This window comes from Sphingobium sp. AS12, assembly GCF_019097845.1.
Taxonomy (GTDB): Bacteria; Pseudomonadota; Alphaproteobacteria; order Sphingomonadales; family Sphingomonadaceae; genus Sphingobium.
In genome coordinates this window covers 1-55897 of the sequence record NZ_JAHRGM010000020.1, presented here as the reverse complement: position 1 = coordinate 55897, position 55897 = coordinate 1, and the positions used below count along the sequence as shown (strand labels likewise).

Below are 55897 nucleotides of genomic sequence, written 5' to 3'. Positions count from 1 at the left end.
GAGCGCCAGCACCCACGCCGGCTCTGCGCTGGATTTCTTCGACTGAAGCATAGGGCTCTGCGCCACGGGCCGAGACGATCGCCGCGCCGTCTGGATTGGCAAGATCGCGGACCATACGCAGCCCAAGGCGCACGGCCTTGTACCGCCGGTTCCCCACTTCAAGCGTGCAGTCCCAGCGACTATGGTTCACATCGACGGGGCGGACCTCAACGCCATGTTCGCGTGCGTCGCGCACGATCTGGGCTGGCGCATAAAAGCCCATGGGTTGAGCGTTCAACAACGCCGCACAGAAGACATCTGGATGATGGCATTTAAGCCAGGAGGAGGCATAGGCGATGAGCGCGAAGCTTGCGGCATGGCTTTCGGGAAAACCATAGGAGCCAAAGCCCTCGATCTGCTTGAAGGTCTGTTCGGCAAAAGCCTGCTCATAGCCGCGCTCGACCATTCCGCCGATGAGCTTGTCGCGAAAATGGCTGACCCCGCCGGTCAGCTTGAACGTCGCCATCGCCCGCCGCAAAAGGTCCGCCTCGCTGGCGGTGAACCCGGCACACTCAATGGCGACCCGCATCGCCTGCTCCTGAAAGAGCGGGACGCCGAGCGTCTTTTCAAGGACCCGGCGCAGCTCCGGCCTGGGATAGCTGACCTTTTCCTTGCCTTCGCGGCGCCTTAGATATGGGTGGACCATGTCGCCCTGGATGGGGCCGGGCCGCACGATGGCGACCTCGACGACCAGGTCATAGAATGTCCTTGGCTTGATACGGGGCAGCATCGCCATCTGCGCCCGGCTTTCGATCTGGAAGACGCCAAGCGTGTCAGCCTTGCGGATCATCGCATAGGTTGCCGGGTCTTCGGCCGGTATCGTGGCGAGGTCGAGGTGGATGTCCTTCTCCTCGCGCAGGAGATCGAAGCCGCGTCGCATGCAGCTGAGCATCCCCAGGGCCAGTACATCCACCTTCATAAACCCCATGAGGTCGATATCATCCTTGTCCCATTCGATGATCTGGCGATCATCCATGCGGGCAGGTTCGATCGGCACCAACTCGTCGAGCCGGTCGCGGGTCAGCACGAAGCCGCCGGGATGCTGCGAGGAATGGCGCGGCGTATCCATGAGCAGACGCGACAGCTCCAGCGTGAGGGCAAGGCGGCGATCGGTCATATCAAGATTGAGCTCGGCGACATGGCGGTCTTGCACACCCTCGCGGCTCCAGCCCCAGACCTGTCCTGACAGCGCGTCTGTGACATCGGTCGACAGGCAAAGCGCCTTGCCGACCTCACGGATCGCGCCTTTGGTACGGAAGCGGGAGATCACGGCAGTCAACGCACTATGGTTGCGGCCATAGGTCTCGTAGATCCATTGGATCACCTCCTCGCGCCGCTCATGCTCGAAATCGACATCGATATCGGGCGGCTCGCGTCGCTCGGCGCTCACGAACCGTTCGAACAGCAGTTCGGTGCGCACCGGATCGATCGAGGTGATGCCAAGGCAGTAGCAGACCGCCGAGTTCGCGGCCGATCCCCGGCCCTGGCACAAAATGTCTTTCGAGCGCGCAAAATTGACGATCGCGTGGACCGTCAGAAAATAGGGTGCGTAATCAAGCTGGGCGATGAGACGCAACTCATGCTCCAGCTGGGCCCTTGTCTTGTCGTCGATGCCGTCTGGATAGCGGGCAGGGGCTTTTGCCCAGGTAAGGCGCTCAAGTTCCTGCTGTGGCGTGCGCCCGCTTTTGCCGATTTCATCAGGATATTGATAACGCAACTCTTCAAGGGAAAAGCGGCATTGTTCGGCGATGGCGACACTTCGCCGAACTGGTCCTGTATCACCCAAATAGCGCTCGAACAGCCGGTCCATCTCGGCGGCGTCCTTAAGGTGCCGGTCGGCCATCTGCTCGCGTCGCTCGCCCAGATCGTCGATCGTGCATTTCTCGCGGATACAGGTCATAACATCCTGCAGCATTCGGCGCTCGGGCATGTGGTAGAGGACATCGCCGGTGGCCACTGTTGCGACGCGCGCCTGCTGTGCCATCTGCGTGAGCCGTCGCAACCGTAACGCGTCGCCGGGCTGCCGCTGCAGGGTCAGCGCGAGGTAGCTGCGTTCCTGAAAGATGGATGAGACGCTGACGAGGTCCGCCTGCGTTTTTGCGTCGTCGCTATCGGGGATGAGGATGGCGATCAGCCCCTCGCTCCACGTGGCGACATCATCCCAATGGAGTTCGCAGCCCCCTTTACCGGCGCGCGATTTGCCGAGCGTCAGCAGACGACAGAGACGGCCATAGGCTGTGCGGTCGGTCGGATAGACAAGCAGACCAGTGCCACAGTAAAGATCCAGCCTGCAGCCGTTGATGACGCGCACGCCCGTCGAACGGCCAGCGTCCCAGGCGCGCACCAATCCCGCCAGACTGTTGCGATCCACGATGCCGACCGCCGGCAGGCCCAGCATGGCGGCGGCGGTCAGGAGTTCCTCAGGCGAGGATGCACCCCGCAGGAAGCTGAAATGGCTCGTCACCTGCAACTCGACATAGCGCTGATCGGCAAGGCTCATGCGAAGGCGCCATGGATGAACCAGGCCATCGGCCCGGTCGACGACCATTGGCCGTCGCCCAAGCGAAACAGCCAGTAGCGCCCGCCGCCCTCGACCTCGACCTGGAAATAGTCGCGCACAAGATAGGGGCTGTCGGCTTCCAGCCCCTTGGCGCGCCACCATTCGCCCTGGAGGCGTTCGGGACCATCGGCCTGGACGACCTTGCGGCGTTTGCCCCGCCAGACGAACTGGGCCGGCGGATGGTCGGGCATCATTGCGATCACCTGGACCGGCTCGGGCGGTTCGATCATGCGGCCCGGGCGCGGCAGGACAGCGTTCCAGCGCCGATCCGCGCCCTCGCGCAGCGCCATTGTGCGCTCGACCGTTCGTTCGGGCATGGCGGACGAGCAGGGCGTCGTGCCGTACAGCCGGTCACGGCCGAAACGGTTCGCCAGCGCGTCGATAAGGGCACCAAGGTCCGGGCCGCGATGCGTATCGCCTGTAAGATCAGTCTGTGCGCTGCGGAGTGGTTCGACGATCGGCGCGATCAGGATCATGGTCTCGATCCCAAGGCCTGGATCTATCCGCTCGATCCTGGGAACCAGGAGCTTTGTCAGATGCCGGGCATCCCTTGTAGGAGATGCCATCCCGATCCTGACGGACTGATATTGGCCATCGACCCGTTCGCAATGGAGGTCGAGGCGCCGCGCGCCGGTACCGTCCCGCATCAACGCAGCGCAAATGTCGTCGGTGAGATCGCCGATGACCTTCGCGATGGCGTCGGCCGTACCGATGGGTTCAAGAAGCCCGCGGCGCGCCTGGGGCAGTGACGGCGGGAAGATCGGGGCCATCGCCTCTGGCGCATGGCCAAGGGCCTGGTCGAGGCGGCGGTAGAGTTCATGTCCGTAGCGGCGCGCAATGGGACCGCGCGGCTCGGCAATGAGTTGCTCGATCCGGGTGAAGCCCATCTTGTGCAGATCGCTTGCCACTTTTGCCGGGATGCGCAGGGCGGCAAGGGGTAGGAGGCCGACCGCCTTCTTCTGGTCTCCAGGAACAATGATAACCGGGCGACCGGCAGGGACATGGCGCGCGACCGCATGCGCGCAGCCTGCCGTGTCAGCAACAGCGATCTGTGCTGTAAGGCCCGAGCCGTTCACCCGGCGGAACAGGTCCTTGACCAGCGCTTCCTCGCCGCCGAACAGTTCGCTGCATCCGCTGATGTCGAGCCATAGGCCATCGGGGTAATCGACCGCGACGAAGGGGGCGTAGCGCTGCCCTGCCCACAAGGCGAGCCGCTCAAGCCCTTGCGCGTCGGCCGCTTCGTCTGCATCGAGCACGTCAAGATCGGGCACCAGGGTCCTTGCCTTGGTGACGCTCATGCTGGGCGTGATGCCAAGGCTGCGGCCAAGCACGTCCACCGCCGCGATCAGCTTGCGACCGTGCGATTCTATGGCCGTGACAAGCGGCGGCCGGGATGGCGCTGCGTTCGCCTCAGACGGCGATACGCCACGCTTCCTGCTGATCCGGTCTGTCGACCAGTATGGCAGGTAGAGCGAGACGACCCTGCGCATCGCAGGCCTCCACTATCCAGCTTTTAGGTTCTGCGCCGCGGACGCGCTCGAGCGCGACCGACCAGCGCGGGCGGGCAAGGGCAGGGATGCCCAGATTCTCGCTGGGGGACGCCGTAACGCGCCATCGTGTCTGCGCTGCGGAGCCCTCCAGCAGCGCATCAGCTTTCGCGGCGCGACGCAGGATGAACGCGGTCACCCCGGACCCTTCTGCAGCAAGCTGCAGCCGTTTCGACGCGGTCGTCGAGAGCTTTGAGACCTCGCCCACAACGCCGGCGATGCCAGCCACGCGCAGGCAATCTTCCATCGCGATCAGCGCGCCCTTGTCATCGCCAGGCTCGACGATGGTCAGGCGGTCAGGATGAAGGCCTGCAAGGTCGAGGGCAGGGGTGAACAAATCGCGCCAGCGCAGACACCAGAAAACCGGGCCTTCCATGCGCGCCAATATGCCTGCGATGAATATCGTTGCGGCTGCGTCGTCGCAAATGTCGAGAGAGCCCAGAACCTCATGCAATGCGCCGGTTGCAAGACCATTTCCGGGCAGATGATCGTCGATGTCGTCAAGGCCGAAAGGATGGACGCCATGACGGCACCCATCGCCCGTCACATGGGCGATCGACGAACGCAAATCCTCGAGGATGGCATTGCGGGGCATTCCTTGGTCTCATCGGTCTAACAGTGTGTTCCCTTTCTGTTCTCCATGACTCCCCGGACTGTCAAGTTAGTCGAGCGCATGTTTCGGGGTGAACGAGGTCCTGCTTGGGGCATCCGACGGATCCAACGTCATGAATTCCCTGAATCGTTTCGCAACGCGATCGTGAGTTCAAAAAATATTAAGCGCGAGAGAAAATCGAGGGGCGATGCCCGAATCGAAATCGCCAAATCATTCGGTCGCTGTTCGCCGTGTTCGCATTCCGAATCGGGGACGATCAAAGAGATGCAGATGTCTGTTTCCCACCACTCGAAACAGGAGAGATCAGGCTGGTGACGAGTTCATCCGGCGTTCCGAAGCTGGGAACCAGGCGGGTTCACCCGGCAGTTTCGAAAATCGATATCGTTATCGAGTACCAAAGCGACTATCTCGCCATCTATGATCAGGGCAGCGCCTGTTGCTTCAAACCGTCGCCCAAGCGATGAGTCCCTTGGCCTGAGCGCGACCGTCCGCCTCCCGATCGTTACGAGCGCGCCATCCGGGCTGATCTTGGCAAGGAAGGTTCGACCGCCGTCGCAATATATGGTCAGCTGCTCGCTGTTCGATGCGCAGGCTGCGGCCGGAACAGCGGCGACAAGCAGGGCAGGGAGGAGAAGGCGTCCCATCGAAACAGATGCTCCATGGGAGGGGCCCACGCGAAGCTTAACCTTCCGGCTCCTGCGGCGTTCCGTGCGACAGCGCATCGACGATCATGGCGACAAGCGTTTCTTCGGCCCGTCCACGGGCATTGAGGTCCTTTGACGACAGGTCGTGGCGAAGCCATTGCGGCGCGCGCGCAATGACACGCATGATGAGCTCGGAAGTCTCTTGGTCCATTTGGACCCTATGGGTGGTCGCGTGGAGACAAGCAATCATCAAGGTGACACCCAAAAGGCGATCGTGATGAAAGCAGGGGACGCATAAAAAAGCCCCGCCAGAGCAAGGCTCGCGGCGGGACCGAAGTTCAGGGAGGTGCCGCTCCAAAGGGGGAAGAAGCGACAGGGCATGAAATAGCATGTTGCGATGAATGACGGGTGAAGCTGCTGTTCATGAGCGCTGCAGCCCGGTTTTTCCAGCAAGGCTTGTGGCTGCCACGGCATCGGAACGCAAAGGCCACGCCGCATTCGTCAGCAGACAGCTCTAGCGGAACCGCGCCATTGTCCATCTGTTCGATCTATCGACCGGCTCTGCGAAAATCGCCGATGCATATGACCCGAAAGAAAGAGGAACCGACCATGGCTGAGACGCAGGACGTCCGCGATAATGAAGGCGAGAGCCGCTATGAACTCAAGGTCGATGGTGGCACGGCTATTGCGGCCTATGAACGGCGCGATGGCGCATTGATCTTCACGCACACGCAGGTTCCTGAGGCGCTCGAAGGGCAAGGCATTGCCAGCAAGCTGATCGCCGGCGCGTTGGCGGACGTGCGGGAGAAAGGATTGAAGGTCGTGCCGCTATGCGAATTCGTCGCCGGCTATTTTGATCGCCATCCAGAGGAGCAGGATTTGTTGGCGCTCGACGCGCCAGGCTGATCGCAGGGATGTGTGGATCATCCATGACTTATAACCATTCCCATGTCTCTCCCGCGCCAGCTAGGTCAACGCAACGATGAAGATCGCGACCTATAATGTGAACGGGATAAACGGGCGTCTGCCTGTCCTGCTGCGATGGCTGGGCGAAGCCGCACCTGACATCGTCTGTCTCCAGGAATTGAAGGCGCCACAGGATAAATTTCCTGAAACAGCGATCCGCGACGCAGGCTATGACGCGATATGGCATGGGCAAAGCCAATGGAACGGCGTTGCGATCCTGAGCCGTGTCGGTGATATCCATGAGACGCGCCGCGGCCTGCCCGGCGATCCGGACGATATGCAAAGCCGATACATCGAAGCGGCGGTTGCCGGGGTCCTGGTTGCTGGTCTTTATCTACCCAACGGCAATCCACGCCCTGGACCCAAGTTCGACTTCAAATTGCGCTGGTTCGAGCGGCTTCATGATCACCTTGCCTTGCTCGTCGATCTCGATGCGCCGGTTGTGGTCGCCGGGGACTTCAACGTCATGCCAACCGATCTGGATGTTTATGCGCCCGAGCGGTGGCGGGACGATGCGCTCTTCGCGCCGGAGGTGAGGGACGCCTATCGCCATCTGCTGGAGCAGGGATGGAGCGACGCTCTGCGCGAATTGCATCCTGATGAGACCATCTACACCTTCTGGAAATATTGGCGCGGGGCGTTCGAGCGCAACGCGGGCCTTCGGATCGACCATATTCTGCTCAACGCAAAGGCACGCAGCAAGCTTGAATGGGCGCAGGTCGATACAGCGCCGCGCGGATGGGAAAAGACGAGCGACCATGCTCCAGTTTGGATTGAGCTGGCCAACAAGCCGGTGCGCAAGGCGCGTCAGTCGAGGGCTGCAAACCAGTCAGCATAGGGCGTATTGCGCGCCATATGGCGATTATAGTCAGGTGCGCCATCAGTCCACCAGACTGGGCCACGCTCGCCAAGTCCGCGTTTGGCAATGTCCGCCGCCGCATGCGCTTCACGCTCGGCCGATACATCGCCGTTTTTACGGGCGTCGCGCACGGCTCTACGCGCCTGCATCAGATCCGATACCAGGGCAGCGCGAACGTCCTCGTCCAACGCGGGATTGGACAGTCGCCACAGGCGACCGCGCACGACGAAATAACGGCCATCGGGCGTCGCCGGGTGGGTGGCGGGCTCCCGGCTCACGCCGGTCGTGCCGCCTCGCGCGCCCATGCAACGATGGCCTGTTGCGGCATAGCGCCCGATTGCCGCGCAATTTCGCGGCCACCCCGAAACAGGATCATCGTGGGAATGGACCGGATGGCATAGCGACCCGCGATCGCTTGATGCGCCTCGGTATCGAGTTTCCCAAGGCGCATATAGGGTTCAAGTTGTCCGGCCGCGGCGCTGAAGGCGGGGGCCATCTGACGACAGGGGCCGCACCAGTTCGCCCAGAAATCGACAAGCAGGGGAATGTCGGACCGCGCGGCATGCGCGTCGAAATTATCTGCGGTCAGTTTGACGGGCTCCCCAGAGAATAGGGGGCGCTTGCATCGGCCGCAGGTTCCTCCCTTGGCCAGCCTTTCGCGGGGCAACCGGTTCGCCGTTGCGCAAGCCGGACATATGACAATCAGGGCATCATTGGGCGCAGTAGCCATTCTGGTCTCCATCCTGCATCGTCTTTGATGGCATAGATGCCATAGATGGGATCGGGCATCCCGAATGTCAGGCCCCGCAAAGGCAAGCACGTCCTGGGAGGACGATGAAGCCCATAGACTGCCAAAAAGCGATGGCGTCCTGGCTGGACGTTGGCTTGCGCTCTCGTCTATGCCCGCCGTCCAACGACACAGGATATAGCCCATGAACAATACAGATCTCGCGGAGAAGATCGCCGGCGACAACGGCCTCTCCAAGGCGGATGCCCGCAAGCTGGTCGATGCGGTCTTCGCCGCAATCGCCGATGCCGCAGCAGCGGGCGAAGAAATTGCCCTGAACGGCTTTGGCAAGTTCAAGGTCAAGGACGCGCCAGCGCGCGAAGGTCGCAACCCCTCGACCGGCGCCACTATCCAGATCGCAGCTGCCAAGAAGCTCGGCTTCACGCCTGCCAAAGCGATCAAGGACAAGCTGAACGGCTAAGGATTTTCCGGGAGGCAGCCTTTCAAGGCGCTTCCCGGCTATCGCCGGTTGACAATATTGTTCGCTTTATGTTCCAATCATCGGATGTCTTTCGAGTCTCCCTAGGAGCGGTCGATGTCCAGATTGCATACGACCCTGGCGAGTGTCGGCGAAGTCGCCATGCATTTCGGTGCGGCGCTGCCGCAAGGGCCTGTCCATTTTGCTCGTGAAACCACCGAGGGCGCCAACGGGCTCGTCGTCTTTGAAAGCCGGGGACGTCGGCTGTTACGGTCGATGGGGTGGGGCTTCCCGCGCCTGACCCGCGAGATGCGCGAACATGGCGATGATCCTCAGCGGCTGGGGCTGGTTGCCGATCTCACCAATCCCATGTGGGAGCATATGGTCGTGGACCCTCGCTATCGCTGCCTTATCGTCCTGACCCATTTCGCCAATCCAGACGGCGCGCCCGGGCATAAGACGAGGACCTGGTTCTCGGTCAAACATGCGCCCGTCATGGCCTGGGCCGGCTTCTGCCGGAACCTGCCTGATTACGGCCCTGTCTATGCGGGCATGACAATGGTGGCGAACGCCGCTGTCATGCCGACCAATGACAGGATGCCGGTTCTTCTTGATCCGCATGACTATGACGCATGGCTGCACGGCAGCATCAGGGACGTCATCGGATTCCAGCATCGCGCGCCTTTTGCTGCCGAACGCATGGTCGTCGAGCATACAGACGATCTCTGGCGCAGCGGAAAATCGCCCGCCACAGCGCAGCCGCAGCTTGCCTTGCTCTGAGCGCTACGCAACACATGTAGTCGGGCGGCGCGACAAGGCAGGTGCAACAATGTGCAACCTCTATACTGAGCGATTGAGTGCAGCCGAGGTGGCGGCGCATTTCGGCGTCGAGGCGCCCGACATCGCCGCCATGAACGTGCCGGACGAAGTCTATCCCGGCTATCCCGGCATGGTGGTGCGCGAGGCAGAAGGGAAGCGTATCCTTCAATCCATGGTCTGGGGATTTCCGCTGGTCCTGCGCGGCATGAAGCCTGGATCCAAGCCCAAGCCTGTCAATAATATCGCAGACCTGCGTAAGCCCATGTGGGTTGGTCTCGCGCGAAAACCGCAGTGGCGGTGTCTTATCCCGCTGACCGCCTTTGCAGAGGCCGAAGGCGAGAAGGGGAGCAAGACCCGTACCTGGTTCAATCTGAAGAATCGACCGGTCTTTGCCTGGGCCGGCCTTTGGCGAGAAAGCCAGGAATGGGGCGCGGTCTATTCGGGCGTCATGACCGATTGCAATGAAGCGATCCGCCCGGTGCATGATCGCATGCCCGTGCTTTTGGATGAGGATGAATATGACCAGTGGCTGGGCGGATCGTTCGAGGATGCAGTCGCTTTCCAGGATCGCTGCTTCCCCGACGATCTGATCGAGATGACGCGCACCAGCGATCCCTGGAACAAGCCGCGGGCAGCAGCATCCGCGCCGTCGCTCCTGTAAGGGGCGATCTTGAGCGCTGGGCCGAAGCGCTGGCGGTAGAGCGGCAACATGGCGCCGATGCAGGGCAATTTATCGCAGAAAGAGTAAGAACTCTCGCACTGGCGGGTGATGAGGCAGGCGTGACGCGATGGCTCGACATTGCAACACGGCTCGATCAGCTACTTGATGCAGGCGCCCTGGAGCACTGAAGCTTTGTTGCTATCTGACCATGTTCCGGTCCGTCAGTGTGTCTGACAGCGTACGGAAGGTGATCGACCAGCGGGTCTCTTCCATTTCGGCTATGCTATGTTCCCATTGGTACCGCGCTTCGCCACGGAAGTGATAGATCGAACGCGGGGCCAGCGGGACGGTGACGCGATCGAAGCCTTCCGCCTTGCGCCGCCGAAAGCGTAGCGGTGCGGACACGCCCAGCGAAATGCCAACGACATGGTCGAAGACCGGGCGATCGCGATGCCAGCCAATGCCTGCGCCGGGATCATATCGGATCAATAGTGCCTGGGCGAGGCTGGCGGGCTCAAGGCCGGCAAAGACAGCGGCTCTGTCGCGGGCAGGCAGTAGCCAATCAGGTATGGGATCTGTCGGCCCGAAGCGTGCATCATCAAAATCATAGCGCCAGCCAAAGGAACTGGTCAGGCGCTTGCCGAGCCAGCCCTGAAAACGGAATGGCTCGAGCGCGGATGCGTCGATCCCGGCGATCAACCTCAACTCTTCGTCGCGCGAGAGAAGGTCGTCACGATAGGAGAGGCCCGGAATTTTCGGGGTCTCGAACAGATCGGGAAACAGGCTGGCCATCCATGCCTAAATTGAGACGCTGCGCTTAGAAGGCAATCGCATAGGTGATTTATGATTTCCCGCCTTCCCATAACTCAATAATCCGATCAAGCAGACGGTCGACGATGGCAAGGCCTTGGGCCGTCATCGAAATCGCGACGCGTCGCCCATCTGGACGAGGAATCTCCCGCGTCACCAGCCCTCGCTTTTCCATCTCGGCGATCTTGCGGTGGGCGGTCGATTGCGGAATGTCGGGGGCGGCCGTATACAGGGAGAAGAGATAGACCTCCCGCTTCTCATATTGCGCCAGGTAAAGATCGAGCAGCATGTCCCAGACAGGGCTGGGGCATAGACGATAGCCAATAGCCTCACCAATCGTCCGCCGCATGGCCACCAGCCTGCGGCACATATCGATACGTCTGTCGAGGGGATATATCTGCGTCATGTCATGCCTCCTTTTTTGGATACTGACCCTTCGCTCCTCTCTTCGGCCGGTGGACGAGCGGGCCATGTTTGACAGCCACATTGATCATTGCGGTTCGCCTGAAGTGGTTGCCGCCTTTCTGGCTACGCCTGCTGTGCGGCGCGGCGGGGCGTGGGGCTAAAGATACCCCGCCTGGCGGAAGCTCACATGCCCGGCATGGGCGATGACCAGATGATCATGAACCGCGACATCCAGGCAGCGTGCGGCATCGACAATCTTCCTCGTGAAGGCCCGGTCAGCCCGTGAAGGCTGAGGTTGGCCCGATGGATGATTATGAATAAGAAAAATTGCGGTCGCGCCTATCTCGACGCATCGCTTCATGATTTCGCGCGGATAGGCGTGCACATGAGATATGGTGCCGGTCGCCAGCACCTCATCTGCCAGTATCTCATTGACGGCGTTAAGGAAAAGCACCCGCAACTGTTCGACCGGCGCGAATGCCATGGTGGCGCGCAGATAGTCCAGCAGTGCCTGTTCGTTCGAGAGTATCGATTTACCGGCGAGTTTTCCGCGCAGAATATGGTGGATAGACATTTGCAGGCACTCAAATGTCCGCTCGACACAAAGCGCGCCATCCAGAAGGCGCATCCGGTCCTGGCGCCGCGCAGAGAGGGTTGCAGCAAAAGAACCGAACCTGTCGACCAGCCGCTGCGCCAGTTCGGGCGCGCGCGCCGGACAGGTGAGCGCGATCAGCTCTTCCAGGGCCTGTCGACACCGCGCTGTTTTATCCGGCTGCGATGTCGAAAGGTCGCGCCGATGAGCATGGTTTGTGCCACCCAACTCCACACCGCCAGCGCATCGACATAGGCACGCGGTACAATCGCCGGCATCAGGATCCGCATCAGATGCACGGCTACCTCTGCGCCTAGCATCGCCGCAACCCAGAGCGGCCAGAACCGTGTGCTTTGTAGAGAAAGCCATATAAACACACTCAATAAGGCAAAATCGACCAGGAGAATGGCGATCTCGATATGATGGAACCGGTCGCCGAACGGATCGACAAGCCCTACGGACAGACAGGCAGCGCCCAGCAGGGCTGCAGCGCCGATCCTTTCGGGCGTGCCGCCCCGCCATGCGGCATAGAGGGTGCTGACAATGAGCAGGGTCAGGAACGCGATTTGCCGGGTCATGACCTGATTGAACCCAGGTAGCCGCATTGCGTCAATCGTCTCTTGCGCGTCAAACGACGCGCAGATGGGCAGGCTGATCATGCGAGACAACTTTGAAAAGATCGCCATAGGCGGTTTGCCCGAGGCCAACATCATCGCTGGCCCGTTTGAGATGGGCGTGGGTTATGACCATCTGCTCGCGTGTCTGCGCAATCAGCATGACAGCAGCGGCAGATGTCGCGATAGCCTCCTGGCCGATCGCGGCCGCAAAACGGGCATCAAGACGGGCCAGAGGTAGCGAGGCGTTGAGTTCGGCAATCCGGGCAGCAGCAATATCGAGCGCAGCTTCGGCAGCAAACAGCCGCTCGGCAACCGATTTGGCGATGGTCTGTCGTTTAATACGCATAGAATCTCCTTCCCGCAAAAGCGGGTGAACAGGGAAAACATAAAAATGTTGGTTTTATTGGCGAGCCAGGGCGTCTAGCGCCGAGAGCAGTGAAGCGGCCGATCCAGCCATCACAAGAGCAAGCGTCGCCATGATCGCAAGAGCGATCAACGTCATGTTCGAAGTCAGGTCATTGTCGGGCCTCCCGCTTGTGCGGAACGGCAGAAAATTGCCCATAAGGGGAAAGCGCACCAAACCATGGTAGCCCTCCTGCTGCGTGGCCAATAAATCGGCATCGGCAATATCTGCGTCCACTTGATCGTCAGTGGAATCAGATTGGCCAGACGCAGCCGGGAATGGCAGGACCAAAGATTGGGCGCCTATTTTTGGGCCCCCGAAGATGTCTCGGTGTGGTCCTCTTCGTAGGCAGCCACGAGGCGTGCCGCCTGCTGCCGGCCAATGCCGCCCAGCTTGCCGCGCGCTTCATATATATGCTTGTCGACACGGCCGGAACTATTGCCCAGTCGCGAAGCAATTTCCTTGCTAGAATAGCCCTGCGCCACCAGTACAAGGCATTCCCGTTGCCGACCCGTAAGGCTGGCGAGCCTTGTCTTGAATGCCGCAATGTCCGGCGAAACGGGTGGTTTGTTCACCATCGCGCTACTGTCTCCAGCCTGGCGACGCATCCGGGGCAGATCGGTCGCGTCTAATATCTCCTCTGCGGCCCCGCTCACAATGTCATGAAATTGCAACGCAAACGCAACCATTGGGCCGAGCAATTGAGACGAATTGAAGAAAATTTGCATAGCGATGTCGCAACTGGCCTGGTGCGGGATGCCGCCATCCAGACCTCCGGGCATGGAGGGGAGGGGATGGACAGGGGATGATCGGGCAGGTTTCGGCCAGAACGTCCCAACGGATATCCACCATGAACGCACTTATCGTAAGCCTCGCGCGCCATATATGCGCCTGCCTGCGTTGCCGCAGGGATCAGGCTCTCATAGGCACTATATTTGTCTGGCTCGATGACCAGGAACAAGCGGATCGGCATGATCTTCTAACCAAGCAGCGGTCGCAGGACCGATCCGCATGGCCTCGCGAGCAATCTGCTTTGCCTTCCGACAAAACCGATATGACCGCACGATGCGCTGAACATATGCCAACACTGACCCGGCTCATTCTCTTGCTGCGCGTACGTTATGCCATGCAGATTGACGACATTGCCCGGACCTGCGAGATCCGCCCCCGCCGGGCTCGTCGCCATTTACGGCGAGCCGTGGCGATCCTTGCGCGCGACAGGCATTGACGCAATGACGGTTCCCATCGACCGGCTTGTCATGGAAGCGCGCGCAAAGCTGCTGGTCAACCGTCTGGGCGGCCGCTGGACGTCGTCTGGCGGTCTGTGCCTTTGCCCGGCCCATGACGATCATAATCCCAGCCTTTCTGTCCGACTGGGCAAGACAGCTCTGCTCTTCAAATGCTTTGCAGGCTGCCATGCCAGCGATGTCCTGCGCGCAATCGCACGGATCGACCATCAGGCGCTGGCAGCTTGTCATAAGCCAGGTCATTCGACGCGCGATTTCCAATCCGGTTTCGGGCGCCAGGCGAGGGACATCTGGCGTGCGAGCCGACCGATCGCTGACACGCTGGCGCAGGCCTATCTGCAGTCGCGTTCCATCACCAATCTGGGAGAATGGCTGCGTTTTCATCCGCGAACGCCCTTGCGAACCGACACGGGGCTTGAGTTTCGCCCTGCCATGATTGCTGCCGTGCGCGACAGAGAAGAAATTGTCGCCATCCACCGGACATTCCTTGATCCTCGCTATTCCCGTCTCGCCGCTGCCGTGCAACCGGCCCGTCGCTTGCTGGGCCGACCCGGCCATGGTGCCGTCATGCTGGCTCCTGCTACCGATATTCTTGGTCTTGCCGAGGGCATCGAGACGGCCCTGTCGGCCATGTCCTTTCTCGACATTCCGGTCTGGGCCACGCTCGGTAGTGAGCGCTTGCACACCATTGCTATTCCCGCGTCGGTTAGCCGGCTCATTCTGCTTCCCGACAACGATCGTGCGGGCAAAATCGCCGTTGTGCGTGCGCTGGCGGCTTATCGCGGCGCCGGCAGGCCAGTCAGGCATATCTGGCCGCCATCAGGCTATAATGACTGGAACGATGTCCAGCAGGCAAGGGAGGGAGGGGGATTGGATGATGTGGCGCAGGAAGACCCGATGGGCGGGTCTTTGGCGCCTGGAGATCCCAGTCGATGAACCAGCTTCCCATTCTCGTTGCCGCGGCGAACCTCAGCAAGTCGCCATCCAATGTCCGCAAGTCCAGCGATGCTGTCGCCGACGCCCAGCTTGAGGCCAATATCGCCGCCAAGGGCATAAGGCAGAATCTGATCGGCGTGCCGGTTGCGCGCAAGAAAGGCCATTATCGTATCGCCGCGGGCGGACGGCGCCTCGATGCGGTGCATCGTCTCATCGAAAAGGGCGTCTTCGGGCCAGACTATCAGGTGCCGGTGCTGGTCCTGCGCGACGCGAAAGATGCGATCGCCACCAGCCTGGAGGAAAATTTCTTCAAGCTCAGCATGAACCCAGCGGACACCTGCCGGGCTTTCCAGGATATTGTCGAAACCGAAGGCAAGACCCCGGCCGAGATCGCCAAACGTTTTGGCCTGACCGAGCGCTTCGTACTGGGACGGCTGCGCCTTGCGGATCTGGCACCCTGCATTTTTGACGCCCTGCGCGACGGCGAGATCAGCCTTGAGATTGCCACGGCTTATGCCAGCCGTCCCGATGCCGTGCGCCAGGCGCAGATATTCGAAACTCTGGCGCAGAGCTATTACCGCAATAATCTAAACGAGATTCGGCGCCAGCTTGCCCAAGGCAGCTATAGTGGCAATGACCCTAAAGCCCTGCTTGTCGGCCGCGAGTGCTATGTGGCCGCCGGTGGCCGGATCGACAGCGACCTGTTCACCGACGATGCGAGCGAGATGTGGATCGATGGCGACCTGCTCGATCAACTGGCGACCGACAGGCTGGCGCAGGCGGCGCAAGCGATCCGGGAACGGGAAGGCTTTGGCGATGTCCGCATCGTGCCGACCACCCATATTACCTATAGCGCAACCTGGGATCTCAAGCCCATTGAGGGCGAACAGCCACCGCTGACGCCAGAGCAGGAACAGCGGCTTGCTGATATCGAAGTGGAACTGGAAGCGTTCGAGAACCCGGTTGAAACCGACGAGACCGAGGAGGAGGTCGAAGCGCGCTATGATCGGCTGAATGCTGAATATGAGGCAATCCGGCAACGGGCACCGATTCTGACCGAGGAGCAAAAGGCGTCCGCACTGGCCTATGTGGTGATCGGTTCCGACGGTCAGCCGCGCGTCCACGAACAGCTTTATCATGTTCCGGCTGAACAGGCCGACGATGCGCAGGATTCGACCGGTGATGATGAAGGCGATGCGGATGCGGATTGCGCGCCAGCACAGGTGGCGCCGGCCCAGCCAAAGATCAGCCAGCGCCTTGCCGATGAGCTCGCTGAAATGAAGGCTGAACTTCTGCGCGTCCATATCGCCAGCGATCCGCGGTTCGCGCTCGATCTCGCCACCTTCTTCATGGCTGACGCGGCAACGCGCACCTATGGCAGCGCCGAACGGGCCACCGACCTGCGCGCCAATGCCCCCGCATCGCCGCTTCATGGCTATGAGAGCGATACGCCTGCCGCCGGACAGTGGCTCAAGCTGCAAGGAGATCTTGATCGATGCTGGATCAATCATGCCGATGTGCGGACACGCTATGACGCCTTTTGCGCTTTGAGCCAGGAGGCACGGGCTGCCTGGTTCAGCTGGGCAATTGCCCGGACGGTCCAGGCGGTGCCTGCCGGGCGGACCGGCAGCGTGTTTCTCGACCATCTGGGGGTCAAGTTCGGGATCGATGTTACCGCCTGGTGGCGACCGACCGCGCGCAACTATTTCGACCGGGTCAGCAAGGCGATGATCCTCCAGGCGTTCGAAACGGTCGGCGGCCTGGAACTGAGTTCCCGCTACGCGGCGTCGAAGAAGCATGATCTTGCGCTCTCGGCCGAGCGACTGTTCAGCGGCGATCTCATCGTCGAGGCAGAGGTCAAGGAACGCGCGCTGCAATGGTTGCCGGACGCCATGCGCTTTGTGCCGGTTGGTGAAGCTGAAGCCAGTCTCACCGGAGATGGCGATGCCGATTGTGGCGTCGGGCGGGTCAGTGTCGATGGAGATGCTGCGGCGGAAGCGCTTGCTGAGGCGCCTGACGAAGATTCTGGAGAGGACCGCGTCGCGCAGGCGGCCTGAGCCCGGGGTATAATGCTGGGGACCATGATGTGTCGTCATGGTCCCTTTTTCTGTCCGCCGTCCTGGGAGGGAAGGGGAGCGGACGAGGTGTGGACCGATCGGGTCCGAGCCCTGGAGATTTTTATGACTCTTCCTTTGTTCGCTACGCAGCAGCCTGATCCCGTCGCAACGCGTTCATGCGCGCAACGCCTATTCGATGTCGCGACAATACTCGCCGGCAGTCTGACGCAATCGCAGATACCGACCCGACATGCCCTACGAAAGCTGATGACAGCAAGCTTTGGCGCGAGCGATGCACAAGGCGCATGGTCGATGCGCCAGGCCTATGACGCGCTTGAAATCGCCCTGATACTGTTCCTGCGGCGGGGGAATAGTGGCATCGCCAGATCCGGAGATCCGACTGCCTGTTACGCCGCTTTGCGCCGTCTTGAAACCAGCCTGCCCACGCATAGCTATCGCAGCGAACAGCAGATCGAGATGCAGCAGTTCAGCACGCCGCTGACCCTCGCCTGGCTGGCGGTCCAGGCAGCACGCCTTGGGCCAGAGGATCATATTCTCGAACCATCGGCAGGCACGGGAATGTTGCTCGGACCCATTCCGCCTGGACGCTGCACCTTCACGCTCAATGAACGCGATCCCGACCGCGCGGCGCTGCTCACGCTTGCCATCGGGCAGGCTGTCACCTGCCATGACGCGGAATATATCCATGACCTGTTGCCCCTGGGCGATGATCCTTCTGTGGTCCTGATCAATCCGCCCTTCGGTCGCAGCGAGGGACGCGGCAATGACCGGCAGGCCGGGGCGCGGCATTTGCGCTCGGCCTTGCTACGACTGCGCCAGCACGGTCGCTGTGTCGCCATCATGCCACCTGGCTTTGCTGCTGATGGCAGCGGCGCAAAAGCCTATGCGACGATCGCGCAATTGATCCCTCCTCGCGTTGAAATCACCATCCTGGGCAGCCCCTTTGCCAAACATGGCACCGGTATCGCTGTACGACTGCTGTTATTCGACAAGGGATGGCATGGTCAGGGACAAAGTCATGTCGCCGATAATCTGGACGCAGCGCTTGATCTCGTCCTGGCACTGCCTGACCGGCTCGATCCACCTGCCTTGTTGCCACCCCCGCCGTTGCCAAAGCCACCAAGTCCTGCCGTCGCGTTCCATCTCCCTCGCCCAAAGGCAAAGGATGAGGCGGCATCGCTGTTTCGCACTTTGTCCGCCACGCCGCTCGCCGCGCCGGCGCGTATAGCAGCAAACAATGCCAATGCTGTTCCGCTTTCCTACGCCGTTCGCGACACGCCTCTGCCGGTAGGCGAGCCTGTTGGCATCTATGCGCCCTGGCGGCTTGCGCGGATTGCGATCGAAGGTGCGACACCTCATCCCGACAATCTGGTGGAATCCCTGGCCATGGGATCAGTATTGCCGCCCGTACCGCGCTGGCAGCCATTATTACAACCAAGGGCGCTCGCTGCCCTGTCCGAGGCGCAACTGGAAACCATCATCCATGCAGGCGAAGCCTTTTCACGCGATCTGCCCGGTACGTTCACGCCCAATGCAGCAGGGGATCAACTCCATGAAGATCCTGCAGGGCGCGCCTATCGGACGGGCTATTTCATTGGCGATGGCACAGGCGTTGGCAAGGGCCGGGAAGGGGCGGGCCTGATCCTTGACCAGTGGAACAGGGGTAATCGCCGTGCCATCTGGATTTCGCGCAGTGCTGCCCTGCTCGAAGACGCCCGAAGGGACTGGAGCGCCCTTGGCGGCCTGCCGATCGATATCCAGCCGCTCGATGCGTTACCGCTCGGTGAGCCGATCGCCATGACGTCTGGCATTCTCTTCCTCACCTATGCAACGCTGCGCTCGGTCCGTCAGGACAACATCTCACGCCTGCAGCAGATATTGGGCTGGACCGATGCTGAATTTGAGGGCGTCATCCTGTTTGATGAATCCCACGCGATGGGCAACGCTGCGGGCACGCAAGGCGATTTTGGAACGGCGAAGGGGTCAGAGCAAGGCCTGGCGGGCGTTCGCCTCCAAAATGCCCTGCCCCGCGCGCGGATAGCCTATGTGTCCGCGACGGGTGCCACCAAGCCTGAAAACCTCAGCTATGCCTCGCGCCTTGGCCTGTGGGGGCCGGGCACAGGCTTTACCGACCGCAGTGCTTTCATGGCGGCGATGGACGGGGGCGGGATCGCCGCGATGGAGATCGTGGCGCGGGATCTCAAGGCCACCGGCCTCTACACCGCGCGGGCGCTGAGCTTTGCCGGAGTAGAATATGATCCGCTCGAACATCGATTGAGCCCTGACCAGATCGCCATCTATGATGCCTTCGCGGATGGGTGGGCGGTGATCCATGCCAATCTGCACCAGATATTGGGCACTTCCGGCGTCGTCGATGCCATGTCGGGTCAGACGCTGAACGGCCAGGCCAAAGGCGCGGCGCTCAGTCGATTTGAAAGTGCCAAGCAGCGCTTCTTCTCGCAATTGTTGATTGCGATGAAGGTGCCGAGCCTGATCAAGTCCATAGAGGCAGAGATAGCCGTCGGCCATGTTGCTGTCGTGCAACTCGTCACGACAGCCGAAGCGATATTGGAACGCCGTCTTGCCGATTTATGTGCGGAAGATCGTGCCAGCTTAAATCTTGACCTGTCGCCGCTTCAAATCCTGATTGATTATCTCACATCGGCCTTTCCCACCCGGCAGATGCGGGTGTACCGCGCCAGCGACGGCGAACTACGCTCTGAACCGATGATCGATGCCGACGGGCAGCCCGTCCATTGCCAGGAAGCGCTCGATGCGCGCGACACGATGATCGAGGATCTGTGCGCGCTCCCTCCCATCCCTGCTGCCCTGGACGCGCTCATCGCGCATTTTGGTGCGGACAAGGTCGCCGAGGTTACCGGGCGCTCACGCCGGATCGTCGTTGATAGCAGCGGGCGGCAGCAGGTCGAGCGGCGCGGCACACATGCCAATATCAGCGAAACACGAGCGTTTATGGAAGGGGTCAAGCCCATATTGATATTCAGCGACGCCGGATCCACCGGGCGCTCCTACCATGCCGATCTTGCCAGCAAAAGCGCAGACAAACGCCGCATCCATTTCCTGCTCGAACCAGGTTGGCGTGCCGACGTCGCGATCCAGGGGCTTGGACGCACCCATCGTACCAACCAGGCCTGCCCCCCGGTGTTCCGGCCTGTGACCACCAACTGCAAGGGCGAACGCCGCTTCATCAGCACGATTGCGCGAAGGCTGGATGGCCTTGGAGCCCTAACTCGCGGACAACGGCAGACGGGCGGCCAAAATATGTTCGATCCGGCCGACAATCTTGAAAGCGACTATGCGCGTGAAGCGCTTGGGCAATGGTATCGGCTGCTTTTCGCAGGCAAGCTTTCCAGCGTGACGATGGGCGACTTCGTCACACTGACTGGTCTCAAGCTCGTCGATGAGGGCGGTAACCTGCTTGAAACCCTCCCGCCCATCCAGCGCTGGCTCAATCGCATCCTGGCGCTGCGGATCGCGATCCAGAATGCGATCTTTGAGGAATATATGGGTCTTATCCAGGCGAGGGTGGACGCAGCACGCGCGGCGGGTACGCTGGACCTTGGCGTCGAGACTATTCGCGCCGAGCGGATCGAGACCTTGTCTGAGCAGATTTTGCGCACAGATCCGGTGACCGGCGCGCAGACCCGTCTGTTGCGCCTCGAGCTTCACATCCGGCCCCGCGTTACCACATGGCACATCCTGAACCAACGGTATCAGGGCATGGACGACATGGCTTGGTTGCGCAACAGCCGCTCCGGGCGCGTCGCTTTGCTATTGCCCTCCTGGTCGATCACCGATGAAGAAGGGCGACCCATTACCATGTGCCAGCTTGTCCGGCCCACCGGATCGACGCGGATCGGCCGGGCATCGCTCGCTCATAGTCACTGGGCCTGCATCGATGCCGAGACATTCAAGGCTGACTGGGACGAGGAGGTAGCCGCCGCGGCAGGACGGCTCGACGTCGAGACCATCTGGGTCGCGACGGGCCTTCTTTTGCCTGTCTGGAACAGGCTACCACAGGACGATGTGCGGGTGTGGCGTATCGATAATGGCGCGGGCACATCCATTTTGGGCCGGATCATTCGTCCGGGCGCGGTTGAAAAACTGCAGGCAGCCTTTGGACTGGAACAGGGCATAAGGCTCGGTGCCAGAGACCTGCTTACTGCCGTAAAAGCTGGGGACGACGTCGCCATACCGGGTCTTGGCAAAGCGCGTCTTGCCTATGTTCTCGTCAACAGTGCCCGTCGCCTTGAAATCCGCGCCTATGATACTGGTGACCGCGCCTGGCTGAAAGCGCGCGGCGTGTTCAGCGAGATCATCCAGTATCGCACGCGGCTTTTCGTTCCCGTCGACAGGGCTGTCGAAATACTCGACGCGATCATCGCGGAGCGACGCTGAGACAGCCATGTGTAACATGCCAATGCCGTACCCGCTTATCTGACAAGGAAAACTGATGTTCAATCCGTTTCAGCGTACATGCGCCGACGCCTATTGCGAGGGTGACTTCGCCCATGTCGAAGATATCGAGCAGGTTCGCGCGATGCGCGACACGCTCTTCACATTTCTGATGATTGAGTTGGGCAACCCCGAGGATTGCGACACGCGCGAAGAAGCACTGCGCAGAATGACGGTGGCCATTGGAAACATCCAGGATGTTGCCGCCGCCATTGAAAAGATGCAGACAGCCTGAATATCTGGACTCGCAGGTAGCAATCCTAAGGTCAGACATTGGCCGCCGAAGCTCATGGAACCCAAGCACCCCGGCGGCTGTCCTGCTTAACTCGATGCCTCGGACCAGGTCAGCTTTCCGCCATTTCCGACGCGGGCTGTGCGTCGGGCGTTTTGATACCGAGGGTCTTGCGAGGGGATTTTACGGCTTTTGCAGAGCGAGCTTTAGGTGCGGGTTCCGCTGCCGTCTTTTTCGCGGTGACGCTCGATTGACGTTTCGCTTTCGCAGGCTTCGAGGCTTTGACGGTGTCAACCGGAGGCGCGATCGCATCACTAGATGTCGCCGATATGCTGGCTTTGGATGGCGCTTTTTGCGCAGGCTTGGCGACGGGCTGGTCTCCTGCTGGCTTCACCTTGCGCGATGCCTTGGGCGGTAAAATGTCGGCAGATGTCGCTATGGCGTCTTTTGGAGCGTCGGTTGCGGACACCTTTTCATCGGCGGTTGATGCTATGGGCGCAGATACAGCCTCGCTTGCAGGCCTGGCCCGGCTTGTTGCGACCGTTGTTTTAGGCGTCTTTACCTTCCGCTCCTTGCCCGTCACAGGCACAGCCGCTTGTTCAGTGGGGACATCAGCGATGGTCGGCTCGCTCGTGGCCGGCGACGCATTAGCAGCGCTCGCTGCGGCGGCTTTTGCTGCAGTTCCGCGCTGTCCAAGGCCAAGCCTTTGCGCCACTTCCCGGCGCTGCGCGGAATAGCCCGGTGCAACCATGGGATAGGTTGACGCAAGACCATAGCGCTCACGATATTGCGCTGGTGTAAGGCCATGCGAGGCCAGATGCCGCTTGAGCGTTTTATAAGGCCGGCCATCGATGAGGCTGATGAGATGCTCGCGGGAGGCGAGACTTTTGCGAACACTGACCGCAGGCGTGTATTCCGGTACGGGCTCTGCTTCCGCTGCCGATGTTTGCGCCACCAGCGCTGCACGCGTCGACTGGATCAACCCTGCCAGATCTGCGCTTGGCACCATATTATTGGTGACATAGGCGCTGAGCAACTGAACGGTCAGAACCGTATAGTCGGGCTGGTCGGCATCGGTCATGGGAATATCCTGTCCAAGACATGGTGAGAATGTCGGCGCTGCAGGAGCCGCAGCTCAAAAACAGGACTTTAGCCATCCGGGCCGTGAGTTGTCAAAGGGGAAGGGGGGGGGCGAAAGGCAGGCACTCGGCCTGTGAACCGGAGATAAAGGAGTTTCGACATGGGCGATCGTACATCAGCCTCCATAAGCATCGGGGGTCTATTATCCCATGCCCTAACCCCTGATCTGATCCATGCGATCAGGGCGGATGGCGGTCGTGCGGATTGGGAGGGGTCATTTCTTAAATCGGGCGACATCGTAACAGGACAGGTGATTGAGGCGCACGCATTCGATCTCAACGGGGGCATTTTCGACATCACCGAAGATTTTTGCGTTTCAAACGGCATACCATTTGTTCGGACGTCAGGAAGTTGCAGTGGCGTCTATGGTCCAGAAAAGGTCGTGCACACGGGAAACGGCGTCCTTCGCCATTTCGAGCTGAATGAAAACGGCAGTGTCATATTCTCGTTCTGCGAAATACAATCCTTGGGTACGATTGATGCGATCAGAAAGCGGGCAGAATTCGCTAACTTTCTGCCACCGCCGATCAGTATGGTCGAAAATGCCGTCGCAGACATCGCAGGAGGTCCGGATAATGGCTGACATTTATATTCAGGGTAGTTTTGCGCTCACATGCCATATGGCAGAGGCTGAAACATTGGGCCAAGCCTGGTACGCAGTAATGGCACTGCGTGATGAAGTCGAGCCTGACACCCCCTCCGCGCCTCTGATTGCTTTGTTTCCCCCGCGTGAACCGCACGATCCATGGTCGGGTCTGCTCAGCCTCTTCGACGATCCCGATTTCCCCGACTATGGCGCTGAGCCCCAGTTCGATGTCGATCGGGATAATCGGGACATGCGAATAGTGGTAATTTGCGGGATGACGGATTTTCAGCCTGCGCCGATCGCCATGCTAATCCAGCGATGCTGTGCCCAAAGCCTGGCACAGGCACCGATCGGTTTTGAATGGGCGGAAGTCTGTTCCAGACCGCGCGTCGGACATTTCCGCGGCGGGTGGTGCGCCATCTTTCCTGATCGCCTCGAATTTGAAAGCACCCATCATGCTCTGTCTGCCGCCCTGAGCGGTGCCGTGATCTGAACGGTGACACGCTGTTTGTGGGACACAGGACCATGGCCAGACATGCGGAAGGGAGGGGGGAAGGGATTTGCGAGGATCAGTGGCGCTGCCCTGGCTTCATGACTCTTATGAGGAGAGCCTCCCATGTCCAGTCTTGCAATCCCTGTCGACAGTGCGCCGGTAACGGGTGCCTATCGCGTCGATATTTCCCGCGGCCATAATGTCAGCCGTGTCTCGTCAGAATGGTTTTCGCGTCCCGATGACGAGAAATTCCTGTCGCTGACCGACCTTTACGACAATGTCCGCACGCGGGCCGAGCGAGCGACGACACGGATCGTCGAAAGCCGATCGCTCCGGGTCGAGGCGCGTGCCGATAATCCGGAACGCCTGACCCTGTTCGCGCCGGGCGAGGATATGCCCATCGCGCCCACCAACTGGTCCTTTGGCCAGCTCTCCAGCCTGGTCGGTGCACCCGCTTCCTATCTGCGCTCGCTGCCCGCTGCGCTTGCTGGCATCAATCTCCAGCATGGCCTGCTGGCACATCGCGGAGAACAGGTGAAGCTGCTTCAGACGCAAAATGGCCGCGCTGAATTGCGCGCGGTCACAGGTCCTGATTATGGACGCATCTGGGATCATGAGCTGGTCGCCGCAGTCATGAAGATCGCGGGCGACGGCGTGGGCGATGCGCGCTGGAAAGTGCCCGGCGTCCTCGACTGGTCTTCAATGCACTATAACCCCTTTGTCGATGTAACCCGCGATACGACGACGCTCTATGCGTCCGATCGCGATGTCTTCCTCTTCCTTGTGGATGATACCCACCCGATTGAGGCCGGACGCCTTGCCAATGGCGATCCGGACCTGTTCTTCCGCGGCTTCTACTGCTGGAATTCGGAAGTCGGGTCAAAGACGCTGGGCATTGCCACTTTCTACCTGCGCGCCGTCTGCATGAATCGCAATCTGTGGGGTGTCGAGAATTTCGAGGAAATCTCGATCCGCCACTCCAAGTTTGCCGCCAATCGCTTCGCCCATGAAGCCGCGCCTGCACTTGAAAACTTCGCTGATTCCTCCGCCAGCGGCTTCATCCAGGGCATTCGCGCCGCACGCGAGCGCATCGTTGCCCGCAGCGACGAAGATCGCCAGACATTCCTGCGAGGTCAGGGTTTTTCCAAGGCCGAAACCGGCAAGATCATCGCCACCGTGCTGGCCGAAGAAGGTCATCCGCCTGCCAGCATTTTCGACTTTGTCCAGGGCATCACCGCCCATGCCCGGTCCAAATCCAACCAGGACAGCCGTCTCGACGTTGAGGCGAAGGGACGCCGCTTACTCGAACGGGCGCATTAAACCCGGCTGATCCCGGCACCGCGTCGCCCAATCCCCCATTCCCCCACCAGTGACGGTCGTTGGAAGGCGATCGTCACGCTCGCCCTTGAAAGGACGCCATCATGCGGACCTCGTCCCAGCATTCGCTCCAAAGCTTTCGCGTCGATATCCACTTCTTCAGCGGATCTGACCTTTATGCCTGTGAAACCTACCGGATCGATGCACCCGATTGGTATCGCGCCGAGCAGCAGGCGCTGCAATTGTCGGGCGAGAGCGCTTACGACAATAGTCGGGTGCCGGATCTTCGGCGCACGGCGACATCATCGCTGGCCTGATCGTGCGTCTACCACGCCATGTCGCCGCGCAGACACACCTCCTACACCATATATTTGAGGAGTTTTCCTATGCCTTCCTCTGCAAAGCACGGCCTTGCCTCGCTACTGGCGGGATCGTCCATGCCCGCCCGCACCCATCCTGAATTGCGCAGCCGACCTGCAGAACAGTCGCCCACGCCCGCAATTGGCATGATCGGCAAATATCAGCTGCTTTCCACCGCGCATCTCTCAATGAACACGGCGCTGCTGCTCGATAGCTGGTGCAATGGCCACGCCCATGAAGCGCCAACCACCGTGGCGCGCAACGCCCATGGCTGGTTTCTGTCGACCCGCTCTATGTCAGCCGATTGCGAACGCGCCCTGCCTGCCGATCTGATGGCGGCCATCCTCTTTGCGCGGCGGCGCGGCATCGATCTGCTGCATTTCGACTGCGATGGTCCAACGCTGCCGCAATTGCTGGTGCATGACTGGTGAGCATGGAGCACGCCCACGGCATGTCGCTTTGCACCGATCGGCCTGGCAGCGTCGCATTTGCGATCGGAGGGGAGGGGGACTTTGAGAAGGGGTGGAAAATGACCGCCTGTCCAAGGAGACACATATCATGGCTTTACCTCTCACGATCACCCCACAGGTGGGCGCGTCCCTCATCACGCGCGTCACGCGTCTGTTCAATGGCACGATCCACGATGTGCTGAACGAACTTCTGCAAAATAGCCGCCGCGCTGGCGCCAGCGCTGTAAATCTGGATCTTGAAGGCTCCGATGGTGCCCCCATCCTTGTTGTAAGTGATGACGGTTCGGGCATCGATGACCCGGCTGCGCTGCTGACTCTTGGCTATTCAGGCTGGAATGATACGGTTGCCCACCGCGAAGATCCGGCCGGCATGGGCATGTTCAGCCTTGCAGGACGTCAAGTCGAAATACGATCCTGGTCGCGCAGCGCGGGCAGGGGCTGGATGGTCGAGATCCCCGATCAGGGCTGGCAGAGCCTGTCGCCGCTCATGATCCAGCCCTGCGCCATAACCGGCGGTACGCAGTTGCGCATCGCTTTGCCGGACGCATGGGCCAAGAATTTGCTTGCCGCTGCCCGCAACGCCGCCCGCTATTTTCCGCTGCCGGTAACTTTGTCAGGCACGCCACTGCCACGGGAGGATTTCCTCGCCGAAGCTGTTCGGGTCGAAAACTGGCAGGGCTGCCGCATCGGCATTTTCGGCTGGCGCGGCTACCAGCCGGTCGACATGGCCCGTATTAATTTTCATGGGCTTACCGTGCCTTGCGATTTGCCGTTCGTTTCGGAGGTCGGCAAAATCGACAAATGGTGCGTGAAGGTCGACATTATCGACGCGCCCGATCTGCAACTGGTTCTGCCTGCGCGCAAGGAAATGGTCCGCAATGCAGGGCTCGACGCGCTCAAGATCGCTGCAGAAGCCGCTATTTATCGGATGATCTGCGACAATGGCGACCATCGACTGGGCTTTACGGAATGGACGCGCGCCAGGGCATTGGGCATCATGCTGCCGCATGCAGCGCCCTGGCTTCCATGCTGGGCACCAATGACCGTCGACAGCATGGGGTGCGATCAGGGCGAACCCATATCGTCTCCTGATATGCTGGTCGTGCCCGCAATGGAGATAGATCTTCAGCAAGGCGCTGCGCCGATACTGAATGCGCCGGAAAAGCTCGGCATGTGCACGGTACGGATCGCGCCGGAATTTTCTGGCTATGACTGGTATGACAGACTGCCCCGCCTGCAGACTCTTGCCTTTGTGATAGAGCAAAATGGCCTCGAACATATCTATGAGGCCGACACCGAACTGGATCCTTCCTGCACATCGGGACGGGCCGACGCAATCACGCTCGAACTGGGGATCGCCGATTGCGCCTTGCCTGGCGCGACGCTTACGAACCGATGCTTCCCGCTTGAAATGCTGGTGTGTCGCAATGAAGGCTATGATCTCGATGATGCGATCATCCTTATTGGAAGGAACGCCGTCGTTTCACCCGATGATCTGGCCTGGCAAATGGAGCTGAGCCTTTTTAGGTCATCGGATGACAGCGATTGCGACAGTTGGGAAACCCAGCAGGATAATTTTCAACGAAGCGCGCGTAACAACGCTTATGCGTTGCTGCTGAGCGAGGAGGAGGCTCTGCTGCGGCAAATCCGCGACAGGCTTACCGACAAGGTGCAATGGCTGATACCGCCGGACCGCACTCTCACGGTTACAGCGACCCGTACGGGCGTCGAACTGACATTGGAACCGGCGCCATGACGCCTTTAGACCCTCCAAAAAGTCCTGCTCTGGGGGAGGCCTGATATGCGACGATCCGCGATGTTCACCCTGTCCACTATGCATATTCCGCTCGCCGAGCGACAGAAGATCGAAATGCTGATCAGGGCAGCGCCGCGTGGCGATGACGGCCGCTTGCATGTCGCGCACGATGATCTGGTTATCGAACCCCATCTCTACGGCTTCTTCGTTCATTGCGGCATCGCCGCCTGCCAGGCCGCCGATCCGCCGGACATCTCGCCTCAACTTTGGGCGCTTCTTTCGGCAGCCGATGCGAGCGGAGCATCCTGGCTGCTGTTCGACCGGGATGAACCTCCATCCTCTTGCTGGCCGATATTCGATGTCGAATGATCGCGCACTTTGTCTCCCTGCCACAAGCGCGCCGGGTCTGTATTTTTGACAAGCCCTGGCCATGCCGGACTATATCAATAATGATATTGGACGTCGTCGAAGGAGTTTTATCATGCCTGACCGTTCCAGCCTGGAAACGCGCCTGCCAGAAGGGCAAGCTTTCATAGGGCATACGCGGCTCGACATATTGCGCGCTGAACTAGATCTTGGTGCGACCAGCGGGCCTGGCATTCCCGCAGAACAGGCCTTTGCAAAGGCAAGGGCGCGCGTTGCCGATGTTGCTGCCGACTATGATGTGCCTGGCTGTTCCTGGCGTGCGGGGAACCGACCGGCCGATAGCATGAAAGACCAAAGTGATTCTGGTGGAAAGCCATCGGCATAAAAAGCCCCTGATGGAGAAGTCTTAATGTCCAACGCCGATCCTGCGGCATCGCTATCGCCGCGCCGCCAGCGACTGTCCTCGTTCGAAAATTCTTACGCCGTCGCCTTGCAACGCCAGCGGCAGACCGGCGTCAGCCAGTTCATCCTTCGCACGGCGAACCCTTTGCAGCCCTTCCGCACGACCAGTCGTGCGCCCAGGTTTCAGGAATATATTGTCGCGCTGGTCGCTTGAACAGAAATGGTCTCGCTCAGCCCTCCCAAAAACCCCGTCTGCGTCCATGCTGTGCCTGGAGCGCTGCTACATAGGTTTCATGGTCGGGATGATCGCCATAATCATCGATCCTGCAGGCAAGATGCGCGCAGCTCTCCAAATGGCGGGCGGCATGCGGATATCGTTTGACCCGCGCCCGTTCCAGCGCGAAATTGACCATCGCGCGAAGCGCCAATGTGGCCGCCAGCGGATGGCGGCTTTCCAGTGCTTCGGCAGCATGGTTGAGAAGTTCATAAGGATCGCCATCCAGTTCGTCAGCGCGCGCCAGCACCATAGCTGCCGCGCCCTCCATATCAGGCCAGGCGAGCAGGAAATGCAGGGCATGGGATAAGGACGGAAAGGCGCGGACGTGGGCCAGCGCCTTCTTCTCCGCGTCGAGATCGTCAAAATCGGGTAGGCGTTTGAGATATGCCCGCAGATATTGCGCGTCGAGCGCCGTGGCGAACCTATCCCATCGTTCGGCCTGCGCCTCGTCGGTGCGGCCCAGGGAATCGAGGATAGCAATCCGCACCCGGTCCCAATCCGGCCAGTGGCCACCTTTCTGCCTTACGGCCTGCGCGTGCTCGATAGCCGCCATCGCCTCGTCCGTCCGGCCCGCGTCGCCCAAGCGCTCGGCTATCGCCGCGGCGATGGCGGGATTGTCGCGCTGTTCGATGGGATATTGGGCTATGAAAGCATCCACATCACCCAGAGCATCGGCAATATCCAGCAGCGCAGTCTGGACCGTGCGGGCGTGACGCCGGATCTCCATATCATCCTCGTAGATGGCGCCGCCTGACCCATAGCCGATGACCTGCCGCTCGGCCTGCGCCTGGCGTTTCGGAGGGTTTGTCGCCATCGCCTCGAACCTGGTCTTGAGCAAGCGGAGGCCGCCTTCCGCCAGAACCGGCGCCATCAGGGTGATGAGTCCGTCAAACTGGCCATAGCCATTGTCGCAGACGCTATCGAATACCCTGTCCGCTAGCCGGGCGGTTGGCATTTTCGCTGCCGCGGCCAAGGGCGCAAGATCGGGTAACGCAGTGGCGAATATCGTGCCGATCTGGCCGCTGCTATCATCGCAGCGATCGAACACTGGCCTTGCCAGGGCAACCAGCTTCCAGATCAGATCCAACGCCGTCGCCGGATCATGGGGGGCGACATGATCCATGATCGCTCTCCGTTGCGTCTCTATGTCCGCTGCCAGCAGCTTTACCTTGTGCCAGTCGACAAAGGCTTTCGCCTTGGCGATGGTCGCAAGCCGCTTGCCGATCTCGCCGGCAACATCCCCGCTGCCACGCACGCTGGCCAGCTCCAGCCGCAACCGCCGCTTGGCCTGCGCGTCCCCCGTCACAAGCTCCAGCAGCAATTGCGCCAGGCGCTGGGCGCCAAGCGCTTCGAGGTTGGTCTGATTGAGGGTTTTGGATGTGGCCATGCGCCATTTCTGTCGTCCCGGGACGATGGGCGTCAAGCGTGGAATGATATCGGAACTGGGGAAGGGCGGCTGCCCGCGCGGTGCGCGGGCACCGGGCTGGCGGGCTGGCGCCCCAAGCCCCGCTGCGCGGGTCTTGGCCCTGACGGGCGCAAATCCCTGCCGCGTGGGGAGGGGGTTTGCCCAAAAAGAAAGCGCGGTGGGGCGTGGGGCCTTGGGGGCATAAGGCGGAAAGGCAGCGGGTCGCCGCTACCAGTGGCGCAGGGGGCGAGGGCAGGATCAGAGGAGAGGAGGATCTGAAAAGATTGTCGCCGGAAATGGGTTTCGAGCGATTATCTGGAAAGGTTAAGTCAATGAACATCGGAGAAGTTCGTATCGTCAATGGTCGTCTGGAAGGCCGTGTCGCCACCCGCACCATCGATCTCCCCCGCATCGGCCTGCGCAAGGTCGACAGCCAGAACCCCCGTGCGCCGGTCTATGAAATCCTCGCGCTCAACGTCGCACGGCGCTGGGTGCAGGTCGGTGCGCTGTGGGAAGCGGTGGCCAAAAAGTCGGGCGAAATATTCCTCGCCGGCAATATCGATGATCCCAGCCTGCCCGAACCGCTGCCGGTGGCCTTTTTCCCGACCGACAATGGCGGCTATTCGATCGCCTGGCGGCGTGACACGCTGCGCTCGGACTTTGGCGGCACCGGCTTTGGCGCCGCCAATTATGACCGGATGGGCGGCGGTGACGCTGGCTATGATCGGGCAGAGGATAGCGGCTTTGGCGCTAGCACCGCCGGCATGGACGGGTCGCTGGCCGGTGCCGACGCGGGGTTCGACAGGCAAGCCGACTTTGAACGGCTGAACGGCTGATCATCCGCACTGTGGCCGGGGAAGCATTCGCTTCTCCGGCCATTTTTTTTTGTCATGCCATCACCCAGGAGACAATCCATGTCCCAGGATAATGCCCGCAGCGTCGACAGCTTTGCTGATCTTAAAACGCTCTATGCCGCCATCACCGCCAGTCCCGATTTTCAGCGGGCCTTTGGTGATCCGATTCCGCTCAGCATCATTGAGCCGGGCGAAAGCGCAGGCGAACATGACATGCCCGAACCGCTTGCTGCGCAGGCCGAATGCGGGGCCGTCATTGCCACCATCTTCGACCTGTTCGCTGGTACGCGGCTCGAACCGCTGGCTGCCGAGATCGCCTGGGGGTTCGTCAACAGCTTCCATTTCGTGGCGTCCAGACTGGAGCGGCGCGAGGACGCGCTGGTCGATGAACTCCGCGACATGCTGCGGCGGCCCGATCTTTCCGAAGTCTTCAACAGCGAACTGGAAGAACGGCAGTTGCTGTGCCAATCGACCACCGAGCAGCGCGAAGCGATAGAATGTATGCGCGACTATGCCGCCCATATGTATAGCGCCCAGTCGGGCTGGCCCTGGTCGCCCTCCCGGGGGACGCGGGCGTCGCCTGCATCCAGCGCCACCCAGATCGCGGTGCAGGATTTCATGCGCGCCCGCGATCTGGCTGCGCGCGAGCGCTATCTGCCCAAAGGCCCGATTGTGGTCGCCTCCGGCCATGCCGACTGGCATGACTGGCAACCGATATGGGACCGGCTCGATCTGGTGCGCAAGCGGGTGCCGCACATGACATTGGTGACAACAGCCCAGCGCAAGGGGTTCGACGCGATCGTCGCGGCCTGGGCCGGTGACCGCGGCGTGCCGCTGGTCGCTTACACCCTGGCGGGGTCCGGTCGCAAAGCCCCGTTCCTGCGCAACCGCAAGATGGTGGAACTGAAACCTGTCGAAGCGGTGCTGGGCGAAGGATCGGGCATTCAGGCCAATCTCTACCAGGCGCTGCGCAAGGCGGGCATTCCAATCCATGCCTTCCGCAAGGCGGATCAGGCCCCGGCCGAGGCCGTGGGCAGGCCTGGCGCTATGCGCCGGCGCAGCGCCGCTGCCTGATCGTCCAATCTACTAAACCGGGGACGGCGCATGAGCGACCGTCCCCTTCTTTTGGGGAGGCCAGTATGGCGATACCAGATCATCACAGCCGTAATTTTCAAACGCTGCTGCGGGCAGCGGAAGACGGCAATCTTGCGCTGATGGAATGTACCGATTCCGCGACGGGCGAACCAAAATATGTTCTGTGCGCGGTTGGACGGGATGGAGAGGCTTATATCATGACGCCTTTCGGGCATCTGTGTGAAGGCGATCCCTACCTCGCCTATGTGCCACCGGGAAATCCTGAAACATTCTGATCGCAGATCTGCGCGCGTGGCGGGCAGGCGTCTAAGGCGAGTGTCGGGGCATTGCTCTTAAGTGAGCGACTGCAAGCTTGCGGCCCCAGGATAGGAGCGGAGGAGGGGGGATGTGGCGCGATGACAGGATCATCGCGTAGCTATGAAGGAGCCTGCGCATGGAAGAAGGATCAGAACGGGGCGATGGGTCTGTGTCGCCTGTAGAGGTAGACGACATCATGGCCAGATGGGCGCGCCGGGAAGCGCAGGAGGCCCAGCTTCTGCCGGTGAACAAGACCAATATTTTCGCAATATTGGCGACTGCTGGCATGGCCATGGTGCTGATCCGTTTCGATGGATCGGGCGATAGTGGCCAGATCGAAGAGATGGAAGCGCGCGATGCACAGGGTATCAGCCTTCCGATAACCGATACGCCGGTGAACATGCTGGTCCTGCCTTGGGGCGAGCATATCCCCAAATCCGAAACGGTCCCGCTGGGCCAGGCCCTGGAAAATATCACCTATCATTTACTGGGTTCAGCCCATCCGGGCTGGGAAAATGGAGACGGGGCCTTTGGTGAATTTACCTTCGATGTTGCCGCAGGAACGATCCGGCTCGACCATTATGACCGCTATACCGCCACGGAAGAATCTACCCACCATTTCTAAAGGAGCGGATCATGGGACATTGCTATCATCATGCGCTTTCGAGCGTACGCAAATGGGGCGGCGAGGCCGAAGATTTCCTGCCTCTCCACCAATGGTTCGACGAGCCGTCCAAACTCATCATCGCCGACTATCGGCACCGGAGCCTGCGCCATCATGCCGAAGGCATTTTCATGGCGGAGCATTTCTTTGGGCCAACGATCACCCTTTCGACGGGCCGCATTGTTCCCGTGCGCCTGATTGCCGAACAGCATGTCATCGAGGATCTGGGACTTATTCCTTCCTTTGCCGACTGGGTTCGCGCCATCAAGCCCGAACCATGGATGGGACGCGCGCAGCCTATCCATAGCTTGGTCGATCCCTTTGCTATCACCGCGGCGGCGGCCTGAACTTTGGCATATTTAGGCGCGATGCCCTGAAGAGTTCGTGTTCAAACGGGGTTTGCTGATGGCGTAATATCGCCAGGTCATCCCAGGACCCATTCCCGAATCAGGGGCATCGAGCCCCAGATTCGGGAGCCTCCTCTCTTCTCTCAACTCTTTTTAGTGTGGCACGGGGTCAGCACCGGCCTCAAGGACGGCGGGGCCCCACCATTTTTTCCGGCGGGTCTGACCTGTGTCTGTCGATCCAGCCTTAGTGGCCGCCAGAAAAAATCGTGACCCCCACCGCCGCTGCGCGGTCGGGCTACGCCCGATCCTTGACCCCGCTGCTCGGAGCCCGTGCCGAAGAGAAAATCTCAAACTGTAAAGAGGAGGTTTTCATGACAAGGATTTTCCGTACCGTCCGTTCCATCCCCGAAATTGCCGACCTGCTGGCGCTCGAAACCGGGCAGGTGTCCGACCGTTTCACCCGGGCTTTTACCGAAACGATCGACGGGTTCCGCATGGGGCATGCCGAGGAGGAGAGCGATGCCGGGATGCCCGATCCCTGGCAGGTGCAGCAGGCGACCGAACTGATGATCTGTACCCTGTTTGACGTCCTGCGAGACACAAGGCTTGAAAGCATGGCTGGGCGGATCGCCTGGGGGATCGTGCACAGCTTCCACAAGGTTGCAGGACAGCTCGATGGCGAGGCTGACAAGGCAGCGCTCAAGGTCCGGGATCTGATCCGCGATGCCGACGGCAGCGAGGTGCTGATGGCGCAGCTGGAGGAAGCGCAAACTATCTGCCAGTCCCTCGACGAAGCGCGCGATGCGGTGGCTTGCATGCGCGACCATGCGGCAGGAAGTTATCATAACGAAACCGGGCGACCCTGGTCTTCATCGCGGGGATCGCTGGTGTCGAGCAAGCGCACAGCCTCGGTGGTTGCCGCCCAGGACTTCCTGGCCGCTCGCAGGGAGAAAAAGGCCGCAAGCCATTCCCCAAAGGGACCGATCGTCATATTCTCCGGTGGGCAAGCCTGGGAGGATCATGACCAGATCACTACGACCCTTGATGCGATACGCCAGCGCATTCCGACAATGGTGCTGGCGACGAGCGCGCAGGACAAGGGATGCGATGCGATCGCGGCATCCTGGGCGGCACGCAGCGGTACACCACTCATTGCGTTCACCCTCAACCGCAAGCTGGGACAAAGGGCCGGGTTCGCGCGCAATGAGCAACTCCTGGCGCTGCAGCCGGTCGAGGCGGTGGTGTGCGAAGGCTCAGGGCTTCAGTCCCATCTGGCACGATTGGTGAGGGCTAAGGGGGTACCGGCGCACTTCTTCAGGCTCGCAGGTCAGCGGGGCGGCGCAGCAGGGCAGCGTCACAGCGCGGCCTGACGGGAAGGGGCCAGGAGGATCGGTTCGGGTTTGCCGGACCGGTCCTCCTTTTTTTACTGTTGGGATATGTCGCCCCGCTCAGGGACCCGCAAGGGGTCCGTCGCGGAGCGATGCGGTGTCGCCCTTGGGGCTACCCCGGCCTCCTGCGCGCGGCTCCGCCGTGCTCGTCGCAGGGACGCCCTGCGGGCGCGGATCGGGTTGTTGGTTATGTGCGATTGTGGCGGGTGGCAGGGCCTTGAGCATAGCGACAGATGCTGCGCCACCCGCGCGGATCGCGTGGGTGAGAATGTCGCGCAATTCGCGTTCGGTCAAAAACTCGATCGGCAGTTCGGAGACGATAGCGGCATATCTGCCGCGCAAAGCGCGGCGGGTCTGGTCGATCTCCTGCGCGACTTTCTTCTGTCGCGCTTCAAGGTCAGCGAGGCGTTCGCGTTCGGTCATTCTGGGCATGGCATCTTCCTGTCAGATGGCCTGCCCGCCACCTTTTTCTTATCGATGGAGTGCATCATGATCGCAATGGAAATGTTGCAGCCGGGGTGCGTTTGCCTGTGGCGCGATGTACCGCGGGCCAGGACAGAAACCCCTGCGGGGAGCCCCGCGCCTTCCGGCACGAGGCAGCGCAGCGGCAAGCGCGCTGCGAAGGAAGGACGCACGGCACGAGGCCGTTTTGTAATGCACCGTACGCACGGGTGCTGCGAACGCGAACCGCCCTAATTTCCGCAGCTTATGTCTGTCACACCGGTCGGACAGTTTGTCACTGATCGTCACACCGGTATGACGCCGGATCAGTCTACCTACGCTAAGTCTTTGTTCGTCCATGTCATCATTTGTCCGACATGGCAGACACTGAACATTTCTCTATGGCATTGAGATCAAGCGACGAATCTGCTATAACAGCTACGCTTCACTATCCGTCGGCGCAGAAACAGGATCTGCGCATGGCCCGAATAACCATTCGTCTCGATGACGCCCTGTTCGACCGACTGGTCGATCAGGCCCATAACAGTGGCAGCACTCCGTCTGCCTATCTTCGTGATATTCTCCACCGCTTTGAGGGGGATGATCCATCGGGCTATCATGCCCGTCTGGATGAGCTGCACGCGACTGCTATTCAAACCCTTGCGATCCTGGCCAAGTCAATCGGCGCGCGCACACCCGACATATTGGCAGCAGGACTGGCTGATGCCCGACGCCTGCTCAAGGAAAGGGGGCTGCTCGATCCCGAGCAGGACCGGCCATGAGCATTTTCCGGCATGATACATTGGGGTCCTGGACGCGTGGCGGCCAGGCGATCGTCCACAATGTCCGCATGACCACGCAGGTCTTCTACCAGACCTTTCTTGCCAGTGTCATCATCTGGATTGGCGGCATCATCTGGTATGCGCTGGAGAAGTCATCCGACTATGAACGCTTCGTTCTGATGAAGCTCGGCCAGGCAATGGTGATGGGGGATACTGTCCCTGGCAACGTCACGCCCATATTGTTCAAGACACCCGCTAGCCGCGAATATTGGACGACGCCCAGAGATATTCTGGAATCCGGCATTGCCCATAAGACGCTTGCCGCTTTCGAAACCTATCTCCTGCACGGGGCGGCGCTTTCGGGTCTATTTGCCCTCGCTATGCTGTTCTGGGCTTGGCTCTATTTTACCCGCATGGGCAGGGGGCTCGGGTCGAACCAGTTCCTGCGCGGCGCGCGCTTTGGAACCGTGCGGCAGATACGCCGGGCGTTGCGCTGGCAGAAGCGCGGCAGCCTCGCCATCGGCGGCGTTCCCGTGCCTCACGCATTCGAGCCAGAACATATCCTCATCTGCGGCGCGCCTGGCACAGGCAAGACCAACCTCATCATCAAGATGCTCGACGGGGTACGCAAGAAGAAGCGCCGTGCTATCGTATATGACACTGCGGGTACGTTTGTGGAGAAATTCTACCGGCCAGGCACCGACATCCTCCTGAACCCGCTCGATGCCCGTGCTGATGCCTGGGCCCCCTGGGTCGATGTGCCGCGCGACTATCATTATGACCAGATTGCGGAATCGACCATCCCCGACAAGACCGGCGATCCCTTCTGGGCGAAAGCGGCGCGCGGCACGCTGGTCGCCGTCATGCGCAAGCTGGCGCGGCAGGAACGGACCCTGGTTTCGATCCTGCTGGACACCCTGCTTCGGTCCAAGCTCAAGGAACTGGCCGCTTTTGCCGCCGGAACCGATGCGTCGGCCTTTATTTCCACCGAAGGGGAACGAACCTCAGCGGGCATCCAGGCGGAACTCGCTTCGGTCATGCGCAGCTTCTCCTATCTGGATGATACAGATGATGGCCTGTCGATCCGCGATTGGGTCGCCAATGAAAAGGATGATAGCTGGCTATTCATTACCGTAAAGGCTGACCAGTTGCCCTCGCTTCGTCCGCTGATAACGGTCTGGCTGGACATCGCGATCAGCGCCATCATGAGCCTGGAGCCGGACCAGGATCGGCGTCTTTACTGTGTGATCGACGAACTGCCATCACTCCAGAAACTGCCCTCGCTCTCCGACTTTCTGGCCCGCGCCCGCAAATATGGCGGATGTGGTATATTGGGGTTTCAAAGCTATCCGCAGCTTGAGGCCACCTATGGTATTCAGGATGCAGCAGCCATCACCGGCTATTGCTCGACCTGGGTAGCGCTGCGCGCCAACGACACCCCGACCGCAAGGCATATTAGCGAAAATCTGGGACAGGTTGAACAGGTCGAAGCCAATGAGGGCATGTCCTACGGCGTCAACGATATGCGCGATGGGGTAAACCTGTCGCGCATGCAAGTGACCCGGCCGCTGGTCATGCATACCGAGGTTACCAATCTTCCCAATCTCGTCGGTTATCTGCGTTTTGGTCGTAGTCTTCCGGTGGTGCGCTTTATCGACAGCTATAATAAGCTGCCCTCAATTGCTCTCGCGTTTGCAGAGCGGACCGCCCCGCCTGTCCGCCTGTCACCGCAGTTGGATGGGGAAGGGGCACCGACAAAAACTGCACCGAAACGCGGGGCCAGGCCGACCCGTCGCAAGACTTCATCGTCATCTCACGCGACCGCCGAAATTCCGCCTGAACAAGAAGAAGCCGGTTTTGGCGGGGTAGATGCGCCCGCACCAAATGCCGTTGTGCCGAGCAGGAATGATGGTGAAAGCCAAGCGCCACCTGTACCACCGCCGTTGGAGCTTTTTGGTAAGCCCGCTGGCTTCCGCCTTTCCCAGCATGCGCGTCATGATGGTGCTCGCAACAGGGCGACGCCGGCATGATCCATCCTCGTCGCTTGAAGGGCACACCGGCCAATCTCACCCGCTATTATACGGTGGGTGATTATTACACCAAAGGTGCCGACGAACATTCGCAATGGGGTGGCGCCATCGCTGCGGAGCTTGGACTGAACGGTAAGGTCGATCCCTCGACCTTCCAGGCTTTGCTCGATGGGAAGGTCGATGAGCAGCAGCTGGGCCGCCGCCGCGGTGAAGGCAAGATCCAGCATCATCCAGGATGGGACTTTGCAGTGAATGCGCCAAAATCGGTGTCGATCATGGCGCTCGTTGCTGGTGACGAACGGGTCATTGCCGCGCATGAAAAAGCGGTGAGCGTGGCGCTGTCTTATCTGGAGGAGCATGCGACGCTGCGTCACCGGGTCGATGGCAACATCACTCACGAAACCACCGGGCGTCTGATCTATGCTCGGTTTACCGAACATGCCTCGCGCGCACTGGACCCCCACCTCCATACCCATGTCGTGATCATGAACATGACCAATCGGGGGGACGGAACGCCGATGTACAGCCTCGAAACCCGGGCGATGTTTTCAGAACAGATGGTTGCAGGGCAGGTTTATCGCAACGATCTGGCGCATCGGGTGAAGGAGCTTGGCTATGGAATCGACTATGATCCGCGCAAGGGACTGTTCGAGATTGCTGACGTTCCGAAAGATCTCATCAAACATATGTCCCAGCGCGCGGAGCAGATCGAGGCGCATGCGCGGGAAAATGGGCTGGCGGGCCAGGCGGCCCGACGCATGTCCTTCTACCAGACGCGCGGTCCCAAGGAAAAACTTGCCCTGGACGCGCTGCACGGCCGTTGGTCAGCACGCCTGGGTGTTCACCAGGATGCTATCGAAGGCGTAAAGGAGGCGGCCGAGCAGAAGGGGGAGCGCCGCCTTGGTATCGAGCCCGCCACTGCTGCGCGCGCCATGCTCTTTGGCCTGCGCCAGGCGGAGGGGCGCGAGGCGGTCAATAATCTGGGCAAGCTGTTGCGTATCGGCCTTGCCTCTCATGTCGGCGAAGTACGGTTGGAAGATATCCGCCCCCTCGCGCGGGCGCATGAAGCCAGAGCAAGGCTGCTTGAAACCCGCCACCCAACTGGCGACGAAATTCATACGCGCGGGCGCACTTCGCGTCGAACCGCGCGGCTTGAACTGGCGCTCTCGGATCAACTCGCGCTCGCGCTCAATGATGCAAAGCCAATCGCAACCGGCGAGAAACTTCAAAATCTGGCTGACGAAAATGGTCTCAACGCCGAGCAGGCTGCGGCGTTGGTGATGATCGGCACGACGGCTGACCGCGTGGTCGGTGTCCATGGCGTTGCGGGCGCGGGCAAATCGACGCTGGTCAGGGTATTGAACGCAGCCGCCGGGCCTGAAACGACCCTGATCGCGCTAGCGCCCACCTCCTCGGCCGCCGCCAATCTGGGTTACAGCGCGGGAATAGAATCGCGGACCGTGGCCAGCCTGATCGCGGGTGGTGGCCGCAATGTCGATGACCGCCATGTCCTGATCCTTGACGAGGCCGGGCAGCTTGGCAACCGCCAGGCGATGCGGGTGCTGGAGATCAGTCGCAAGACCGGCGCGCGCCTGATTCTGCTCGGCGATAATATGCAGACCGGTGCGATCGATCAGGGTAAGCCTTTCTGGCTCATGCAGCGCCTTGGGCTGCCCAAGGCAGAACTGACCGCGTCGGTTCGGCAGGAAACACGCCCTATGAAGGTCGCAGTGACGCAGGCCCGGCTTGAGAATTACGGGACTTCGCTCGCGTCACTCGACAAGGTGGTAAGTGGCGATACCGCCGAAAAGCTGGCACATGCGCTTGTAGGAGAGTGGACGCGCCTTGGTGCCAAGAGCCGCGCCAAGACCAACATATTGGTGCTGGAAAATGCGACCCGTCTTATCCTCAACGGCAAAATCCGCGAAGCTTTGAAGGCCGAAGAAGCGCTCGCCGGGCAAGATACCAGTTTTTCCATTCTGACGCCTTCCGGGATGACGGATCAGGAAAAGCGCTTGCCCCGCTTCTACAGGCGCGGGCAGATCGTGCTTTTCTCGCGCGACAATATTGGTCTTGGTGTTACCCAGGACAGGGAATATCGGGTTGCTGGGATTACCAAGGACGGGAAAGGGCGACACCGGGTCCGCCTTTCCGATGAAAACGACCGCACGATACTGTGGGATCCACGTCTGGGTCGGACGTCAAGGGTCAATATCTTCAATGAGGAGCAGCGCTATCTGGCCAAGGGCGATCGGATCCAGTGGCGTCTGGTCGATCATGCGCTCGGTATCCGAAATGCTGACCGGGGGACCATAGAAAAGCTCACAGGTCGAACCGCGACGATATTATGGGATCGCGACGGCAAACGTCAGGAAATTGACCTCACACGATACAAGAACTGGGACCACGGCTATGCGGAAACAGTCTATTCCGCACAGTCAAAAACCTATGATCGTGTCTATGTGCTCGCTCCGGTAGGTTCGTCGCTGGTCACTGGTAAGAATTATTACACGGCCATCACCCGCGCGCGCTTTGGAGTGAAGCTTTGGACGGAGAATATGGATCGCCTGATCGAAAAGCTTGAACGCAATTCTGGTACCAAGACGTCTGCGCTCGAAGGGCTCGGTCGGCTCGACAAGGACAGCGTGAAGGGCAGGGCAGTCAGACATGGGCAACGCTGGGACGAGTTGCGGTTGCTACAGCAGTCGGATCGAGAAGCGCGCAAAATGCGGGCATTTGATGAGCGAGAGCGGCGATCACAGTCGCCGCCTGATAGTCTGGCGGCGGGTCTTGCCAGCCGCGCGCAGTCGGTTGCGCAAATGCTCGATGGGTGGCTGACGTCATTGCTTGGCAAGTCCGACGATCAACATCGGCAGAGTATCGATCAAGCAGCATCACGAAAATCTGATGTCAATACGCCACCCCAATCGCGTGAACATCGAGGTGGTCATGATCGTTAAATGGGCAACCAGCGTTTGCCGTATTGGGGTCGCGTTGCTCGCAATGTTGCTGCTGACGCAAACTGCGCCCGCACAAGCCAAATCAATACTCTTTGCTTCGCACGAAGCGAAGATCGGACAATGTATTCGGCAGGCAGCGGCGGGACACGAATGGCTCGAAAGGACGCTGTGGGGACTGCGCGATCAGGAAGGTGGGTGGATTGGTGCCGAGATTTTGAACACAGACGGCAGCTATGATTTGGGACCGATGCAGGTCAATAGTTGGTGGGTGGGACGGATTTCCAAAATCCTCCGCCATAGCGGGTCGGATGTGCGCCGTTGGTTGATCCACGATGCCTGTTTCAATGTGCGGGCCGCGCGGTGGATATTTCTATCTGGGCTCACTGTGACGGGTAATTATTGGCAGGCTGTTGGCGCCTACCATAGTCCGAAAAAGCTGCGTCAGCAGCGCTATCGGGCGAATGTCGCGGGAAAATTGATTAAAAGATTTGGTTCAGATTTGTTCGAATGACAATATGCCAAGTTGCAAGTAAATCGGAGAGCGAACTGCTATAATAATTTGGAAATCGGACAAAATAACTCTAATATGGATACTCGATAATTGTAGTTATCACATAAGCGGAATTGACGCCTCTTTATAAGGTGGGCTACGCATCACGCCGATGGATCACCGGGCGCCCCTCGACGATAATGCCCTGATTGCAGGAGAAACTACGCCAGCGCCGCCGGCTCCGGTTGATGATCTCTGCTGGGCGGTGGTGAAGATGCACGCGGTCGAGCGCATTGTTGTCAACGAACCGCTGATCGCCGCGTACCAAGCGGCATCCTCGCCGCACAGCATCCGCGCGCTCAAGTCCGACCTCGAGGCATTCGACCTCTGGTGCCGGCGGCACAGCTGTGTCGCCCTCCCGGCATCGCCTGAAATCGTGGCGGACTATCTTGATGCGCGCGCGGAGAAGGGGAGCAAGCCAGCGTCGCTTGGCCGCTACAAGGCGTCGATCGCCAAGATCCACCTGCTGCTTGACCTCAAGGACCCGACATCGGCACCCCTGGTGAAACTTCGGTTCGCAGCGGTGCGACGGGAGAAGGGCACGGCGCAGAAGCAGGCGCGACCTTTGCGGTTCAAGGGCCCCGTGCGCGACGTCGAGCGCGACAAGGCGCGGGGGCTCAACATCCGCGCGCTGCTCGAGAGTTGTGGGGACGACCTACCAGGGCTGCGCGACCGCGCCTTGCTGTCGGCTGCCTATGACACCGGCCTCCGCGCCTCTGAGCTGGTCGCGGTCACGGTCGAGCATATCGAGGAGGCCATCGATCCCGAGGCGCGGCTGCTGCAGATTTTGCGCCACAAGGGAGATCAGGACGGGGAGGGGGCAACCGCGTATCTCAGCCCGCGCACTGTCGCGGCGATCGCGGCCTGGACCGACGCGGCCGGGATCACGGCGGGGCCGCTGTTCCGACGGGTGCAGGTGCGGCGCTACAAGGAACGCCCCGCCGTGCGGGGTCGGTCGATCGACAGCATCTCGGGGCGAGAAACCTGGGATCTGCGCAAGACGCTCTCCAAACCGGCGGTGAAGGCGCGCGTCGAATATGACATCGGCAGCGTGGCGCTGCACTCCGGGTCGATCGGGCCGATCTTCCGGTCGATCATCCGGCGCGCGTTCGATCTCGGCGCGCTGCCCGATCTCACGGCCGAGGATCTGGCTCGGCTGCTGAAGGGAATCAGCGCGCACTCGACGCGGATCGGCCTAAACCAGGACCTGTTCGCCAGTGGCGAGGATCTCGCTGGAATCATGGACGCATTGCGCTGGAAAAGTCCGCGCATGCCGCTTGCCTACAATCGCAATTTGGCTGCGGAACACGGGGCTGCTGGACGACTAATGGCGAAGATCGGATAGGATTGGATTGGAATCGTCTGGCACGGTCACCGCGATTGATATGACCATCGGCACGGCCTTAATTTTGAACTCGGAGCGGGCCGATATTTCGTCTCTCCTGACGCGAATTTTGCCCACGACGGGAGAGACGGTGATCGGGAGGGGCGATTCCCCCTGTAATCAATCTACGTTGTTCTGGACGATCGCGCCCGTTGCCGGGTTGAAATAGACCTCAGCGCGTTTGCCGTCCTTGGTGTGAGCATAGATTTCATAGCAGCTTCCGGACACCTGGAAGACCTTGATGTCGCGGTAGCCCATCCGGGCGATCTTGGCCTTCATCTGAGGCTGCGTTAGCCATTTTCCGTGCGGCACCTTGGTGCAGACAGGTGCTGCAAACGCCAACGAGCTAGCAGAAAAGGCGAATACGGTGAGAATGAGCTTGGGCAAAGTGGAACGCTTCATGTGCAATCCTTGATCGTTTGTTGCGGGCAACGCACCCGGTCTGATCGATTTCGCGCTCGCCGCTGATGAAAGGCTGACAGGCGAAAGAAATAGAGTTCGAACGCGCTGGGAGATTTTCGAGACAGCGTCAGGGGTGTGTCAGGAACTTGGGCGAGATTCCGATTGTCGCCGCTCTTGGCGCAACCCGGAGTTTACATCATGAACCGAATGCTGCTTTTGGCGACGACCTGCATGGCTGCCTTCCTGTCCACCGGTGCCATGGCCGCACCCTCCTCGCCGAAGCCGCTTTCGCCCCGGACGCGTGCCAATCTCGAGGCGGCGATGCACGGCGAAGACTATGCAAACCTTAAATATCTTCGTTACGCCGACCAAGCCGCCGCCGCCGGGAAGCCAACGCTCGCCAAGTTGTTCCGCGAATCCGCGAACATCGAAGCCAACGAGCATTTCGATCGTGAAGCCCAGGCGTTGCCGCTGGGTAGTGGGACCGACGTGAACCTCGAAGACGGGATGGCCGGCGAGCATTATGAGAATGCCACTATGTATGTCGACTTCGCCGATCAGGCAGAGGCCGACGGCGACGTAAAGGTTGCAGCGATGTTTCGTCAGATCGCGGTCGACGAAGGCACGCACTACGAAGCTTACAGGCTTGCGCTGGCCAAAATCACCAATAAGTGACCCCAGCGCACGGTGTCGGCCAGCCGCCCCCGCTGACCGACACCGATCGTTTCGATTGGGCAACCGATCAGGGGGTGGGGATCGGGGCGACCGCGCGCGACGTCGATGCCCTCAGGGCGTTAAACGGCCGTCCCGACAAGCATGCCGATCCCGGCGGTGAGCGCCATAGCGAGCGCCCCCCAAAACGTAACGCGCACCGTTGCCTTCCAGATCGGAGCACCCCCTGCATTGGCACCGACCGAGCCCAGCAAGGCAAGAAACAGCAACGAGGCCGCGGCTTCGATCACCACGAGCCGACTTCCCGGAGCGAAGATCACAATCGCCAGCGGCAGTGCGGCACCGGCCGTGAAGGTTGCAGCGGAGGTCAGCGCGGCCTGAATCGGACGGGCCGTGGTCATTTCCGAAATGCCAAGCTCATCATGGGCATGGACGGCAAGCGCGTCCTTCGCCATCAGCTGCCGGGCGACGGACTCTGCAGTTGCTGGATCGACACCTCGCTTCACGTAAATCCCTGCGAGTTCGTCGACCTCCGCCTCAGCATTTCCCGCCAATTCTTTGCGTTCGCGATCAAGGTCAGCATGCTCGGTATCCGACTGCGAACTGACCGAGACATATTCGCCCGCTGCCATCGACATGGCACCAGCAACGAGGCCCGCTGCGCCTGCGACAAGTATGTCCGCCGGCTTTGCGGCGGCCGCGGCGACGCCGATTATGAGGCTCGCGGTTGAAACAATCCCGTCATTTGCGCCAAGCACGGCGGCGCGTAACCAGCCGATGCGAGACACCAAGTGTCGTTCGGAATGCCGGTGAAGCCGTGTCATGATCATGTTAGCCTTTCGCAGCGTTGCTGGTCGTTCAGGCAGACATGCAAGCCTAAAACATGAGCCAACTCTGCCTCTATTTTCTGACCAAATCCTGACACGGCCCCGTGCGGGGTTGCATTGTCACGATGGAGATTGAAGCCTTATCCGAAAGAGAGTTCCTCCACCGGGTGGATCTTCAACATCGATCTTTCCCCCGTGGGCCTCGACGAGCCGTTTGACGATGCCCAGGCCAAGGCCTGCGCCGTCGCTCGCGCAGCGATCGCCGCGCCAGAATCGTTCGAATATGTGCTCGCGGTCCGCCGCCGAGATGCCCTTGCCATAATCGCGCACCGAAAACTGGGGACCGGGACCGGCAACGATCTCGATGGGACTGCCGCCACTCGTGTGCGCCAGGGCATTGTCGATGAGGTTTCGAATGACCCGAAAGATCGCCTCGTCATGGCCGAGGGCTACCGTATCGCCCGCCTGTTCGAAGCGCAGCTCACGATCCTGTTCGAAAGCTTTGGGTGCGAGCGCGGTGACAACCGCTCGCGCGGTATCGGCAAGGTCTACCGTGTGCGCCTCATCGATCATGAGGGCGTCGGCCTGGGCCAGGTCGAGCATCTGGCCTACCAGCCGGGTCATATAGAGATTGTCGCGCGAGAGTTCTTCGCGATCGCGGCTCTCCGGCAAGCGATCGATACCAAGCTGCATGATTGCGAGCGGGGTCCGCAGTTCATGCGCCGCGTTCGCGGTAAAGGTGCGCAAGATGGCGATGGCACCCTCCAATCGCCCAAGCGCCCGATTGACGGCGCAGACAAGCGTGTGAACCTCGCGGGGGGCTATCGGCTCATAGAGCCGGGCTGCCATATTGTCGGGATCGAGACCGTCGACCTCCTTCTCGGCCTGGCGCAATGGGTCGAGGACACGACGAACGGCAAAAATGTTGAACGTGAGCATAAGCAGGGAGAGGGGAACGAGCGGCAGCACCGCATGCTGCAGGATTTCGGCCCAGATAACCGGCACGTAGGGCCTGAGACCTTCCCCTTCGAATTGCATGAAAAGCCAGCGTTGCTGGCCATTCTGCACGATCGTGCGAACCCCGGAGATGCGATGGCCGGTGCTCGTCCGCTCCCGTTGCGTCCAGTCTACCAGAGCAGCCCGGGCGTGGGTCATTGCATGGTCGGGATCGTGCACCATTGGCTGATTCAGATAACGGACCTGCCAATGGGTCGATCCTGGAAGCCCCTCATGAACATCGGCGGTGTCCGGACTGGCCGCAAGGCGGCTCGCCTCCAGACTGAGGAGCTCCTGCGCCAGTGATTCAGGCTGTCGACTGTAGGTGATGACGACAATGGCGATGTTCAGTACCGCAAAAACGACAGTCAATATCGCCAGCCGAACGGCGATCTGGCGGAACAGGCTCGGTCCCGTTCCTATCGGCGCGGATGTGGCAGCATTATCCATTAGCGAGGCGCGGAGCGAACAAAGCGTAACCTACGCCGTGAACAGTTTTAATCTGAACATCTGCCTCGGCCGCTAAAAGGCGCTTCCGCAGGCGCGATACCGTGGCCTCCAGCGCATTGGGCGTAACCTCCGCATCCATGGAGTATAATGCGCTCTCGAGTCCCGTCTTAGCGACGACATGACCTGATCGACGCAGGAGCTGTTCCAATAAAGCAACCTCGCGTGGGGTTGCATCGATTACCGTTCCGGCGACGCACACCGATCGTTCCGAAGGATCCAGGGTAATGTTGCCGGCGGTTAGCACCGTATCGATTGAGCTGCCGGGCCGCCGCAAGAGCGCTCGGCACCGAGCGGCAAGTTCTGGAATTTGGAACGGTTTCACCAAGTAATCATCCGCGCCGGCATCCAGACCTGCAACGCGATCGTCGAGACCACCCCGCGCCGTCAAGACCATGATAGGTATCGAATTGCGACGACGGCGCATGGCTCGGATTAGGTCGAGACCGTCGCCATCGGGAAGGCCGAGATCGACGAGCAGCAGATCGTAATGGGAGACCTGTTGGGCATGTTCAGCGCCTTCGATAGAATCATACCAGTCTACGGCGAACCCTAACCTGTCCAACCCGTCACGGACAAGTTCCGCTAGCCGCGCATTATCCTCAACTAATAATATGCGCATGATCGACGTCCGTTCCGCTTGCCGCTCTTTTCTTGCCCGTTACCATCGACCATGGCAGATTTTCGCGGTGACGAAAGCTTTCCACGATGGCCGCAGCAACGTGGAGGAAGGCCGCCGCAATGATCAGGTTGGCAATGGTCTCATGTGCTTCCTCAACCCAGGCAACGCCCCAGAAACGGTCGGTGCCCATCATCCAGCCAGTCAGTCCCATCATGGCGATCAGCGCCATCAGCGCCAGCATCATGACGGCCCCTGCCGGGTTGTGGCTTATATGACGCTGCTCCCGGCGATGGATCAGCGCCTTGAGATATCCGATCAGACGCCGTGGTCCGGGGACAAAATCGATGAAGCGGGCGTGCTTGCTTCCAACGAAGCCCCAGGCGAGCCGGACCACAAGGGCCACGACCATCGTATATCCAAGATAGATGTGAAGATTCTCGACATGCCGCAGGACCGTCAGATTTGCAATGACCCCAAACGCCACGGTCCAGTGAAAAATGCGGACCAATGGGTCCCAGACCCTTATCATCTTGGGGAATTGTGCGTGTGCGCTTGTAGGGGAGGGTGCGATCATGGTCATCACCCGATGTCATTCTGGACGATCGCACCCGTCAATGGGTTGAAATAGACCTCGGCGCGGCGACCATCGCGGGTGCGGGCATACACTTCGTAACAGCTTCCGGACACCTGGAAGAGTTTTACCTTCTGGTATCCCATCCGCGTAATCCGCTCGCGCATCTGTGCTTGCGACATCCAGCGCGCCTGCGGCTGCGCCGTACAAACGGGGGCCGCCGATGCCACCGTCGTGGCCATGAGCGCTGCGCTCGCGCCGAGGATCTTCAACAGGTTCGAGCCGCCGCTCATGGCATTTATCCTACATCTGGATGCTGTCGATCAGCCCCTATTTGAACGATGCACCGGATCGCTGACCAAAAGCTGACAGGATCCGCATATTCTGGGATTGGCCATCGGGGCAGCTGACCAAGCTGTCCGAAGTTACCGGACGGTTCATAGGCACTGTTCAGCTATCGCCAGGCGTGACCCAAATGCTGTGCGAATCGATTTGCAATTTCGTGATGGCCCGCACCGCTTCGCCGCGCGCTTCGATCTCGGCGCGCTGTGCATCATGCGCCTGCCGACGCGCGTACAGCATGTCAGAAAGATCGACGGCTCCGAGCAATTGACCCCGCTGTGTTCTGGCGGCTGCCGCTAGGCTGCTGTCTGCGGCGTCGGCCATGCCACGCCACACGTCCATGCGTGTGCGAGCGTTCGAAAGGTCGGCATCGGCTGTCGCTTCGACCATGCGTTGGACGTTGGACAGATCGAACCGCGCGGCATTGGCTTCTGCGCTTGCCTGATCGGCAGCTGCCCTGCGATATCCGCCGCCCAGAGGTATGGAGGCAACAAGACCTGCGCCGCGTTCCATGCCGCTGCGCTCGCTAAACAGCCGGACGCCGAAAGTGGGGTCGGCGATGCGATCTGCACGGACGCGTTGCGACACAATGCCAAGCCGCTGCGCCTCGCGGTCCGCGGCACGAAGCTCATGACTGCGTTCGATAACCAACGCTCGCATAGTCGCCAGCGGTTGGGCTGGGAGTTCGGGCGCGCCCAGGACGGGTGGTTCGACAGGCAGGGGCAGGTCGGGGAAGGTCGCGGCCAACATGGCCCGTGCCTGCTCCCGACTAGCGAGCGATCCCGCGGCTTGTCCGCGCGCCTGCGCCAGGGCAGCGTTCGCCTGGTCGATGTCGAGATCGGCCGCATCGCGCAGCTGGCGCCGTCGGCGCACCGCCTGAACCGACGTTTCCAGCACGCTCACCGTTCCCATGTCGTTGCGATGTAGAGCGGCCGCAGTCAGCCAGTCATACCATAGCGCGGACAGCGTCAGCGCGGCCTGGTGACGGACATCCTCAGCGCGGTTTTCGGCGACTTCAATGCCCAGCGCGCCTGCCTTTCGATCGAGCGCGGCCTTACCCGGCAGGCGGAATGCGCGCCCGATCGTAGTATCGAACTCATCATAACCACCTTCGCGATCCACCGTCCGGCGGATGTAGCTGCCGGTCACCGTCACCTCATGCGGGCCACGACGGAGCATATCATCCTGCGCTTTGGCCGCGCCAACGCGCTCACCAGCGGCCGAAACTGTCGGGTGATTGTCGAGGATTGCGATCACCTGCGCCTCCGGCGGCAGGTCTGCGCGCTGCGCGAACGCGGCGACAGGGGTCAGGCAGGTAAAGGCGGCCAGAGCTAGGGTGATGGCTTTCATACTATTCTTCCTCGCGCCATGACGGGTGTCTGATACCAGCGCACCGGAGACCGGCGTTTCGCCTTGCCAATGGCCTCCAAAATGGCATCGATTGCGGTAGCAAGCTCGACCAGTTCGATGGCGGAGCGCTTCAGTGTGGCGGTGACCTGTTCCGAAGTCTTGGCATCGCCAAAGTCGCGGCCATGCACGGTCTCTGCACGAACATGCAGAGGTGCCCGGCTGGTCGTGCGGATTGCCTCGATCAGGCCTTCCGTATCCCCGGCTGCGCAGTGTATGGTGAGCAGAACGTCAGTCATTTGCAGCCTCCTCACGGCTTTCGCCAAAGCGCTCGAACAGGATCGGCAGGAGGACCAGCGTCAACAAGGTGGAGGTGATCAGCCCGCCGATCACCACAATCGCGAGCGGTTTCTGGATCTCGGAGCCGGGACCACTCGCGAACAGCAGCGGCACCAAACCGAAGGCAGTGATGCTGGCCGTCATCAGAACGGGTCGAAGCCGGCGTTCGGCGCCCAGTCGCACCGCGTCGGCAAGACTCGACCCTTCCTCCCGCAATTGTCGGAAATAGGCGACGAGCACGAGGCCGTTGAGGACGGCAATACCAAGCAATGCGATGAAGCCAACCGAGGCGGGGACCGAGAGATATTCGCCCGATGCCCAGAGCGACACGAGGCCGCCGACCATCGCAAAGGGAATGTTGAGCAAGATGATGACGGAGGCACGCAGCGACCGCAGCGTCGCCAGCAGGACGAAGAAGATCAGCAGCAGGGCGATGGGAATCACCAGCATCAGCCGCGCGGATGCACGCTGCTGGTTCTCGAACTGGCCGCCCCACACCACATGGTAACCCGCAGGCAGTATGATCTTTGCCGCCACGGCCGCCTTGGCCTCATCGACATAGCCCACCAGATCGCGGCCTGAAACGAAGGCCTGCACCAGGGCGAAGCGGGAGCCATTCTCATGGTCGAGCTTCACGGGTCCCTGGGTGCGCTCGACCTGCGCCATGTCGCTGACCCGCGCCAGCGTGCCGTCGGGCGTGCGCAGTTGCAGGTCGGCAAAGCGGGCGGGATCGGCGCGGAGGCTTTCATCGCCGCGGATCAGGATCGGAATGCGCTTCTGGCCTTCCGCTACGATACCGGCATGAACGCCTTCGACCTGCGCGCGCAGCATGTCCTGCATCTCGGCCACCGGCATGCCGAACCGTCCGGCTGCGGCGCGATCGATGTTGAGTTGCAGATAGTCGACCCGATCGTTGGCCACGGTCATGACTTCTGACGCGCCGCGCACGCCAGACAGGGTCCGCTGCACTCGGCCTGCGAGATCGGAAAGCGTGGCGCTGTCCGGGCCGAAGATCTTGACCGCGAGATCACCCCGCGCGCCGGTCAGCATTTCCGAAACCCGCATCTCGATCGGCTGGGTGAAGCTGGGCTGGATGCCGGGCATGCCGGCCAGCGCCTTGCGCATCTCGGCGAGGACGAAGTCCTTGTCGCCGCGCCATTCTGATCGTGGTTTCAAGCGCACGAAGCTGTCGGTTTCATTCGGACCCATCGGATCGAGTCCAATTTCATCCGATCCGACGCGGGCGATTACGTCCTGCACCTCGGGCACCGTAAGCAGCGCGCGCTGCACGGCCTTGTCGTTTTCGACCGACTGGGCGAGATTGATCGAAGGCAGCTTGGTCAACTGGACGATGACCGACCCTTCATCCATCGTTGGCATAAAAGCCTTGCCCACCGCGCCATAAGCGACAGCGGCAATGACCAGGCCCGCCGCGGATAGTGAATAGACCAGTCGCTTGCGTTGGAACGCTGCCGTGAGCAGTGCATGGTAGCGGGGTGCGAGCTTGCGCATGATCCACGGCTCGCCGTGATGGCCGCTTTTGAGGCCGAATGAGGCAAGCACCGGCACGAGCGTCAGGGCAAGCAGCAATGAGCCGGCCAGCGCGAACACGATGGTCAGCGCGACAGGCGCGAACAGCTTGCCCTCCAGGCCTTGCAGCGCGAGCAGGGGCAGGAAAACAAGGGCAATGATGATTATGCCCGCCGATACCGGCACGACGACATCGCTCGTCGCGCGAAAGATCAGGTTCAGGCGCGGATGGCCTGCCTCCTGTTCATGTCCCAGCCGCTCGACGATATTTTCCACGACGACGACCGCGCCGTCGACCAGCATACCGATGGCGATCGCCAGACCGCCAAGGCTCATCAGATTGGCCGACAGACCCATGCCTTGCATGAAGAGGAAGGTGATGAGCGCTGCCATGGGCAATGTCACTGCGACAATCGCCGCTGCCCGCCAGTCACCCAGAAACAGGATCAGGAGGACGATGACCAGGATCGTGGCTTCGAGCAGCGCTTCCTCGACCGTCCCGACCGCGTGGCTGATGAGGTCTGACCGGTCATAGAATACGTCGATATGCGTGCCTGCGGGCAGGCCTTTCTCAACCTCGGCCAAGCGCGCACGCACGCCATCGACGACCTGCCGGGCATCGGCGCCGCGCAGCGCGATGACCAACCCTTCGACCGCTTCATCCCGGCCATTCTTGCTGACCGCGCCATAGCGGGTGAGGCTGCCGCTGCTTATCGTCGCCACGTCGGAAAGGCGAACGATGCGCCCGTCGCGGCTGGCGATCACAAGCGCCTGCAAATCCTCGACCGACTGGATCGCGCCGACGGCACGGATTATGAGCGATTCCTCGCCTGATGTCAGGCGCCCGGCACCGTCATTGCGGTCGCCGCTTTCGATGGCGGTGCGCAGGTCCGTGATCGACAGCTTCGCGCTGGCCAGCGCAATCGGGTCGGGACGCACTTCGAAGGTGCGGACAAAACCGCCCAGTGAATTGACGTCGGCGACGCCGGGTACAGTGCGCAGCGCAGGCCGGATCGTCCAGTCCAGCAGTTCGCGCTTCTGCTGGAGCGTCTGCGGCCCCTCGATCGTGAACATATAGACGTCGGACAGCGGCGTTGAGATGGGTGCGAGGCCACCGCTAACCGATGCTGGCATATCGCCCAAAACGCCGGTCAGTCGCTCCGACACTTGCTGGCGTGCCCAGTAGATGTCTGTGCCATCGACGAAATCGATCGTGATGTCGGCAATCGCATATTTGGCGGTTGAACGTAGGATCGCCTGTTTGGGGATGCCCAGCATCTCCATCTCGATCGGCGCGATGACGCGGCTCTCAACCTCTTCAGGCGTCATGCCGGGCGCCTTGAGGATCAGCTTGACCTGGGTCTGCGCGATATTGGGATAGGCATCGACCGGCAGCGTGACAAAGGCCCATGCGCCGAGACCGGCCACGACGATGGACAGGGCGATGACCAACAGGCGATAGGAAAGTGCCTGCGCGACGAGGGACCGCAGCATCAGCGTGCCTGCGCCAGCGCCTTGAGCGCGCTCGTGCCGGCGGTGACGACGCGCTCGCCAGGGCGGATGCCGGAGAGCAGCAGGGTCATGCCGCCACTCGAACCCCCGGCCACGACTTTACGGGGCGCAAAGCCGCTCGCAGTTGAGACGAACACAATATCTTGGCCGTCGAGCTTTGTGACGGCCGAGAATGGAACATCGACAGCCCCGGCCGGGGCAGGTCCAAAGACCGAGATGCTGGTCGCGCGGCCAGCGATGACGGGAGAACCTGGCGGCAAAGTCGCCTTCAACATTGCCGATCGGGTTGCGGGATCTACCGTCGTGCCAACGGCCGTCACCACGCCGCGTAAGGCGCCGAGGCGAATCGACAGGCCGGGACGGATCGTCCCCACCAGCCGCTCGGGAAGCTGTGCCTCCACTTCATAGCGGTCGACGGCATCGATGACATAAGGCGCGGTGGTGCCATCGACGGGACTGCCAGCCTGGATGGTCGCGCCGGTTACCCGGCCTGCGATCGGGGCAACCAGTGTGTAGGTGCCGCTGCCGCCATGTCCGTTGACCAACCGCAGGATGCGCGATTTTTCGGCGACATCCGCACGCGCTTCCATGGCCAGGGCGCGCGCCTCGTCGGCACGGGCGCCAGCGATGATTCCCTCGCGGTCAAGCTGGGAGAGGCGACCGGCGTTAGACTGGGCCACACCCAGTCGCGCGCCCGCACGCGTCAGATCGCCGCTCAGGCTCAGGACATCGGGGCTCGAGATTACCGCCAATGCCTGACCCCGGCGCACGCTGTCGCCTTCTACGACCATCGTTCGCATTACGACGCCGGGGAGGGATGCCGCGACGGCGACCCGTGCGCCTGGCGGTGGCGCAATCATCGCGGGGAGATCGGCAAGGGGTACCTCGGTAGCCGATAGAGCGGCCTGCACCTGGATACCCAATTGCCGTGCCTGTGCTGCCGGGACGGCCAGGATAGTCTGACCCTTTTGCGTCGAAGCGGCGCGGGGTGGCGGGGCATCAGGTGGCGCAGGCGTGTGATTCAGCCAGAAAAGCCCGCTCACAAGAGCAACTGCTAAAGCGCCGCCAACGGCATATGTCTGTCGTCTATCCATGACTCCCGGCTAGCCGGGAGTTCTGACGAAGACCTGACAGTCGATCCCGCCAACGCTCCTCCCGAAGTTTACGGTATCAGAGGTCATCGCATCAGATGTTATCTGAATTACCCTAAGTACGAACGGATGGCGAACACCGCTCAGGGGGCAGTGCGCCGGACGCCAGCGAGCGCCATTTCCCGATAAACGGTAGCACGGCCAAGGCCGAGCTGGCGCGCAGCATGGGTTGGCGACATTCCCTCCACGACCAGGTTGAGGGCGGCTTTCGCCTTTTCAGGGTCCAACGGCGGGCGGCCCGGTAACTTGCCCTTGGCCCGCGCCGCGGCGATACCGTCCTTCGTCCGCTCGGCGATCAGCCGCCGCTCAAAATGCGCGATCGAGCCGAAGACGTGGAACACAAGTTCGCCTGCCGCCGACGAGGTGTCGAGCTTCTCCTCGAGGCTAAGCAGCGCGATGCCGCGCTCCTTCAGGGCTGTCACGACGGTCAATAGTTCGCCGAGCGAACGACCGAGTCGGTCAAGGCGGACGACCGCCAGCGTGTCGCCGGCGCGCGCGTACGCGAGCAGTTCGGCCAATCCGGGTCGGTCCATCGACTTGCCCGATCGCACGTCGGTAAACACCTTGATCGCACCCGCCTGTTCGAGACGCATCGTCTGCCCGGCGACATCCTGGTCGCCGGTACTCACGCGCGCGTAGCCCAATATGCCGCTCAACCACCGTCTCCCAAACGTCCGGTCTAGGGACGTCGACGCCGAGGCTGCGCGACACCACCCAAAACCGTCCAGAGACTACGTCTCATTAAGACCGTATGTCCACGATTATTTTCACCCTTTTGTGGACGGATTTCACCATGGCACGACGCGACCTCCTCACTGATGCCGAACGGCGTGCGCTGTTCGGCGTGCCCGAGACCCGCGAGGATCTCGCGCGGCACTATATGTTGTCGCCGCGCGACCTCGTTTCCGTCGTGGCCAAGCGTGGCGACACAAACCGGCTCGGCTTCGCGGTGCAGTTTGCGCTGCTTCGCCATCCCGGGTTCGGCTTCACGCTCGAGGAGGGCGCGCCCGAACACCTTGTCGCCTTTATGGGTGAACAGATTGGCGTCTTCGCTTCGGCGTTCGACCGCTACGCGGCACGCCCCGCCACCGCGTCTGTTCACGTACGCGACGCCGAGGCGGCGCTCGGATTGCGACAGCCGACCAATGCCGACCTGCCTTTGCTGATCGAGGCCGGGGCCAAAGCAGCATGGTCGACCGATCGCGGGGTGCCCATTGTGATCGGTATCACCGAAGCGCTTCGGGCGTCGTGTATCACGCTGCCATCGCCGTCGGTGATCGAGCGTGCCGGAATCGCCGGTCGCGCCCGCGCGCGACTGCGTGCCTACGACGCCCTGCTCGTTGGTGTATCCGCCGACAGCCTGGCCAAGCTCGATGCTGTGCTGGTCGTCGATCCGCAGACCGGGCTGACGCCGCTCGCCTGGCTGCGCGAGATTACCACCGCCCCGACGCCGGACAATGTGCGCGGGTTGCTTGACCGACTGGCGCGCGTGCGCGACATCGGGCTGCCCGTCGCGATCGGCGACGCGATCCATCCCGATCGGCTTCGCCAGCTCGTCCGCGAGGGTCGTGCCTCCTCTGCGCAGCTTATCAGTCGCTATACACCGTCGCGTCGGCGCGCTACGCTTGCGGCGATGATCCTCGACCAGGAGGCAAAACTGATCGACGCCGCGCTCGACATGGCCGATCGCATTATCGGCGGCAGCTTTACGCGCGGCAACAACAAGCAAAAGAAAAGCTACGCGGCAACCACGCGCGATGTCGGACGCATCATGCGGCTGTTCGATCGCATGGTCGCTGCGCTGGAGGAAGCACAGGAAAGCGGGATTGATGGCTTCGTCGCGGTCGATGCAGCAGTGGGCTGGGACAAGCTGCTCCGCGCACGCGGCGAAGCCCGCACCATCGCCAGTCTTGCGGGCGAGAACCCCTTGCTGCGGGCGGCGGACCAGTGGAGCCGGCTGCGCAAATTGACGCCGCTGCTTCTCGAAGCCATCGATTTCAAGGCTG

At 61.1% G+C, this 55897-nt stretch carries 59 protein-coding genes (1 of these 59 cut by a window edge); 32 read left to right on the top strand and 27 right to left on the bottom strand.

Features of this window, described 5'->3' with window-relative positions; genetic code table 11:
* From KRZ98_RS07910 to KRZ98_RS07895, 4 genes are all read right to left on the bottom strand, one after another.
* A protein-coding gene (locus KRZ98_RS07910; RefSeq protein ID WP_217673091.1) for an error-prone DNA polymerase crosses the window boundary here: on the bottom strand, positions 1–2539 show its 5' portion. 779 nt of this gene lie to the left of the window's left edge; 2539 of the gene's 3318 nt are visible here — the first part of the coding sequence; it begins with the start codon at positions 2537–2539; its stop codon lies off the left edge, out of view.
* Positions 2536–4089, bottom strand: coding sequence for a DNA polymerase Y family protein (locus KRZ98_RS07905; RefSeq protein WP_217673090.1), 1554 nt, complete (start codon positions 4087–4089; stop codon positions 2536–2538). Before KRZ98_RS07905 ends, KRZ98_RS07910 begins: the two co-directional genes overlap by 4 nt.
* Positions 4010–4741 (bottom strand): ImuA family protein, encoded by a 732-nt coding sequence (locus KRZ98_RS07900; protein ID WP_217673089.1) that lies wholly within the window; start codon positions 4739–4741, stop codon positions 4010–4012. Before KRZ98_RS07900 ends, KRZ98_RS07905 begins: the two co-directional genes overlap by 80 nt.
* A gap of 699 nt (positions 4742–5440) precedes the next feature.
* On the bottom strand, positions 5441–5587 hold the full coding sequence (locus KRZ98_RS07895) for a hypothetical protein (protein ID WP_217673105.1): 147 nt from the start codon (positions 5585–5587) through the stop codon (positions 5441–5443).
* Between the two features lie 224 nt (positions 5588–5811).
* Between KRZ98_RS07895 and KRZ98_RS24025 the strand changes: the two genes are divergently transcribed.
* Positions 5812–6309, top strand: coding sequence for a GNAT family N-acetyltransferase (locus KRZ98_RS24025; protein WP_368389802.1), 498 nt, complete (start codon positions 5812–5814; stop codon positions 6307–6309).
* Between the two features lie 76 nt (positions 6310–6385).
* The gene (gene xth / locus KRZ98_RS07885; RefSeq protein ID WP_217673088.1) at positions 6386–7207 is read left to right on the top strand and encodes an exodeoxyribonuclease III; all 822 of its coding nucleotides are present in this window, start codon (positions 6386–6388) and stop codon (positions 7205–7207) included.
* Here the strand turns inward: xth and KRZ98_RS07880 are convergent.
* On the bottom strand, positions 7177–7506 hold the full coding sequence (locus KRZ98_RS07880) for a hypothetical protein (RefSeq protein WP_368389801.1): 330 nt from the start codon (positions 7504–7506) through the stop codon (positions 7177–7179). The genes xth and KRZ98_RS07880 overlap by 31 nt on opposite strands.
* A complete protein-coding gene (gene trxC / locus KRZ98_RS07875) occupies positions 7503–7958 on the bottom strand; it encodes a thioredoxin TrxC (protein WP_043150382.1) in 456 nt (151 codons plus the stop codon). The genes KRZ98_RS07880 and trxC overlap by 4 nt, the downstream gene beginning before the upstream one ends.
* A gap of 202 nt (positions 7959–8160) precedes the next feature.
* Here trxC and KRZ98_RS07870 point away from each other — a divergent pair, with 202 nt between their 5' ends.
* The 3 genes from KRZ98_RS07870 to KRZ98_RS07860 all read left to right on the top strand — a co-directional run bounded on the left by KRZ98_RS07870 (position 8161) and on the right by KRZ98_RS07860 (position 9913).
* Positions 8161–8436 (top strand): HU family DNA-binding protein, encoded by a 276-nt coding sequence (locus KRZ98_RS07870; protein ID WP_043150384.1) that lies wholly within the window; start codon positions 8161–8163, stop codon positions 8434–8436.
* Positions 8437–8550: 114 nt separating this feature from the next.
* Positions 8551–9213 (top strand): SOS response-associated peptidase family protein, encoded by a 663-nt coding sequence (locus tag KRZ98_RS07865; RefSeq protein ID WP_217673086.1) that lies wholly within the window; start codon positions 8551–8553, stop codon positions 9211–9213.
* Between the two features lie 49 nt (positions 9214–9262).
* A complete protein-coding gene (locus tag KRZ98_RS07860) occupies positions 9263–9913 on the top strand; it encodes an SOS response-associated peptidase (RefSeq protein ID WP_217673085.1) in 651 nt (216 codons plus the stop codon).
* Between the two features lie 198 nt (positions 9914–10111).
* On the opposite strand, the gene KRZ98_RS07855 is transcribed toward KRZ98_RS07860, so the two are convergent.
* The 7 genes from KRZ98_RS07855 to KRZ98_RS07825 all read right to left on the bottom strand — a co-directional run bounded on the left by KRZ98_RS07855 (position 10112) and on the right by KRZ98_RS07825 (position 13522).
* Positions 10112–10705, bottom strand: a complete 594-nt coding sequence (locus tag KRZ98_RS07855) for an alpha-ketoglutarate-dependent dioxygenase AlkB (protein WP_217673084.1) — start codon at positions 10703–10705, stop codon at positions 10112–10114.
* A 49-nt stretch (positions 10706–10754) separates the two neighbouring features.
* Complete coding sequence (locus tag KRZ98_RS07850; RefSeq protein ID WP_217673083.1) at positions 10755–11129, bottom strand: MarR family transcriptional regulator; 375 nt, start codon at positions 11127–11129, stop codon at positions 10755–10757.
* Between the two features lie 156 nt (positions 11130–11285).
* Complete coding sequence (locus KRZ98_RS07845) at positions 11286–11948, bottom strand: RadC family protein (RefSeq protein ID WP_176342139.1); 663 nt, start codon at positions 11946–11948, stop codon at positions 11286–11288.
* Positions 11858–12379: a hypothetical protein gene (locus tag KRZ98_RS07840; RefSeq protein ID WP_254798196.1), complete on the bottom strand. Its 522-nt coding sequence runs from the start codon at positions 12377–12379 to the stop codon at positions 11858–11860. Before KRZ98_RS07840 ends, KRZ98_RS07845 begins: the two co-directional genes overlap by 91 nt.
* Positions 12348–12683: a hypothetical protein gene (locus KRZ98_RS07835; protein WP_086486043.1), complete on the bottom strand. Its 336-nt coding sequence runs from the start codon at positions 12681–12683 to the stop codon at positions 12348–12350. The genes KRZ98_RS07840 and KRZ98_RS07835 overlap by 32 nt, the downstream gene beginning before the upstream one ends.
* A gap of 54 nt (positions 12684–12737) precedes the next feature.
* The gene (locus KRZ98_RS07830) at positions 12738–12977 is read right to left on the bottom strand and encodes a hypothetical protein (RefSeq protein ID WP_217673082.1); all 240 of its coding nucleotides are present in this window, start codon (positions 12975–12977) and stop codon (positions 12738–12740) included.
* Positions 12978–13042: 65 nt separating this feature from the next.
* On the bottom strand, positions 13043–13522 hold the full coding sequence (locus KRZ98_RS07825) for a helix-turn-helix transcriptional regulator (RefSeq protein WP_217673081.1): 480 nt from the start codon (positions 13520–13522) through the stop codon (positions 13043–13045).
* Between the two features lie 68 nt (positions 13523–13590).
* On the opposite strand from KRZ98_RS07825, the gene KRZ98_RS07820 reads away from it, so the two are divergent.
* The 5 genes from KRZ98_RS07820 (at position 13591) to KRZ98_RS07800 (ending at position 21712) form a co-directional block, all read left to right on the top strand.
* Positions 13591–13968: a sigma factor-like helix-turn-helix DNA-binding protein gene (locus tag KRZ98_RS07820; protein ID WP_217673080.1), complete on the top strand. Its 378-nt coding sequence runs from the start codon at positions 13591–13593 to the stop codon at positions 13966–13968.
* Positions 13969–13972: 4 nt separating this feature from the next.
* On the top strand, positions 13973–14923 hold the full coding sequence (locus KRZ98_RS07815; RefSeq protein WP_217673079.1) for a toprim domain-containing protein: 951 nt from the start codon (positions 13973–13975) through the stop codon (positions 14921–14923).
* A complete protein-coding gene (locus KRZ98_RS07810) occupies positions 14920–16980 on the top strand; it encodes a ParB/RepB/Spo0J family partition protein (RefSeq protein ID WP_217673078.1) in 2061 nt (686 codons plus the stop codon). The genes KRZ98_RS07815 and KRZ98_RS07810 overlap by 4 nt, the downstream gene beginning before the upstream one ends.
* Positions 16981–17247: 267 nt before the next feature.
* Positions 17248–21420 carry a strawberry notch-like NTP hydrolase domain-containing protein gene (locus KRZ98_RS07805; protein ID WP_254798195.1) on the top strand — a complete coding sequence of 1391 codons (4173 nt, stop codon included), beginning with the start codon at positions 17248–17250 and terminating at the stop codon, positions 21418–21420.
* A gap of 55 nt (positions 21421–21475) precedes the next feature.
* A complete protein-coding gene (locus tag KRZ98_RS07800; RefSeq protein WP_217673076.1) occupies positions 21476–21712 on the top strand; it encodes a hypothetical protein in 237 nt (78 codons plus the stop codon).
* Positions 21713–21821: 109 nt separating this feature from the next.
* Here the strand turns inward: KRZ98_RS07800 and KRZ98_RS07795 are convergent, their stop codons facing one another.
* Positions 21822–22790, bottom strand: a complete 969-nt coding sequence (locus KRZ98_RS07795) for a MucR family transcriptional regulator (protein ID WP_217673075.1) — start codon at positions 22788–22790, stop codon at positions 21822–21824.
* 159 nt (positions 22791–22949) lie between these two features.
* On the opposite strand from KRZ98_RS07795, the gene KRZ98_RS07790 reads away from it, so the two are divergent.
* The 9 genes from KRZ98_RS07790 to KRZ98_RS07750 all read left to right on the top strand — a co-directional run bounded on the left by KRZ98_RS07790 (position 22950) and on the right by KRZ98_RS07750 (position 28813).
* Positions 22950–23432 carry a hypothetical protein gene (locus tag KRZ98_RS07790; RefSeq protein WP_217673074.1) on the top strand — a complete coding sequence of 161 codons (483 nt, stop codon included), beginning with the start codon at positions 22950–22952 and terminating at the stop codon, positions 23430–23432.
* Entirely contained in the window at positions 23425–23928 is a 504-nt protein-coding gene (locus tag KRZ98_RS07785; RefSeq protein WP_217673073.1) for a hypothetical protein, read from the top strand. The genes KRZ98_RS07790 and KRZ98_RS07785 overlap by 8 nt, the downstream gene beginning before the upstream one ends.
* Positions 23929–24051: 123 nt before the next feature.
* Positions 24052–25248 (top strand): DUF932 domain-containing protein, encoded by a 1197-nt coding sequence (locus KRZ98_RS07780; protein ID WP_217673072.1) that lies wholly within the window; start codon positions 24052–24054, stop codon positions 25246–25248.
* A gap of 101 nt (positions 25249–25349) precedes the next feature.
* The gene (locus KRZ98_RS07775; RefSeq protein WP_043150405.1) at positions 25350–25562 is read left to right on the top strand and encodes a hypothetical protein; all 213 of its coding nucleotides are present in this window, start codon (positions 25350–25352) and stop codon (positions 25560–25562) included.
* 69 nt (positions 25563–25631) lie between these two features.
* Positions 25632–26036, top strand: a complete 405-nt coding sequence (locus KRZ98_RS07770) for a hypothetical protein (RefSeq protein WP_217673071.1) — start codon at positions 25632–25634, stop codon at positions 26034–26036.
* 127 nt (positions 26037–26163) lie between these two features.
* Positions 26164–27831: an ATP-binding protein gene (locus KRZ98_RS07765; protein WP_217673070.1), complete on the top strand. Its 1668-nt coding sequence runs from the start codon at positions 26164–26166 to the stop codon at positions 27829–27831.
* Between the two features lie 45 nt (positions 27832–27876).
* Positions 27877–28200, top strand: a complete 324-nt coding sequence (locus KRZ98_RS07760; protein WP_217673069.1) for a hypothetical protein — start codon at positions 27877–27879, stop codon at positions 28198–28200.
* A gap of 61 nt (positions 28201–28261) precedes the next feature.
* Positions 28262–28582, top strand: coding sequence for a hypothetical protein (locus tag KRZ98_RS24020; protein WP_254798194.1), 321 nt, complete (start codon positions 28262–28264; stop codon positions 28580–28582).
* 24 nt (positions 28583–28606) lie between these two features.
* The gene (locus tag KRZ98_RS07750; RefSeq protein ID WP_217673068.1) at positions 28607–28813 is read left to right on the top strand and encodes a hypothetical protein; all 207 of its coding nucleotides are present in this window, start codon (positions 28607–28609) and stop codon (positions 28811–28813) included.
* A 16-nt stretch (positions 28814–28829) separates the two neighbouring features.
* Here KRZ98_RS07750 and KRZ98_RS07745 read toward each other — a convergent pair whose 3' ends face one another.
* Entirely contained in the window at positions 28830–30263 is a 1434-nt protein-coding gene (locus KRZ98_RS07745) for a DUF6880 family protein (protein ID WP_217673067.1), read from the bottom strand.
* 350 nt (positions 30264–30613) lie between these two features.
* On the opposite strand from KRZ98_RS07745, the gene KRZ98_RS07740 reads away from it, so the two are divergent.
* The 6 genes from KRZ98_RS07740 (at position 30614) to KRZ98_RS07715 (ending at position 34908) form a co-directional block, all read left to right on the top strand.
* Positions 30614–31117: a DUF736 domain-containing protein gene (locus KRZ98_RS07740; RefSeq protein ID WP_217673066.1), complete on the top strand. Its 504-nt coding sequence runs from the start codon at positions 30614–30616 to the stop codon at positions 31115–31117.
* Between the two features lie 78 nt (positions 31118–31195).
* Positions 31196–32209, top strand: a complete 1014-nt coding sequence (locus KRZ98_RS07735; RefSeq protein WP_217673065.1) for a DUF2493 domain-containing protein — start codon at positions 31196–31198, stop codon at positions 32207–32209.
* 65 nt (positions 32210–32274) lie between these two features.
* Positions 32275–32505 carry a DUF6117 family protein gene (locus KRZ98_RS07730; protein WP_217673064.1) on the top strand — a complete coding sequence of 77 codons (231 nt, stop codon included), beginning with the start codon at positions 32275–32277 and terminating at the stop codon, positions 32503–32505.
* Positions 32506–32663: 158 nt separating this feature from the next.
* The gene (locus tag KRZ98_RS07725) at positions 32664–33152 is read left to right on the top strand and encodes a DUF6878 family protein (protein WP_217673063.1); all 489 of its coding nucleotides are present in this window, start codon (positions 32664–32666) and stop codon (positions 33150–33152) included.
* An 11-nt stretch (positions 33153–33163) separates the two neighbouring features.
* Positions 33164–33538 (top strand): hypothetical protein, encoded by a 375-nt coding sequence (locus KRZ98_RS07720; protein WP_217673062.1) that lies wholly within the window; start codon positions 33164–33166, stop codon positions 33536–33538.
* 371 nt (positions 33539–33909) lie between these two features.
* Positions 33910–34908, top strand: a complete 999-nt coding sequence (locus KRZ98_RS07715; RefSeq protein WP_217673061.1) for a DUF2493 domain-containing protein — start codon at positions 33910–33912, stop codon at positions 34906–34908.
* Positions 34909–34986: 78 nt separating this feature from the next.
* Here KRZ98_RS07715 and KRZ98_RS24015 read toward each other — a convergent pair whose 3' ends face one another.
* A complete protein-coding gene (locus tag KRZ98_RS24015; protein ID WP_254798193.1) occupies positions 34987–35358 on the bottom strand; it encodes a hypothetical protein in 372 nt (123 codons plus the stop codon).
* 488 nt (positions 35359–35846) lie between these two features.
* Here KRZ98_RS24015 and KRZ98_RS07705 point away from each other — a divergent pair, with 488 nt between their 5' ends.
* From KRZ98_RS07705 to KRZ98_RS07685, 5 genes are all read left to right on the top strand, one after another.
* Positions 35847–36149 (top strand): hypothetical protein, encoded by a 303-nt coding sequence (locus KRZ98_RS07705; protein ID WP_119749414.1) that lies wholly within the window; start codon positions 35847–35849, stop codon positions 36147–36149.
* Entirely contained in the window at positions 36146–38179 is a 2034-nt protein-coding gene (locus tag KRZ98_RS07700; protein WP_217673060.1) for a type IV secretion system DNA-binding domain-containing protein, read from the top strand. The genes KRZ98_RS07705 and KRZ98_RS07700 overlap by 4 nt, the downstream gene beginning before the upstream one ends.
* Complete coding sequence (gene mobF / locus KRZ98_RS07695; protein ID WP_217673059.1) at positions 38176–41139, top strand: MobF family relaxase; 2964 nt, start codon at positions 38176–38178, stop codon at positions 41137–41139. Before KRZ98_RS07700 ends, mobF begins: the two co-directional genes overlap by 4 nt.
* Positions 41111–41650 carry a lytic transglycosylase domain-containing protein gene (locus tag KRZ98_RS07690; RefSeq protein ID WP_368389800.1) on the top strand — a complete coding sequence of 180 codons (540 nt, stop codon included), beginning with the start codon at positions 41111–41113 and terminating at the stop codon, positions 41648–41650. The genes mobF and KRZ98_RS07690 overlap by 29 nt, the downstream gene beginning before the upstream one ends.
* A gap of 253 nt (positions 41651–41903) precedes the next feature.
* Positions 41904–43034 (top strand): integrase, encoded by a 1131-nt coding sequence (locus tag KRZ98_RS07685; protein WP_254798198.1) that lies wholly within the window; start codon positions 41904–41906, stop codon positions 43032–43034.
* A gap of 159 nt (positions 43035–43193) precedes the next feature.
* Here KRZ98_RS07685 and KRZ98_RS07680 read toward each other — a convergent pair whose 3' ends face one another.
* Entirely contained in the window at positions 43194–43475 is a 282-nt protein-coding gene (locus tag KRZ98_RS07680) for a PepSY domain-containing protein (RefSeq protein WP_051519892.1), read from the bottom strand.
* Positions 43476–43673: 198 nt separating this feature from the next.
* Here KRZ98_RS07680 and KRZ98_RS07675 point away from each other — a divergent pair, with 198 nt between their 5' ends.
* A complete protein-coding gene (locus KRZ98_RS07675) occupies positions 43674–44150 on the top strand; it encodes a rubrerythrin family protein (RefSeq protein ID WP_254798192.1) in 477 nt (158 codons plus the stop codon).
* Between the two features lie 119 nt (positions 44151–44269).
* Here KRZ98_RS07675 and KRZ98_RS07670 read toward each other — a convergent pair whose 3' ends face one another.
* The 10 genes from KRZ98_RS07670 to KRZ98_RS07625 all read right to left on the bottom strand — a co-directional run bounded on the left by KRZ98_RS07670 (position 44270) and on the right by KRZ98_RS07625 (position 54547).
* On the bottom strand, positions 44270–44971 hold the full coding sequence (locus tag KRZ98_RS07670) for a VIT family protein (RefSeq protein ID WP_217673101.1): 702 nt from the start codon (positions 44969–44971) through the stop codon (positions 44270–44272).
* Positions 44972–45094: 123 nt separating this feature from the next.
* On the bottom strand, positions 45095–46420 hold the full coding sequence (locus tag KRZ98_RS07665; RefSeq protein WP_217673057.1) for a sensor histidine kinase KdpD: 1326 nt from the start codon (positions 46418–46420) through the stop codon (positions 45095–45097).
* The gene (locus tag KRZ98_RS07660) at positions 46413–47099 is read right to left on the bottom strand and encodes a response regulator transcription factor (protein WP_217673056.1); all 687 of its coding nucleotides are present in this window, start codon (positions 47097–47099) and stop codon (positions 46413–46415) included. The genes KRZ98_RS07665 and KRZ98_RS07660 overlap by 8 nt, the downstream gene beginning before the upstream one ends.
* A complete protein-coding gene (locus KRZ98_RS07655) occupies positions 47080–47679 on the bottom strand; it encodes a cytochrome b/b6 domain-containing protein (RefSeq protein ID WP_254798191.1) in 600 nt (199 codons plus the stop codon). The genes KRZ98_RS07660 and KRZ98_RS07655 overlap by 20 nt, the downstream gene beginning before the upstream one ends.
* The gene (locus tag KRZ98_RS07650) at positions 47679–47963 is read right to left on the bottom strand and encodes a PepSY domain-containing protein (RefSeq protein WP_217673055.1); all 285 of its coding nucleotides are present in this window, start codon (positions 47961–47963) and stop codon (positions 47679–47681) included. The genes KRZ98_RS07655 and KRZ98_RS07650 overlap by 1 nt, the downstream gene beginning before the upstream one ends.
* Positions 47964–48120: 157 nt before the next feature.
* Positions 48121–49362 carry a TolC family protein gene (locus tag KRZ98_RS07645; protein ID WP_217673054.1) on the bottom strand — a complete coding sequence of 414 codons (1242 nt, stop codon included), beginning with the start codon at positions 49360–49362 and terminating at the stop codon, positions 48121–48123.
* On the bottom strand, positions 49359–49658 hold the full coding sequence (locus tag KRZ98_RS07640) for a DUF3240 family protein (RefSeq protein WP_217673053.1): 300 nt from the start codon (positions 49656–49658) through the stop codon (positions 49359–49361). The genes KRZ98_RS07645 and KRZ98_RS07640 overlap by 4 nt, the downstream gene beginning before the upstream one ends.
* Entirely contained in the window at positions 49651–52722 is a 3072-nt protein-coding gene (locus KRZ98_RS07635) for an efflux RND transporter permease subunit (protein ID WP_217673052.1), read from the bottom strand. Before KRZ98_RS07635 ends, KRZ98_RS07640 begins: the two co-directional genes overlap by 8 nt.
* Positions 52722–53834 carry an efflux RND transporter periplasmic adaptor subunit gene (locus tag KRZ98_RS07630; protein WP_217673051.1) on the bottom strand — a complete coding sequence of 371 codons (1113 nt, stop codon included), beginning with the start codon at positions 53832–53834 and terminating at the stop codon, positions 52722–52724. The genes KRZ98_RS07635 and KRZ98_RS07630 overlap by 1 nt, the downstream gene beginning before the upstream one ends.
* A 140-nt stretch (positions 53835–53974) precedes the next feature.
* Positions 53975–54547 (bottom strand): recombinase family protein, encoded by a 573-nt coding sequence (locus KRZ98_RS07625; RefSeq protein ID WP_217673050.1) that lies wholly within the window; start codon positions 54545–54547, stop codon positions 53975–53977.
* A 95-nt stretch (positions 54548–54642) separates the two neighbouring features.
* On the opposite strand from KRZ98_RS07625, the gene KRZ98_RS07620 reads away from it, so the two are divergent.
* Positions 54643–55897 (top strand): DUF4158 domain-containing protein (locus KRZ98_RS07620; RefSeq protein ID WP_217673049.1); only part of this gene is annotated, 1255 nt, incomplete at its 3' end.

Excerpts from the sequence above, each read along its gene's own strand:
- KRZ98_RS07645 (WP_217673054.1), bottom strand. The coding sequence starts at position 49,362 with ATGAAAGCCATCACCCTAGCTCTGGCCGCCTTTACCTGCCTGACCCCT.
- KRZ98_RS07775 (WP_043150405.1), top strand. The coding sequence starts at position 25,350 with ATGCGGACCTCGTCCCAGCATTCGCTCCAAAGCTTTCGCGTCGATATC.
- KRZ98_RS07860 (WP_217673085.1), top strand. The coding sequence starts at position 9,263 with ATGTGCAACCTCTATACTGAGCGATTGAGTGCAGCCGAGGTGGCGGCG.
- mobF (WP_217673059.1), top strand. The coding sequence starts at position 38,176 with ATGATCCATCCTCGTCGCTTGAAGGGCACACCGGCCAATCTCACCCGC.
- KRZ98_RS07905 (WP_217673090.1), bottom strand. The coding sequence starts at position 4,089 with ATGCGCAGGGTCGTCTCGCTCTACCTGCCATACTGGTCGACAGACCGG.
- KRZ98_RS07850 (WP_217673083.1), bottom strand. The coding sequence starts at position 11,129 with ATGACGCAGATATATCCCCTCGACAGACGTATCGATATGTGCCGCAGG.
- KRZ98_RS07640 (WP_217673053.1), bottom strand. The coding sequence starts at position 49,658 with ATGACTGACGTTCTGCTCACCATACACTGCGCAGCCGGGGATACGGAA.
- KRZ98_RS07740 (WP_217673066.1), top strand. The coding sequence starts at position 30,614 with ATGAACATCGGAGAAGTTCGTATCGTCAATGGTCGTCTGGAAGGCCGT.
- KRZ98_RS07815 (WP_217673079.1), top strand. The coding sequence starts at position 13,973 with ATGACGGTTCCCATCGACCGGCTTGTCATGGAAGCGCGCGCAAAGCTG.
- KRZ98_RS07790 (WP_217673074.1), top strand. The coding sequence starts at position 22,950 with ATGGGCGATCGTACATCAGCCTCCATAAGCATCGGGGGTCTATTATCC.
- KRZ98_RS07745 (WP_217673067.1), bottom strand. The coding sequence starts at position 30,263 with ATGGCCACATCCAAAACCCTCAATCAGACCAACCTCGAAGCGCTTGGC.
- KRZ98_RS07900 (WP_217673089.1), bottom strand. The coding sequence starts at position 4,741 with ATGCCCCGCAATGCCATCCTCGAGGATTTGCGTTCGTCGATCGCCCAT.
- KRZ98_RS07650 (WP_217673055.1), bottom strand. The coding sequence starts at position 47,963 with ATGAGCGGCGGCTCGAACCTGTTGAAGATCCTCGGCGCGAGCGCAGCG.
- KRZ98_RS07685 (WP_254798198.1), top strand. The coding sequence starts at position 41,904 with ATGCACGCGGTCGAGCGCATTGTTGTCAACGAACCGCTGATCGCCGCG.
- KRZ98_RS24015 (WP_254798193.1), bottom strand. The coding sequence starts at position 35,358 with ATGCCCAGAATGACCGAACGCGAACGCCTCGCTGACCTTGAAGCGCGA.
- KRZ98_RS07655 (WP_254798191.1), bottom strand. The coding sequence starts at position 47,679 with ATGACCATGATCGCACCCTCCCCTACAAGCGCACACGCACAATTCCCC.
- KRZ98_RS07895 (WP_217673105.1), bottom strand. The coding sequence starts at position 5,587 with ATGCGTGTCATTGCGCGCGCGCCGCAATGGCTTCGCCACGACCTGTCG.
- KRZ98_RS07770 (WP_217673071.1), top strand. The coding sequence starts at position 25,632 with ATGCCTTCCTCTGCAAAGCACGGCCTTGCCTCGCTACTGGCGGGATCG.
- KRZ98_RS07665 (WP_217673057.1), bottom strand. The coding sequence starts at position 46,420 with ATGGATAATGCTGCCACATCCGCGCCGATAGGAACGGGACCGAGCCTG.
- KRZ98_RS07680 (WP_051519892.1), bottom strand. The coding sequence starts at position 43,475 with ATGAAGCGTTCCACTTTGCCCAAGCTCATTCTCACCGTATTCGCCTTT.
- KRZ98_RS07750 (WP_217673068.1), top strand. The coding sequence starts at position 28,607 with ATGTCCAACGCCGATCCTGCGGCATCGCTATCGCCGCGCCGCCAGCGA.
- KRZ98_RS07715 (WP_217673061.1), top strand. The coding sequence starts at position 33,910 with ATGACAAGGATTTTCCGTACCGTCCGTTCCATCCCCGAAATTGCCGAC.
- KRZ98_RS07825 (WP_217673081.1), bottom strand. The coding sequence starts at position 13,522 with ATGCCCGGAGGTCTGGATGGCGGCATCCCGCACCAGGCCAGTTGCGAC.
- KRZ98_RS24020 (WP_254798194.1), top strand. The coding sequence starts at position 28,262 with ATGCCGGACTATATCAATAATGATATTGGACGTCGTCGAAGGAGTTTT.
- KRZ98_RS07795 (WP_217673075.1), bottom strand. The coding sequence starts at position 22,790 with ATGACCGATGCCGACCAGCCCGACTATACGGTTCTGACCGTTCAGTTG.
- KRZ98_RS07855 (WP_217673084.1), bottom strand. The coding sequence starts at position 10,705 with ATGGCCAGCCTGTTTCCCGATCTGTTCGAGACCCCGAAAATTCCGGGC.
- KRZ98_RS07820 (WP_217673080.1), top strand. The coding sequence starts at position 13,591 with ATGAACGCACTTATCGTAAGCCTCGCGCGCCATATATGCGCCTGCCTG.
- KRZ98_RS07735 (WP_217673065.1), top strand. The coding sequence starts at position 31,196 with ATGTCCCAGGATAATGCCCGCAGCGTCGACAGCTTTGCTGATCTTAAA.
- KRZ98_RS07805 (WP_254798195.1), top strand. The coding sequence starts at position 17,248 with ATGACAGCAAGCTTTGGCGCGAGCGATGCACAAGGCGCATGGTCGATG.
- KRZ98_RS07760 (WP_217673069.1), top strand. The coding sequence starts at position 27,877 with ATGCGACGATCCGCGATGTTCACCCTGTCCACTATGCATATTCCGCTC.
- KRZ98_RS07870 (WP_043150384.1), top strand. The coding sequence starts at position 8,161 with ATGAACAATACAGATCTCGCGGAGAAGATCGCCGGCGACAACGGCCTC.
- KRZ98_RS07720 (WP_217673062.1), top strand. The coding sequence starts at position 33,164 with ATGGGACATTGCTATCATCATGCGCTTTCGAGCGTACGCAAATGGGGC.
- xth (WP_217673088.1), top strand. The coding sequence starts at position 6,386 with ATGAAGATCGCGACCTATAATGTGAACGGGATAAACGGGCGTCTGCCT.
- KRZ98_RS07765 (WP_217673070.1), top strand. The coding sequence starts at position 26,164 with ATGGCTTTACCTCTCACGATCACCCCACAGGTGGGCGCGTCCCTCATC.
- trxC (WP_043150382.1), bottom strand. The coding sequence starts at position 7,958 with ATGGCTACTGCGCCCAATGATGCCCTGATTGTCATATGTCCGGCTTGC.
- KRZ98_RS07730 (WP_217673064.1), top strand. The coding sequence starts at position 32,275 with ATGGCGATACCAGATCATCACAGCCGTAATTTTCAAACGCTGCTGCGG.
- KRZ98_RS07675 (WP_254798192.1), top strand. The coding sequence starts at position 43,674 with ATGAACCGAATGCTGCTTTTGGCGACGACCTGCATGGCTGCCTTCCTG.
- KRZ98_RS07630 (WP_217673051.1), bottom strand. The coding sequence starts at position 53,834 with ATGGATAGACGACAGACATATGCCGTTGGCGGCGCTTTAGCAGTTGCT.
- KRZ98_RS07635 (WP_217673052.1), bottom strand. The coding sequence starts at position 52,722 with ATGCTGCGGTCCCTCGTCGCGCAGGCACTTTCCTATCGCCTGTTGGTC.
- KRZ98_RS07780 (WP_217673072.1), top strand. The coding sequence starts at position 24,052 with ATGTCCAGTCTTGCAATCCCTGTCGACAGTGCGCCGGTAACGGGTGCC.
- KRZ98_RS07810 (WP_217673078.1), top strand. The coding sequence starts at position 14,920 with ATGAACCAGCTTCCCATTCTCGTTGCCGCGGCGAACCTCAGCAAGTCG.
- KRZ98_RS07670 (WP_217673101.1), bottom strand. The coding sequence starts at position 44,971 with ATGACACGGCTTCACCGGCATTCCGAACGACACTTGGTGTCTCGCATC.
- KRZ98_RS07705 (WP_119749414.1), top strand. The coding sequence starts at position 35,847 with ATGGCCCGAATAACCATTCGTCTCGATGACGCCCTGTTCGACCGACTG.
- KRZ98_RS07725 (WP_217673063.1), top strand. The coding sequence starts at position 32,664 with ATGGAAGAAGGATCAGAACGGGGCGATGGGTCTGTGTCGCCTGTAGAG.
- KRZ98_RS07865 (WP_217673086.1), top strand. The coding sequence starts at position 8,551 with ATGTCCAGATTGCATACGACCCTGGCGAGTGTCGGCGAAGTCGCCATG.
- KRZ98_RS07835 (WP_086486043.1), bottom strand. The coding sequence starts at position 12,683 with ATGCGTATTAAACGACAGACCATCGCCAAATCGGTTGCCGAGCGGCTG.
- KRZ98_RS07800 (WP_217673076.1), top strand. The coding sequence starts at position 21,476 with ATGTTCAATCCGTTTCAGCGTACATGCGCCGACGCCTATTGCGAGGGT.
- KRZ98_RS07660 (WP_217673056.1), bottom strand. The coding sequence starts at position 47,099 with ATGCGCATATTATTAGTTGAGGATAATGCGCGGCTAGCGGAACTTGTC.
- KRZ98_RS07840 (WP_254798196.1), bottom strand. The coding sequence starts at position 12,379 with ATGATCAGCCTGCCCATCTGCGCGTCGTTTGACGCGCAAGAGACGATT.
- KRZ98_RS07700 (WP_217673060.1), top strand. The coding sequence starts at position 36,146 with ATGAGCATTTTCCGGCATGATACATTGGGGTCCTGGACGCGTGGCGGC.
- KRZ98_RS07785 (WP_217673073.1), top strand. The coding sequence starts at position 23,425 with ATGGCTGACATTTATATTCAGGGTAGTTTTGCGCTCACATGCCATATG.